Source organism: Novosphingobium chloroacetimidivorans (genome assembly GCF_014204535.1).
Lineage (GTDB): Bacteria > Pseudomonadota > Alphaproteobacteria > Sphingomonadales > Sphingomonadaceae > Novosphingobium > Novosphingobium chloroacetimidivorans.
In genome coordinates this window covers 1-57671 of the sequence record NZ_JACHLR010000001.1, presented here as the reverse complement: position 1 = coordinate 57671, position 57671 = coordinate 1, and the positions used below count along the sequence as shown (strand labels likewise).

General features: G+C 66.0%; 48 protein-coding genes and 1 tRNA gene (1 of these 49 running past the window's edge). 32 read left to right on the top strand and 17 right to left on the bottom strand.

The window, feature by feature from the left end; translation table 11 throughout:
* The 4 genes from HNO88_RS00245 to rsmI form a co-directional block, all read right to left on the bottom strand.
* A protein-coding gene (locus HNO88_RS00245; RefSeq protein WP_184241611.1) for a DedA family protein crosses the window boundary here: on the bottom strand, positions 1-347 show its 5' portion. The gene continues 259 nt to the left of window position 1, outside the view; 347 of the gene's 606 nt are visible here — the first part of the coding sequence; its start codon is at positions 345-347; its stop codon lies off the left edge, out of view.
* Positions 348-489: 142 nt separating this feature from the next.
* Positions 490-1470 carry a glutathione synthase gene (gene gshB / locus HNO88_RS00240; RefSeq protein WP_184241608.1) on the bottom strand — a complete coding sequence of 327 codons (981 nt, stop codon included), beginning with the start codon at positions 1468-1470 and terminating at the stop codon, positions 490-492.
* Between the two features lie 139 nt (positions 1471-1609).
* The gene (locus HNO88_RS00235; RefSeq protein WP_184241606.1) at positions 1610-1972 is read right to left on the bottom strand and encodes a YraN family protein; all 363 of its coding nucleotides are present in this window, start codon (positions 1970-1972) and stop codon (positions 1610-1612) included.
* Positions 1969-2808, bottom strand: a complete 840-nt coding sequence (gene rsmI / locus HNO88_RS00230) for a 16S rRNA (cytidine(1402)-2'-O)-methyltransferase (protein ID WP_184241604.1) — start codon at positions 2806-2808, stop codon at positions 1969-1971. Before rsmI ends, HNO88_RS00235 begins: the two co-directional genes overlap by 4 nt.
* Positions 2809-2848: 40 nt before the next feature.
* Here rsmI and HNO88_RS00225 point away from each other — a divergent pair, with 40 nt between their 5' ends.
* The 3 genes from HNO88_RS00225 (at position 2849) to HNO88_RS00215 (ending at position 6995) form a co-directional block, all read left to right on the top strand.
* A complete protein-coding gene (locus HNO88_RS00225; protein ID WP_184241602.1) occupies positions 2849-4024 on the top strand; it encodes a penicillin-binding protein activator in 1176 nt (391 codons plus the stop codon).
* Positions 4025-4096: 72 nt separating this feature from the next.
* Complete coding sequence (gene parE, locus HNO88_RS00220; RefSeq protein WP_184241600.1) at positions 4097-6091, top strand: DNA topoisomerase IV subunit B; 1995 nt, start codon at positions 4097-4099, stop codon at positions 6089-6091.
* Positions 6092-6164: 73 nt separating this feature from the next.
* The gene (locus HNO88_RS00215; protein WP_184241598.1) at positions 6165-6995 is read left to right on the top strand and encodes a DUF4349 domain-containing protein; all 831 of its coding nucleotides are present in this window, start codon (positions 6165-6167) and stop codon (positions 6993-6995) included.
* Between the two features lie 43 nt (positions 6996-7038).
* Here the strand turns inward: HNO88_RS00215 and HNO88_RS00210 are convergent, their stop codons facing one another.
* Positions 7039-7854 (bottom strand): NYN domain-containing protein, encoded by an 816-nt coding sequence (locus tag HNO88_RS00210; protein WP_184241596.1) that lies wholly within the window; start codon positions 7852-7854, stop codon positions 7039-7041.
* 318 nt (positions 7855-8172) lie between these two features.
* Between HNO88_RS00210 and HNO88_RS00205 the strand changes: the two genes are divergently transcribed.
* The 5 genes from HNO88_RS00205 to HNO88_RS00185 all read left to right on the top strand — a co-directional run bounded on the left by HNO88_RS00205 (position 8173) and on the right by HNO88_RS00185 (position 12619).
* Entirely contained in the window at positions 8173-9018 is an 846-nt protein-coding gene (locus HNO88_RS00205) for an AAA family ATPase (RefSeq protein WP_184241594.1), read from the top strand.
* Positions 9015-9443 (top strand): GFA family protein, encoded by a 429-nt coding sequence (locus HNO88_RS00200; protein ID WP_184241592.1) that lies wholly within the window; start codon positions 9015-9017, stop codon positions 9441-9443. Before HNO88_RS00205 ends, HNO88_RS00200 begins: the two co-directional genes overlap by 4 nt.
* Before the next feature lie 10 nt (positions 9444-9453).
* Positions 9454-10302, top strand: a complete 849-nt coding sequence (locus HNO88_RS00195; protein WP_184242340.1) for a DUF817 domain-containing protein — start codon at positions 9454-9456, stop codon at positions 10300-10302.
* A gap of 285 nt (positions 10303-10587) precedes the next feature.
* Positions 10588-11769, top strand: a complete 1182-nt coding sequence (locus tag HNO88_RS00190) for a vWA domain-containing protein (RefSeq protein WP_184241590.1) — start codon at positions 10588-10590, stop codon at positions 11767-11769.
* A gap of 46 nt (positions 11770-11815) precedes the next feature.
* Positions 11816-12619, top strand: coding sequence for a lipid II flippase Amj family protein (locus tag HNO88_RS00185; RefSeq protein ID WP_184241588.1), 804 nt, complete (start codon positions 11816-11818; stop codon positions 12617-12619).
* Here HNO88_RS00185 and HNO88_RS00180 read toward each other — a convergent pair.
* Positions 12610-13812: an exo-beta-N-acetylmuramidase NamZ family protein gene (locus tag HNO88_RS00180; protein WP_184241586.1), complete on the bottom strand. Its 1203-nt coding sequence runs from the start codon at positions 13810-13812 to the stop codon at positions 12610-12612. The two genes, HNO88_RS00185 and HNO88_RS00180, sit on opposite strands and share 10 nt — an antisense overlap.
* Positions 13809-14348 carry a DOMON-like domain-containing protein gene (locus tag HNO88_RS00175; protein ID WP_184241584.1) on the bottom strand — a complete coding sequence of 180 codons (540 nt, stop codon included), beginning with the start codon at positions 14346-14348 and terminating at the stop codon, positions 13809-13811. The genes HNO88_RS00180 and HNO88_RS00175 overlap by 4 nt, the downstream gene beginning before the upstream one ends.
* A 48-nt stretch (positions 14349-14396) precedes the next feature.
* Here HNO88_RS00175 and tyrS point away from each other — a divergent pair, with 48 nt between their 5' ends.
* The 5 genes from tyrS (at position 14397) to HNO88_RS00150 (ending at position 19062) form a co-directional block, all read left to right on the top strand.
* Positions 14397-15626, top strand: a complete 1230-nt coding sequence (gene tyrS, locus HNO88_RS00170; RefSeq protein WP_184241582.1) for a tyrosine--tRNA ligase — start codon at positions 14397-14399, stop codon at positions 15624-15626.
* A gap of 89 nt (positions 15627-15715) precedes the next feature.
* Positions 15716-16054, top strand: a complete 339-nt coding sequence (locus tag HNO88_RS00165; protein ID WP_184241580.1) for a PilZ domain-containing protein — start codon at positions 15716-15718, stop codon at positions 16052-16054.
* 88 nt (positions 16055-16142) lie between these two features.
* Positions 16143-17426 carry an MFS transporter gene (locus tag HNO88_RS00160; protein WP_184241578.1) on the top strand — a complete coding sequence of 428 codons (1284 nt, stop codon included), beginning with the start codon at positions 16143-16145 and terminating at the stop codon, positions 17424-17426.
* On the top strand, positions 17423-18340 hold the full coding sequence (gene cysK, locus HNO88_RS00155; RefSeq protein WP_184241576.1) for a cysteine synthase A: 918 nt from the start codon (positions 17423-17425) through the stop codon (positions 18338-18340). Before HNO88_RS00160 ends, cysK begins: the two co-directional genes overlap by 4 nt.
* A gap of 14 nt (positions 18341-18354) precedes the next feature.
* The gene (locus HNO88_RS00150) at positions 18355-19062 is read left to right on the top strand and encodes a dienelactone hydrolase family protein (protein WP_184241574.1); all 708 of its coding nucleotides are present in this window, start codon (positions 18355-18357) and stop codon (positions 19060-19062) included.
* On the opposite strand, the gene hisI is transcribed toward HNO88_RS00150, so the two are convergent.
* Both hisI and HNO88_RS00140 read right to left on the bottom strand, forming a co-directional pair.
* Complete coding sequence (gene hisI, locus HNO88_RS00145; RefSeq protein WP_184241572.1) at positions 19059-19424, bottom strand: phosphoribosyl-AMP cyclohydrolase; 366 nt, start codon at positions 19422-19424, stop codon at positions 19059-19061. The genes HNO88_RS00150 and hisI overlap by 4 nt on opposite strands.
* A 402-nt stretch (positions 19425-19826) precedes the next feature.
* Entirely contained in the window at positions 19827-20531 is a 705-nt protein-coding gene (locus HNO88_RS00140; protein ID WP_312856974.1) for a double zinc ribbon domain-containing protein, read from the bottom strand.
* Between the two features lie 118 nt (positions 20532-20649).
* Between HNO88_RS00140 and HNO88_RS00135 the strand changes: the two genes are divergently transcribed.
* Entirely contained in the window at positions 20650-21408 is a 759-nt protein-coding gene (locus tag HNO88_RS00135; protein WP_184241568.1) for a class I SAM-dependent methyltransferase, read from the top strand.
* Between the two features lie 3 nt (positions 21409-21411).
* Here HNO88_RS00135 and ppdK read toward each other — a convergent pair whose 3' ends face one another.
* The 3 genes from ppdK to HNO88_RS00120 all read right to left on the bottom strand — a co-directional run bounded on the left by ppdK (position 21412) and on the right by HNO88_RS00120 (position 27702).
* Positions 21412-24075: a pyruvate, phosphate dikinase gene (gene ppdK, locus HNO88_RS00130; RefSeq protein WP_184242338.1), complete on the bottom strand. Its 2664-nt coding sequence runs from the start codon at positions 24073-24075 to the stop codon at positions 21412-21414.
* A 128-nt stretch (positions 24076-24203) separates the two neighbouring features.
* The gene (gene glyS / locus HNO88_RS00125; RefSeq protein WP_184241566.1) at positions 24204-26672 is read right to left on the bottom strand and encodes a glycine--tRNA ligase subunit beta; all 2469 of its coding nucleotides are present in this window, start codon (positions 26670-26672) and stop codon (positions 24204-24206) included.
* 115 nt (positions 26673-26787) lie between these two features.
* On the bottom strand, positions 26788-27702 hold the full coding sequence (locus HNO88_RS00120) for a glycine--tRNA ligase subunit alpha (RefSeq protein ID WP_184241565.1): 915 nt from the start codon (positions 27700-27702) through the stop codon (positions 26788-26790).
* Between the two features lie 108 nt (positions 27703-27810).
* Between HNO88_RS00120 and HNO88_RS00115 the strand changes: the two genes are divergently transcribed.
* From HNO88_RS00115 to HNO88_RS00080, 8 genes are all read left to right on the top strand, one after another.
* Positions 27811-28722: a TraB/GumN family protein gene (locus tag HNO88_RS00115; protein WP_184241563.1), complete on the top strand. Its 912-nt coding sequence runs from the start codon at positions 27811-27813 to the stop codon at positions 28720-28722.
* A 131-nt stretch (positions 28723-28853) separates the two neighbouring features.
* Entirely contained in the window at positions 28854-29699 is an 846-nt protein-coding gene (locus HNO88_RS00110) for a TraB/GumN family protein (protein ID WP_312856962.1), read from the top strand.
* A gap of 132 nt (positions 29700-29831) precedes the next feature.
* Entirely contained in the window at positions 29832-30443 is a 612-nt protein-coding gene (locus HNO88_RS00105; RefSeq protein ID WP_184241559.1) for a 50S ribosomal protein L25/general stress protein Ctc, read from the top strand.
* A gap of 186 nt (positions 30444-30629) precedes the next feature.
* Entirely contained in the window at positions 30630-31199 is a 570-nt protein-coding gene (gene pth / locus HNO88_RS00100; protein ID WP_184241557.1) for an aminoacyl-tRNA hydrolase, read from the top strand.
* A 153-nt stretch (positions 31200-31352) separates the two neighbouring features.
* The gene (locus HNO88_RS00095) at positions 31353-31580 is read left to right on the top strand and encodes a PEP-CTERM sorting domain-containing protein (RefSeq protein WP_184241555.1); all 228 of its coding nucleotides are present in this window, start codon (positions 31353-31355) and stop codon (positions 31578-31580) included.
* A 123-nt stretch (positions 31581-31703) separates the two neighbouring features.
* Positions 31704-32804, top strand: coding sequence for a redox-regulated ATPase YchF (ychF, locus tag HNO88_RS00090; RefSeq protein ID WP_184241553.1), 1101 nt, complete (start codon positions 31704-31706; stop codon positions 32802-32804).
* 231 nt (positions 32805-33035) lie between these two features.
* Positions 33036-33845, top strand: a complete 810-nt coding sequence (locus tag HNO88_RS00085; RefSeq protein WP_184241551.1) for a DUF1206 domain-containing protein — start codon at positions 33036-33038, stop codon at positions 33843-33845.
* A 415-nt stretch (positions 33846-34260) separates the two neighbouring features.
* Positions 34261-35616 (top strand): hypothetical protein, encoded by a 1356-nt coding sequence (locus HNO88_RS00080; protein ID WP_184241549.1) that lies wholly within the window; start codon positions 34261-34263, stop codon positions 35614-35616.
* A 124-nt stretch (positions 35617-35740) separates the two neighbouring features.
* Here HNO88_RS00080 and HNO88_RS00075 read toward each other — a convergent pair whose 3' ends face one another.
* Complete coding sequence (locus HNO88_RS00075) at positions 35741-36253, bottom strand: hypothetical protein (RefSeq protein ID WP_184241547.1); 513 nt, start codon at positions 36251-36253, stop codon at positions 35741-35743.
* On the bottom strand, positions 36253-38046 hold the full coding sequence (mutL, locus tag HNO88_RS00070) for a DNA mismatch repair endonuclease MutL (RefSeq protein ID WP_184241545.1): 1794 nt from the start codon (positions 38044-38046) through the stop codon (positions 36253-36255). The genes HNO88_RS00075 and mutL overlap by 1 nt, the downstream gene beginning before the upstream one ends.
* A 185-nt stretch (positions 38047-38231) precedes the next feature.
* Between mutL and HNO88_RS00065 the strand changes: the two genes are divergently transcribed.
* The 7 genes from HNO88_RS00065 (at position 38232) to HNO88_RS00035 (ending at position 45745) form a co-directional block, all read left to right on the top strand.
* Positions 38232-39278: a rod shape-determining protein gene (locus tag HNO88_RS00065; protein ID WP_159866442.1), complete on the top strand. Its 1047-nt coding sequence runs from the start codon at positions 38232-38234 to the stop codon at positions 39276-39278.
* Positions 39279-39342: 64 nt separating this feature from the next.
* Complete coding sequence (locus HNO88_RS00060) at positions 39343-40224, top strand: rod shape-determining protein MreC (protein ID WP_184241543.1); 882 nt, start codon at positions 39343-39345, stop codon at positions 40222-40224.
* A 24-nt stretch (positions 40225-40248) separates the two neighbouring features.
* Positions 40249-40797 carry a rod shape-determining protein MreD gene (gene mreD, locus HNO88_RS00055; protein ID WP_312856961.1) on the top strand — a complete coding sequence of 183 codons (549 nt, stop codon included), beginning with the start codon at positions 40249-40251 and terminating at the stop codon, positions 40795-40797.
* Complete coding sequence (mrdA, locus tag HNO88_RS00050) at positions 40794-42869, top strand: penicillin-binding protein 2 (protein WP_246381064.1); 2076 nt, start codon at positions 40794-40796, stop codon at positions 42867-42869. The genes mreD and mrdA overlap by 4 nt, the downstream gene beginning before the upstream one ends.
* Positions 42869-43981 carry a rod shape-determining protein RodA gene (rodA, locus tag HNO88_RS00045; RefSeq protein WP_184241541.1) on the top strand — a complete coding sequence of 371 codons (1113 nt, stop codon included), beginning with the start codon at positions 42869-42871 and terminating at the stop codon, positions 43979-43981. The genes mrdA and rodA overlap by 1 nt, the downstream gene beginning before the upstream one ends.
* 112 nt (positions 43982-44093) lie before the next feature.
* Positions 44094-44169 (top strand) — tRNA-Lys (locus HNO88_RS00040).
* A 259-nt stretch (positions 44170-44428) separates the two neighbouring features.
* Positions 44429-45745 (top strand): metal-dependent hydrolase family protein, encoded by a 1317-nt coding sequence (locus HNO88_RS00035; RefSeq protein ID WP_184241539.1) that lies wholly within the window; start codon positions 44429-44431, stop codon positions 45743-45745.
* Between the two features lie 163 nt (positions 45746-45908).
* Here HNO88_RS00035 and HNO88_RS00030 read toward each other — a convergent pair whose 3' ends face one another.
* The 3 genes from HNO88_RS00030 to HNO88_RS00020 are packed head-to-tail and all read right to left on the bottom strand — an operon-like array spanning position 45909 to position 52620.
* Positions 45909-46124 (bottom strand): hypothetical protein, encoded by a 216-nt coding sequence (locus HNO88_RS00030; RefSeq protein ID WP_184241537.1) that lies wholly within the window; start codon positions 46122-46124, stop codon positions 45909-45911.
* Positions 46124-50380: a translocation/assembly module TamB domain-containing protein gene (locus HNO88_RS00025; protein ID WP_184241535.1), complete on the bottom strand. Its 4257-nt coding sequence runs from the start codon at positions 50378-50380 to the stop codon at positions 46124-46126. Before HNO88_RS00025 ends, HNO88_RS00030 begins: the two co-directional genes overlap by 1 nt.
* Complete coding sequence (locus tag HNO88_RS00020) at positions 50380-52620, bottom strand: autotransporter assembly complex protein TamA (protein ID WP_246381063.1); 2241 nt, start codon at positions 52618-52620, stop codon at positions 50380-50382. The genes HNO88_RS00025 and HNO88_RS00020 overlap by 1 nt, the downstream gene beginning before the upstream one ends.
* A gap of 188 nt (positions 52621-52808) precedes the next feature.
* Between HNO88_RS00020 and HNO88_RS00015 the strand changes: the two genes are divergently transcribed.
* The 3 genes from HNO88_RS00015 to HNO88_RS00005 all read left to right on the top strand — a co-directional run bounded on the left by HNO88_RS00015 (position 52809) and on the right by HNO88_RS00005 (position 57311).
* Positions 52809-53888 (top strand): YihY/virulence factor BrkB family protein, encoded by a 1080-nt coding sequence (locus HNO88_RS00015; protein ID WP_312856960.1) that lies wholly within the window; start codon positions 52809-52811, stop codon positions 53886-53888.
* Positions 53889-53996: 108 nt separating this feature from the next.
* On the top strand, positions 53997-56090 hold the full coding sequence (locus tag HNO88_RS00010) for a PQQ-dependent dehydrogenase, methanol/ethanol family (RefSeq protein ID WP_184241531.1): 2094 nt from the start codon (positions 53997-53999) through the stop codon (positions 56088-56090).
* 387 nt (positions 56091-56477) lie between these two features.
* A complete protein-coding gene (locus HNO88_RS00005) occupies positions 56478-57311 on the top strand; it encodes a coniferyl-alcohol dehydrogenase (protein WP_184241529.1) in 834 nt (277 codons plus the stop codon).
* The last annotated feature ends 360 nt before the right edge of the window (positions 57312-57671 follow it).

Sequence of the window (57671 nt, the reverse complement as noted above, 5' to 3'; positions counted from 1 at the left end):
AGCACGAACACCACTGCGCCGCCGTGCTTGCGGAAGAAGCGGGTGCCCGTTTCGACATCCTCCCACTCCATCGTCAGCCAACGGCCCCAGCGGTCGACGAAAGGCTGCAGGCGTTCGTAGCCCAGCCGATCGGCAACTAGAAACAGAACGTAGTTGCCCAGCGCCGAGCCGATCGTGCCGGCGATCAGCAGCGGCACGAACTGCATGCTCCCGCGCGCGACCGCTAGACCGCCCACGCCCATGATCAGCTCGGACGGGATCGGCGGGAAGATGTTCTCCAGCGCCATCAGCAAGGCGATGCCCCAGTACCCGCCGCCCTGGATGAGCTGGATTATCCAGGTGTTCATGAGGCTGGAACTCCAGGGATTGCGTCCACATCCACCCGTCGCTCCCGCGCAGGCGTGGGCCCCGCTTCCCTCTGCGCTTCCGCGATCGTCAAAGAACAAGCGGGGTCCCCGCCTTCGCGGAGACGACGGCTGGAGTTTACGATCAGGAGCGCGTCATCGCCGCGTGGCGGCGCTCGATGGCGTCCCAGATCAGCGCGCCGGTGTCGCTGCCGTTGAAGCGGTCGATCGCCACGATGCCTGTCGGCGAGGTCACATTGATTTCGGTAAGCCATTGTCCGCCGATCACATCGATCCCGACGAAAACCAGCCCGAGGCGCTTCAGTTCCGGCCCCATCGCCGCGCAGATCTCTTCCTCGCGCGCGGTGAGCTGAGTCGCTTCCGCCGAGCCGCCGACCGCGAGGTTGGAGCGGAACTCGCCTTCGCCCGGACGACGGTTGATGGCGCCGGCGATCTCGCCGTCTACCAGGACGATGCGCTTGTCGCCTTTGCTCACCGACGGGAGAAACGGCTGGACCATGAAAGGCTCGGGCCAGACCTGCCCGAACAGCTCGGCGAGCGCGCCCAGGTTAGAGCCGTCGGCGGGCACGCGGAACACCGCCTTGCCGCCATTGCCGTGGAGCGGCTTGACGACGAGGTCGCCCGGATGCGCGGCATGGAAGCGGCGCACGTCCTCCACTCGGCGCGCGATGAACGTCGGCGGCATGAACCGCGCATAGTCCAGCACCATGACCTTCTCGGGCGCATTGCGGACCGAGACGGGATCGTTGACCACCAGCGTCGTGCCCGCCAGTCGCTCCAGCAAGTGGGTGCCGGTGATGTAGCCCAGGTCGAACGGCGGATCCTGGCGCATCAGCACCACGTCGACGTCCGTTGCCAGATCGATCAGCCGCGGCTCGTCGCGGGTGTAGTGATCGCCCTGCACGCGCTGCACCGTGATCGGCGAAGCCCATGACGTCAGGCGCCCGCCTGCGCCTTCCGACGTGTCGTAGGCCAGCGATCGCACGTCGTAGTGTAACAGCGAGTGCCCGCGCGCCTGCGCCGCCAGCATCAGCGCGAAGGAGCTGTCGCCCGCGATGTTGATCGTCTCGAGCGGGTCCATCTGGACTGCGACGCGTAAAGCCATGCTGTTTCTCGTCTAAGGGCCGTTCCTGTGTGCCGCATTAGCCGAAAACGCAGGCCTCGCGAGTAGTTTCCATCATGCTGGCCGCACGACGGGTCCGCCCCATGTGACCGGTCGTGACGTGAGTGGGCTCCCCTGCCCCTCAAGCGCCGGGTTGCCAAGCGTTGGCGATCCGGCGCGGCCAGCACCCTGGCGCGAGCAGCAGCACATCGATCCGCACGTCCTCACCCCGTCCGGCATAGCGCGGTGCCACGGCCTCGGCCGCCGCCGCGACCCTGCGTAGCCGATGTGTGTCGATGGCGAGGCCGAGCTCACGCACGCTGCCCCGCCATTTCACCTCTACGAAGCAGACGGTCCGACCGCGCCTGGCCACGAGGTCGATCTCGCCGCGCGCCGTCTTCACCCGCTTGCCCAGAATGCGCCAGCCGGTCAGCCGCAAGTACCACGCGGCCAGCGCCTCACCGCGGCGTCCGCGCTGCTCCGCCTTCTCGCGCCGCCCGCTCACTTGAGTTCGAGCGCGCGAGCATAGAGCGTCTTGCGATCGAGCCCGGTCGCCTTCGCCACTTGCGCAGCGGCCTGCGACGGCTTCTCGGTCAGCAGTGCCTCACGCAACAGGGCATCGGCATCCGCCTCGTCGACCGCCTCGTCGGACGGTGGCGCGACCAGCAGGACGATTTCACCCTTGGGCGGATGCGCGGCGTAGTGAGCGGCGATCTCGTCGGGCGAACCATGGCGACACTCCTCGAAGCGCTTGGTCAGCTCGCGCGCCACCGCCACCTCGCGGCCCGGCAGCACCAAGCCGATTGCTGCCAGCGCATCGAGCAGCCTCGGCGCGGTTTCGTAGAACATCAGCGTGGCCGGCACCGCCGCCAGCTCGCGCAGCACGTCCTCGCGCGCCTTGACCTTGTTGGGCAGGAACCCGGCGAAGAGGAAGCGGTCGTTCGGCAGGCCCGACAGCGTCAGCGCTACCACCGCCGCGCTGGGCCCCGGCAGGCTGGTGACCGCGATCCCCTCCTCGCGCGCAGCCCGCACCAGGCGATAGCCGGGATCGGAGATCAGCGGCGTCCCCGCATCGCTCACCAGCGCCACCGGCTCCTCGCGCATGGCGGCCAGCAGGCGATCGCGCGCGCCGGCATCGGCGTGATCGTCGTAGCGCACCATGCGCTTCTTCAAACCCAAGCGATTCAGCAGCTTTCCCGTGACGCGCGTATCCTCGCACGCTACCAGCGAAACCGCGCCCAGCACCTCGACGGCTCGCAAGGTGATGTCGCCGAGGTTGCCAATCGGGGTGGCGACTATGTAGAGGCCTGCAGGAAGCTTGGGGGCAAGCGGCTGTTCCATGTCGCGACCCATGGCCCATTCCGGAGGGGAACGGCAAGTGATGTTCGAACGGCGCCTGATCCAGACCAGACTGCCCCGACGCAACCTGCTCGCCGCGGCAGCGATGGCGACCCTGGCGGCTTGCGCCGTCGTGCCCAAGGGCCCGGTCGCACCGCCTCCGCCCCGGCCCACGCCCGCGCCGAGCACCAGCGAACTTCCGACGGATACGCAGCACCACCGCATCGCGCTGCTGGTGCCGATGAGCGGCGCCAACGGCGCGGTCGGCCAGTCGATCGCCAATGCCGCGACGATGGCGCTGATGGACACCAACGCCAAGAACCTGCGGATCACCAACTACGACACGTCGACCGGTGCCGGCGTGGCCGCGTCGCGCGCGATTGCCGATGGGAACCAGCTGATCCTCGGGCCCTTGCTGGCTGACGACATTCCGGCCGTCGCCGCGGCCGCTCGCGGCGCCAAGGTGCCGCTGATCTCGTTCTCGAACGACCAAAGCGCCGCCGCCAAGGACGTTTACGTCATGGGCAGCCTGCCCGGATCCTCGGTACGCCGGACCGTGCGCTATGCGCGCGAGCATGGCGTCACCAGCTTCGCCGCACTGGTACCCAAGGGCGATTATGGCGAACGCGCCTCGCAATCGCTGATCGCCGAAGCACGCGCGGCCGGTGGCACGATCATGGCGATGGAGAGCTACGATCGCAGCGCCGCCTCGATCACCGCTGCAGCCAGCAAGCTGCGCGTGCGCGGTAACTTCGATGCGATCCTGATCGCCGACAGCGGCGCGCTCTCAGCGCGTGCGGCGGGCTTGCTCAAGGCGCGTGGCAACGCCACCCCGCGGCTGCTCGGCACCGAGCTGTGGAGCGGTGAGAAGGCAATCACGACCGCGCCGGCGCTGAATGGCGCATGGTTCGCGGCGGTGTCCGACGCGCGCTTTCCGAAGTTCGTGCAGAGTTATCGCACGCGCTTCGGTGCGGCGCCCTATCGCATTGCCACGCTGGGATATGACGCGGTCTTGCTGACGTTGCGCGTGGCACGCGAGTGGAAGCCCGGCCGGGCCTTCCCAACTTCGGCGCTGACGTCCAGCGATGGCTTCCTCGGGCTGGATGGGGCGTTCCGTTTCGACAGGAACGGCGTGATCGACCGCGCGCTGGAAGTGCGTGAGATCAGCGGCGGCGCGGTCAAGGTCGTGAGCCCGGCCGCGACCAAGTTCGGCGGTTGAGGCAGGGCCGGCGCCGACGATAAGCCGAGCGCCCAGCTTGCGCCTGGCCGGGGGTGAGGCCATAACGCGAACATGTCCGACGATCTCTTCGACAAGCTGCCCACATCCTCCGGCGAGGCGTACGACGCGTCCGCTATCGAAGTCCTTGAAGGCCTGGAGCCGGTTCGGCGTCGCCCGGGCATGTACATCGGCGGCACCGACGAGCGGGCGCTGCATCACCTCGCCGCAGAGGTCCTCGACAATGCCATGGACGAGGCCGTCGCCGGTCACGCCAATCGCATTGAGGTGATGCTGGAGGAAGGCAACCGCCTGACCATCACCGACAACGGCCGCGGCATCCCGGTGGGCGAGCATCCCAAGTTCCCCGGCAAGTCCGCGCTGGAGGTGATCCTCTCCACCCTGCATTCGGGCGGCAAGTTCTCGGGCAAGGCCTACGCCACTTCGGGCGGCCTGCACGGCGTCGGCATCTCGGTGGTCAACGCGTTGTCCAGCCACACCCGCGTGGAAGTGGCGCTCAACAAGGAGCTCTATGCGCAGGAGTTCGCGCGCGGGGCGACGCTGGGCAAGCTACAGAAGATCGGCGCCGCGCCCAACCGCCGAGGTACGTCCGTGGCGTTCACGCCCGATACCGAGATCTTTGGCGACCAGCAGTTCAAGCCGGCCCGCCTGTTCAAGCTGGTGCGCTCCAAGGCCTACCTCTTCGCCGGCGTCGAGATCCGCTGGAAGTGCGCGCCCTCGCTGGCGACCGAGGATGTGCCCGCCGAGGCAGTGTTCCAGTTCCCCGGCGGTCTCGCCGATCACCTCGCCGAACAGATCGCCGGGCGCGAGTGCGTCACCAGCCAGTTCTTCTCCGGCAGCCAGGACTTCCCGAAGGAACATGGGTCCGAGCAAGGCCGGGTCGAGTGGGCGATCGCCTGGCCGCTCTACTCCGACGGGGCATATTCGTACTACTGCAACACCATTCCCACACCCGACGGCGGCACGCACGAGCAGGGCCTGCGCGGGGCGCTGACCAAGGGCATCCGCGCCTTTGCCGAGCTGGTCGGCCAGGGCAAGAAGGTCAAGGACATCACGCCCGACGACGTGGTGACCGGCAGCGAGGTGATGCTATCGGTCTTCATCCGCGATCCCCAATTCCAGAGCCAGACCAAGGATCGCCTGACCTCCCCCGACGCCGTTCGCCTGGTCGAGAATGCAGTGCGCGATCACTTCGACCACTTCCTCACCGACAACATGGAGCGCGGCAAGGCGCTGCTCGGCACCATCCTGGAGCGCATGGACGACCGCCTGCGCCGCAAGGCTGAGCGCGAGATCAAGCGCAAGACCGCCACCAGCGCGCGCAAGCTGCGCCTGCCGGGCAAGCTCACCGACTGTTCGGGCGAAGGCAAGGGCGAGACCGAACTGTTCATCGTCGAGGGCGACAGCGCCGGCGGCTCGGCCAAGCAGGCGCGCGACCGCAAGACCCAGGCGATCCTGCCGATCCGCGGCAAGATCCTCAACGTCGCCAGCGCCAGCGCCGACAAGATCCGCGGCAACCAGGAAATCGCCGACCTTCAGCTCGCGCTTGGCTGCGGCATCCGCAAGGACTGCAACCCGGACAACCTGCGCTACGACCGCATCGTCATCATGACCGACGCCGATGTCGACGGCGCCCATATCGCGACGCTGCTGATGACGTTCTTCTTCCAGGAGATGCCCGAGATCGTGCGCAAGGGGCACCTCTACCTCGCGCAACCGCCGCTCTACCGCCTCGTCAGCGGCGCGACCAGCGCTTACGCCCGCGACGACGCCCACCGCGCCGAGCTGGAAAAGACCAAGTTCAAGGGCAAGAAAGTCGAAGTTGGGCGCTTCAAGGGCCTGGGCGAGATGAATCCCGGTCAGCTGCGCGAGACGACGATGAGCCCCGAAACCCGCTCATTGCTCCGCATCACCCTGCCCCCCGAGTACGAGGGCCGCGCCGCTGTGAAGGACCTTGTCGACCGCCTGATGGGCCGCAATCCCGAACACCGCTTCCAATTCATCCAGAACCGCGCCGGCGAGATCGATCCGGAGCTGATCGATGCGTAGAACTGATTGCCAAAGTCTACGAGTGGAGTAGATGATTGCACAGTAGTGGTGAGTATCGAGTGGAGAGTGTCTGATGCGCGGCATGTTCTTGCGGACGGCAACGGCACTCGCCCCGGTTCTCCTCATCGTAGCGTGCGGGAAGGCAGAACAGCCCGCCGAAGAGTCCGCGAGCACGACGGATATGGCCGCCCCGGACGTGACCGGCAGCAGCGCCACGCGCGGCGTCGCCTTCGTGTTCAACTACACTTTCGCACTGCCCGCGCGGGCGATCGCCAAGGTTCAGCGCCAGCACGTTACCGAGTGTGAACGACTGGGCGCTACGAGGTGCCGTGTGACCGGGATCACCTTCGATCAGCAACATGGCAAGTCCGCGTCGGGCAGCCTTAACCTCCTGCTCGCGCCGGGGGATGCCTATACTTATGCCGGTCGCGCAGCGGACATCGTCGAAGCGGCGAAAGGTGAGATCGATACTGCCATGGTCGATGGCCGCGATGCGGCGGGGGCGATAGACCAGGCGCGGAACAGCCAAGCCGACGCCCGAGCTGAGATCGCCCGTATCGATGCTCGGCTCCGAGCCAAGAACTTGAGCGAGAGCGAGCGGAGCACGCTTACGACCCGGCTGGAGGAACTGCATCGAGCAGCAGGTGAGCAGGTCTCCGTACAACGTGAAAGCGAGTCGGCGCTCGCAACCACGCCGGTGTCGTTTCACTATGTGGAGCACGGCGCCTTGGGTGGCGACAACCGCTTCATCCGGGCAGCAGGTCAGTCGTGGGGCGGGGTGCAGGACGCGCTGATCCTCGGCATGATCCTCTTGGGATATTTGCTGCCTTGGGCCGTCTTGATCGGAGCAGGTGTCTTTATCGTTCGCTGGTTGCAGCGTCGTCGCAGCCCGAAGGGCGAGTAAAGGCGCCAGGAATGATGTTCACCGAGAGATAAAGCTGCCCATCTCAACGCACCCGCTTCACGAACAATCCGCTCTCGCGCTTCTCGGTCACGAAGTTGGGTAGCGATTTCACCAGGTCCGCCAACCGCGAGAAGCCATAGCTCCGCGCGTCGAAGCTGGAGCGGTTGGCGACGCGTTGGCCCACGTCGGTCATGCTGGCGAAACCCTGCTCGTCGCGCTTGCTGGCGCGCCAGGCCTGGGCGAGGAGCTTGATGAGTTCGTCGTCGACCTCGGGCTTCGCGCGGGTCTTGGCCGGCGCCGGCTTGTCCTTCGCCGCGACCGCGGGTGTCGCGGTGGTGCCTTCCGCGCGTTTGGTCGTCGCAGGCTTCGCTTCGGCCTTGGGCCGGATCGCCGGCGGCAGGATCAGCTCGTCCTCCTCGTCCTCCACCACCGCGTCGAGGTCGATGAAGCGGGTGCAGGCCTCGCGAAACGCTTGCGGCGTGCGGGCGGTGCCGAATCCATAGACGGGCGTGCCGTTCTGGCGGATGCGCATGGCGAGGGGCATGAAGTCGCTGTCGCTGGTCATCAGCCCGAAGCCATCGACTCGCCCGCCGTAGAGCAGGTCCATGGCGTCGATGGTCATCTTCATGTCGGTGGCGTTCTTGCCCTTGGTGAGGTCGAACTGCTGTTGCGGCTCCAGCGCGAAGCGATGGACGATGTTCGACCAGCCCTTCAGCCCCGGCTTGCTCCAGTTGCCATAGATCCGCCGCACGTTGACCGTGCCGAGATCGCCCAGGATGGTGAGCGCAGCCTCGAGGTTGGCCGGCGAGGCATTGTCGGCGTCGATCAGCAGGGCGATGTTGGATGAGGTGTCAGGCATGGCCTGCTTGTGCAGCGGGGGCAGCGCGAAGTCCACAGTGCCGGGTTTCGCGCTAGCGAAGAACAAAGGTAACCGTAACCCTGAACTCGTTTCAGGGTCCATTTCTCGAGCTCACCCTGAGGCATGAGACGCCAGCTCCGAGCAAGGTTTACGACATTGAGAACCGGGCTTGCGGCAAGATGGACCCTGAAACGAGTTCAGGGCGACGAGGGCGGTATGCAAGGGCCGCTTGACCGACTGTTGCGGTACCCCACCCGCTTGCCTCGCTGCGCTGCACAACTTACGGTCAACACCAAGAAGACAGGACAGGACCGGCCGATGCAGCGTTTCGAAGGCACCAGCAACTACGTCGCCACCGACGACCTCAAGGTCGCGGTCAATGCCGCCGTGCTGCTGCGCCGCCCCTTGCTGGTAAAGGGCGAGCCCGGCACCGGCAAGACCGTGCTGGCCGAGCAGATCGCCGAGGCGCTCGGCGCACCGCTGATCACCTGGAACGTCAAGTCGACCACGAAGGCGCACCAGGGCCTCTACGAGTACGACGCAGTGGCCCGTCTGCGCGACGGGCAGCTCGGTGACGAGCGCGTGCACGACATCTCCAACTATATCCGCAAGGGCAAGCTGTGGGAGGCGTTCACGTCGCCCACCCTGCCCGTCCTGCTGATCGATGAGATCGACAAGGCCGACATCGAGTTTCCCAACGACCTGCTCGCCGAGCTCGATCGCATGGCCTTCGACGTCTACGAAACCGGCGAGCACATCGCCGCGGCCGAGCGCCCGATCATCATCATCACCTCGAACAACGAGAAGGACCTGCCCGACGCATTCCTGCGCCGCTGCTTCTTCCACTACATCAAGTTTCCCGATCGCGAGACGATGCAGTCGATCATCGACGTGCACTATCCCGGCATCCAGAAGGCGCTCGTCACCAAGGCGATGGAGATCTTCTACGAGCTGCGCGAAGTGCCCGGCCTCAAGAAGAAGCCCTCGACCAGCGAGCTGCTCGACTGGCTCAAGCTGCTGATGAACGAGGACATGCCGCTCGACGTGCTGCAGAACAAGGACGCGTCCAAGGCGATCCCGCCGCTGCATGGGGCGCTGCTGAAGAACGAACAGGACGTGATGATGTTCGAGCGCTTGGCGTTCATGGCGCGGCGGGGCGCATGACCTATACGGGGCAGTGCAGCTGCGGCGCGGTGATGATCGCGATCGAGGGCGAACCGGTCACCACGCGCCAGTGCTGGTGCCGGCAATGCCAGAAGATCGCGGCGGGCGGCGCAACCAACAACGCAATTTTCCCTCTGGAGGCGATCACTATCGAAGGTGAGCGCGCGCAGTCGAGGTACGTCGCGGCAAGCGGCGCTACGCTGACGCACGAGTTTTGCCTCGCATGCGGCACCCATGTTCTTGCCCACTCCAGCGCTCGCCCGCTCTTGCGCACAATCCGCCTGGGGCTGCTGGACGAGGGGCACGGTCTGGCACCGGCTGCGGCGATCTGGACCTCGGAAGCGCCTGCTTGGGCCGTCGTCGACCCGGCGCTCGAACAGTGGCCGCAGCAACCCCCGCCGCCTAGCCATCCGACTCCGCCCTGATGCCCGCTTGATCGCGCCTGTCGTTTCTCAGACCCGCTTCGCCGCGATCCGGGCGCGGCTCGAAGCCTTTGCACCAACACCTGGTTGGCGCTCCTGGCTCTATGAATTCCTGCTGTTCGGCTTCAAGCAAGGCTGGGCATGTCTGTTCGGGGGACTGCTGCTGGCATTGCTGCTCGGGACGCACGTGTTCTACCCCGAGGCGGCACCGCTTGCACGATACGACTTCCTGGTGCTTGCCGCGCTGGCGATCCAGGTCGCAATGCTGGCATTTCGGCTGGAGACCTGGGACGAGGCCAAGGTCATCCTGGCGTTTCATCTCGTCGGCACGATCATGGAACTGTTCAAGACTGCACATGGATCGTGGGAATATCCCGAGGCAAGCGTGCTGCGGATCGGTCAGGTGCCGTTGTTCTCAGGGTTCATGTACGCCGCCGTCGGCAGCTACATCGCCCGCGTATGGCGCATTTTCGACTTCCGCTTCAGCTCGTATCCGAACCGAGCCGCCACGTGGGCGCTTGGCGTTGCGATCTACGTCAACTTCTTCGCGCATCACTGGCTGCCGGATGCCAGGCCGATCCTCTTCATCGCCATGTTCGTCCTGTTTGCACGAACCCGCGTTTGGTTCACGGTCTGGCGTGAGGACCGATGGATGCCCTTGCTGCTCGGCTGGCTGCTGGTGGCGCTGTTCATCTGGTTGGCGGAGAACCTTTCCACATTCTCGCGCGCATGGATCTATCCGAACCAGCGCGGCGCCTGGGCACTGGTCCATCCGGGAAAGCTCGGCGCTTGGTACCTGCTTATGTACATCTCGTTCGTGCTCGTGGCCGCGGTGCACCGTCCGCGGGCGCGCAATGCTTGATCGCTTTCCTACAGTGCGGTCGGTGGGCTACGTTCGCCCTATGTTTGCCAGGACGAGCCATCCCCGATTCGACACTCACGTGACTATTGGCGTCGGCATATACCGTCGTATGGCTTTGCCGGGGCACATGACCAGGCGGCATGGCGCGGTGGACGCATGTACCGCTTACCAGTTTCGAAGTTTATACCCGGCTAGCGGTGAAATGGCGGAAAGCTGCTGGGGGCCGGCTCGGGCGCAATGCACATTTCGTGCGTTCAGCGGCAACCGTATCGGAGGCTGAGGCCCATGTTCTTCAACTTCGTCGACGAACTGCGCACCGTTGGGATCAAGGCTTCGTTCAAGGAGCACCTCACTCTGCTGGAGGCGCTCGACAAGGACGTGATCGAGCAGACGCCCGAGGCCTTCTACTACCTGAGCCGTGCTACGTTCGTGAAGGACGAAGGCCTGCTCGACCGCTTCGACCAGGTGTTCCAGAAGGTCTTCAAGGGCATTCTCGCCGACTATGGCCAGCAGCCCGTCGACATTCCCGAAGACTGGCTGAAGAAGCTGGCGGAGCGCTATTTCTCCCAAGAGGAGATGGACGCGGTCAAGAAGCTGGGCTCCTGGGACGAGATCATGGAGACGCTCAAGAAGCGGCTCGAGGAGCAGCAGAAGCGCCACTCCGGCGGCAACAAGTGGGTGGGCACCAACGGCACCTCGCCGTTTGGGCACTCGGGCTACAATCCGGAGGGCATTCGGGTCGGCGGCGAAGGCCAGCACGGGCGCGCGATCAAGGTGTGGGAGAAGCGCGAGTTCGCCAATCTCGACAACACCAAGGAGCTGGGCACCCGCAACATCAAGGTCGCGCTGCGCCGCCTGCGCCGCTTCGCCCGCGAAGGCGCGGCGGAGGAGCTGGACCTCGATGCCACGATCGAGGGCACGGCCAAGCAGGGCTGGCTCGACGTGGTCATGCGGCCCGAGCGGCACAATGCGGTGAAGGTGCTGCTGTTCCTGGATGTCGGCGGCTCGATGGATCCGTTCATCAAGCTGGTCGAGGAGCTTTTCAGCGCCGCGACCGCCGAGTTCAAGAACCTGGAGTTCTTCTACTTTCACAATTGCCTCTACGAAGGCTTGTGGAAGGACAACCGCCGCCGCTGGTCGCAGCGGGACAAGACGTGGGACGTGCTCCACAAATACGGGCACGACTACAAGGTGATCTTCGTGGGCGATGCGGCGATGAGCCCCTACGAGATCAGCCACCCGGGCGGCTCGGTCGAGCACATGAACGACGAGGCCGGCGCGGTGTGGCTGCAGCGCATCGTGCAGACCTACCCGGCGACCGTGTGGCTGAACCCTACGCCGCAGCGCCAGTGGGAATACTCGACCTCCACCCGCATGATCCGCGAGCTGCTGCACGATCAGATGTACCCGCTCACGCTCGACGGGCTGGAGGACGCGATGCGCGAACTGACTCGCAAGAAGGCGTGATGGCGGAGCTGGCAAGTCGGCGCCCGAGCGCCTAGGGGCGAGCGCCATGGACCGGCAATTGCTCATCATCTGCCTGCTGACGGCGGCGATCAACCTCATCGGGACGCTGGCTTACGCCGCGCGCATCGCCGGGGTGCGCACCCGGCGCATCGCCATGAGCTTTGCGCTGTTCAACATCCTGGTGCTGGTCTCACGCACCTCGAACAGCTTCCTCGGCCCCTTCCTCGCCAAGCGGATCGAAAGCCGACTGGCGACCGGAGGCGGCGACGCACTGCTCGGTGACTTCCGCCTGGTGCTCGCCTCGGCCTCGATCGCGGTGTTCCTGGGCATCCTGCTGGTGCCGACCGGACAGCGCCTGTTCGCCGCCGGGATCGGCTACTTCCAGGTCCACCGCTCGACCGGCAAGCTGATGATGCGCCTTGCCTCGCCCGCCGGCTTCCATGCGGTGCGCCGATCGCTGCGGGTCCCCTCACTGACTCACTTGCGCGGCTTCGCTCGGGATCGCGGCGTGGGCTGGGGCGTACTGGTCGCGAACTGTCTGGCGCAGGCGCTGATCGTGGTGGGCGTGCTCGCCTCGCTCTATGCCGGGTTCCTGAACCCGCAGTACCGCGTCACCGCCTCGCAACTGTCGGCGGTGGTGAATGGCTTTGCGACGATCCTGCTGTTCGCGCTGATCGACCCGCAGCTTTCGGTGATGACCGACGACGTGGTCGAAGGCCGCATCGAAGAGGCCCGGTTTCGGCGCACTATTGTGTGGATCTCGATCAGCCGACTGGTCGGAACCTTGCTGGCCCAGGCGCTGTTCGTGCCCGCAGCGCACTCGGTCGCCTGGATCGCCAACTACGTATAGAGCAGCAGGTCGGCGATCTCGTCCCGCCAGGCCGCCTCATCGGCGCCGGCCAGCGCCTCGAGGTCACCCGCCGCCGCCGCCGGATCATCGACCCACTCGCGCAAGGCGGGCCCGCCGTTAATCACATCGATGGCGAGCCGATCGAACTCGTACTCGTAGGGGAAGTCGCGCCAGATCGGATAGTCCGGGTAGAGCCGCCGGATCGCCTTGAACGCCAGCGCCTGCAGCCGCCACGGCCGGAACGCGGCATGGTCGTAGAAGGGCCCTTCCGCATGGATCATCAGCGCGTTGCACAAGGTCTTCTGGTGCTTGTGGAACGTCGGCTCGAACCAGCACTCGCGCAAGGCACAACCCGCGAGCCACTCGGGCGCGAACGCCTGCATCTCGGCGAGGACCTTGCCCGCGGCGATGCCCGGCGCACCGAACAGCACTTCGAGTGGGCGCGTCGTCCCGCGTCCTTCTGACAGCGTCGTGCCTTCCAGCATGACGGTACCGGCATAGGCGCGCGCCATGTTGAGGTTGGCGGCGTTCGGGCTCGGGTTGATCCAGATCCGCTCGCTCGGCCAACCAAAGCTAGGCGCCGTGTCGGGCTGCCAGCCCTCCATGGCGACCACCTTGTAGTCGACGTCGAGGTTGAAGTGCCGCACGAACCAATGCCCCATCTCGCCCAGCGTCAATCCATGACGCATCGGCATCGGCCCGGCACCGACGAAGCTCTCCTGCCCGGCCAGCAGCGTCGTGCCCTCGATCGGGCGACCGGCGGGGTTGGGCCGATCGAGCACCCACACGCTCTTGCCCGTGCCGGACGCCGCCTCCAGCAGATAGAGCAGCGTCGTCACAAAGGTGTAGATGCGGCAGCCCAGATCCTGCAGATCGAACATAAACACGTCCGCGGTCGACATCATCGGCTCGGTCGGACGGCGCACTTCGCCGTAGAGGCTGAAGATCGGGAAGCCGTAGTCCGGATCGACCTCGTCGCCGGTCTCGACCATGTTGTCCTGCTTGTCGCCCTTCAGCCCATGCTGCGGACCGAACGCGGAGGTCACGTTCAAACCGGCGGCTACCAGCGCATCGAGCGAGTGGGTCAGCGTCTCGGTGACCGAGGCGGGATGTGCGACCAGCGCCACCCGGCGGCCCTCGAGCGGGCGGCGCAGGGAAGGCTCGGCCAGCAGGCGATCGATACCGAACTTCATGCTGCGTCCGCTGCCGCAAGCGTGCCGGTGAAGCAAGCCGCATCGTGGAAGTCGGGCTTTCCTGCCGGGTGTGACAGAGCCCAGAACGACTTGATGCCGCCCTCCTCCTCGATCACCGCGGTCAGGTTGTAGTCCCAAGGCGCGGGCGGAAGCGCCGATGCGGGCACGGCGGCGTCGAAGATCGCCAGCGCCTCGCCCTTTCGCATGGTGCATGACGGCTCACGCGGGAATGCGCGCTCCGCCATGCCTTCACGATAGCTGCCGAAATCGTAGGCGTTCCAGCGCTCGGATGGCGACAGGTTCAGCTCCACGTAGCCTGGCTCGCCAGGAGGCTGCAGGAACAGCTCGAAGCACGTCGTCTGCCACAGCCCGTCTGCGCGGCCCTTGCCGGCGAACGGAGGCACCACGAGCTTGTAGGCCCCCTCGATGCGCCAGCGCAGGCGCAACCACTCGCCATCGGGCGTGATCCGCGCCGTCACGGCGTGCACCAGACCGGGCGGGAAGTCCGGATGGGGAACCAGCGAGTGCGTTTGCAACCAGGCATCTCCGTGCTAGGCGCGCGACCCTGGAGGAAGGCACCTTAGATGACGTACAATTCCACCCTGCTACGCCTGCTCGACGAGCGGGGCTACATCCATCAGCTTACCGACGCCGAGAGCCTCGACAAGCTGGCGGCGTCGCAGGTGGTGCCCGGATACGTCGGCTTCGACGCAACAGCGTCATCGCTTCATGTGGGCAACCTGGTGTCGATCATGTTGCTCAGGCGCCTTCAGCAAGCGGGACACAAGCCGATCGTGCTCATGGGCGGGGGCACGACGAGGATCGGTGATCCGACCGGCAAAGACGAAGTCCGCAAGATGCTGACCGACGAGACAATCGAGGCGAACATCGCCTCCATCCGTACAGCGTTCGAGCGTTTGCTGACCTTCGGCGATGGTCCCACGGACGCAGTGATGGTCAACAACCACGATTGGCTCGGTTCCATCGGCTACATCGAGATGCTGCAGAAGATCGGAACCCACTTCACCGTCAATCGCATGCTGAGCTTCGAGTCGGTCAAGTTGCGGCTCGAACGTGAGCAGCCGATGACCTTCCTCGAATTCAACTACATGATCCTTCAGGGCTACGATTTCCGCCACTTGCGCCAGACTATGGGTGTCCGGCTGCAAATGGGCGGGTCGGACCAGTGGGGCAACATCATCAACGGCGTGGAACTTGCGCGCCGCATGGACGGCGCGGAAGTGTTCGGCCTCACGACGCCGCTGATCACCAAGGCGGACGGCAGCAAAATGGGCAAGTCTGTTTCGGGCGCGATCTGGCTCAACGAAGACATGTTGCCGAACTACGACTACTGGCAGTTCTGGCGCAATTGTGACGACCGTGACGTCGGCAAGTTCCTGCGGCTGTTCACCGACTTGCCCCTGGAGGAGGTCGCTCGGCTCGAAGCCCTACAAGGCGGCGAGATCAACGAAGCCAAGATCGTCCTGGCAAACGAGGCAACCACGCTCTGCCGGGGTGAGGAAGCTGCGCGGGCGGCGGCGGCTACTGCCAAGGTGACTTTTGATGGTGGCGGTATTGGCGACGATCTGCCTTCGATCACGGTGTCGGGGGAAGGCATCCGCGTCATTGCTGCCTGCACCGGATTGGGCCTGACCGCCTCCAACGGCGAGGCGAAGCGCAAGATCGGCGAAGGTGCGGTCCGCCTCGATGACGACGTGGTGAGCGATCCCAACTTGCTGATCACCGTAGCGCCCGGTGCCTCCCGCAAGCTGAGCCTCGGGCGCAAGAAGCACGGCGTGCTGCGCGGCACCTGAACGGGATTTAACCCCGCCGCTTCACGCTTTGTTTGCCACTCTCGTGCATTGTGTCGCTCTGGTCGAAAACGCACGAAAAGGGGCGCATGATGAGTGCTGGCGCACAGCTGACGGTAACCGACAAGCGCCGCGCCGCGCGTCACCCTGCCGACTACAAGGTGATTGCCGAGCACAAGCAGCTGGGTGACGTGCACCTCAACATCATCAACGTCTCGGCTCAGGGCTTCATGGCCAAGGGCCTGGATGGCATGGAGCGTGGCGAGCGGCTCGTCATGCGCCTGCCGGTGGTCGGGCGTATCGAGGCGCACTTGATCTGGTCTCACGAAGGCCGCGCCGGCTTCCAGTTCGAGCGGATTATCCGCATCGACGATTTCGCAAAGCTGGTTGACGCGATGCAACCCAACCCGCGGCTCCGTCCCAAGCGCTGATCTCGCGCCCGGGGAGACGAAGGCTCACTGCAAAGTCCACGAAATTAGTAGGATTGGCGAATCGCACGAGCGGTGCCATGGCCCGCTGGTGAGCGACACCCCTTCCCCCCCGACCACCCCGCTTGCGATCCCGGACTATCGCAGGTTCTGGCTGGCCCGTTTCGCGGCCGTGATCGCGACCAACGGCATGGTCGTGATCATCGGCTATCAACTCTACGATGTCGCGCGCAGCGAATATGCGATGAGCATCAGCGAGGCCTCCTTCCAACTCGGCCTCCTCGGCCTAGCGCAATTCATTCCGATCCTGCTGCTCACGCCCATTGCCGGTGTCGTAGCCGACCGCTTCGATCGCCGCTATGTGGCCGGATCGTCGATGAGCATCGACTTGTGCATCGCCCTGGGCCTCGGCATCGTCACGGCGCTGGGCATCCGCAGCCTACCCGTGCTGTTCTGCTTCGCAGCCCTGCATGGCGCCGTCCGCGTATTCCAGGGACCGGCACTCAGCGCCATTGCGCCGAACATCGTGCCGGCGGCACTGATCCCGCGTGCCATAGCGCTGAACGCAATTGCATGGCAGGCAGGCGCGGTGATCGGACCCGCGAGCTTCGGGTTCCTCTTCGCCTCTTCGCATGCGCTGCCCTACTGGACATCGACCGTGCTGATGGTGGTCGCGGCATCGAGCCTTCTTTCGATCCGCTCGCTGCCACCGACACCGAGCGAAGCGCGCAACGCCCATCCCCTGCAACAGATCGTCGGCGGCTTTCGCTTCGTGTGGAACGATCGCTTTCTGCTCGGCTGCATCACGCTCGACTTGTTCGCCGTGATCTTCGGCGGCGCCACCGCCCTTTTCCCGGTCTTTGCCCGCGACATTCTCCACGTCGGCCCGGAAGGCCTTGGCCAGCTGCGTGCCGCCCCCGCGGTCGGAGCCGCCATTGTCGCGCTGACCCTCTCCTTCCGACCGCTCGAGCATAACGTCGGCGTGAAGATGCTCGCGGCCGTGGGTGTCTATGGCGTGGCCACCATCGGCTTTGCCTATTCGCGCGAACTGCTGCTTTCGCTCGCCTTCCTTTTCGTTCTGGGCGCGGCAGACATGGTTTCGGTCTTCATCCGAAGTTCGCTGATCCAGCTCAACACGCCGGACGACATGCGCGGCCGTGTCTCGGCGACCTCCGGCCTCGCCGTCTCCGCCTCGAACGAACTGGGCGAAATGCAGTCGGGCGTCGCGGCCGCGCTGCTCGGTGCGACCGGAGCGGTTGTGTTCGGCGGCGCTGCTGCCATATTCGTAACCGCGATGTGGTCGAAGCTCTTTCCGGAAATCCGCCGAGCCCGAACTTTCGCCCCCCAATTCCGCCAGAGGGAGACCGCCCCATGAAGGCCGACAGCATTCTCGCCACCATCGGCAACACACCGCACATCCGCCTCTCGCGCCTGTTCCCCGACCATGAAGTCTGGGTGAAGAGCGAGCGCGGCAATCCCGGCGGATCGATCAAGGACCGCATCGGTCTGGCCATGATCGAGGCGGCAGAGCGAGACGGCAGCCTGCAGCCCGGTGGCACGATCATCGAGCCCACCTCGGGCAACACCGGCATCGGACTCGCCATGGTCGCAGCGGTCAAAGGCTACACGCTCGTCCTCGTCATGCCGGAGTCGATGTCGCTGGAGCGGCGCAGGCTGATGCTGGCTTATGGTGCCACGTTCGACCTTACGCCAAAGGAGAAGGGCATGAAGGGCGCCATCGAACGGGCGCGCGAGCTTGCCGAGCAGACGCCCGGGGCCTGGATCGCCCAGCAGTTCGACAATCCCGCAAACATCGACGTGCACGTGCGCAGCACCGCGCTCGAAATCCTGAACGACTTTGCCGATTCGCCGATCGATGTGCTGATCACGGGCGTGGGTACAGGTGGCCACCTTACGGGCTGCGCCGAGCGGCTGAAGCAGGATTGGCCTTCCCTCAAGGCCTATGCCGTAGAGCCGACGCTATCGCCGGTGATCTCGGGCGGACAGCCCGGTCCCCACCCCATACAGGGCATCGGCGCCGGCTTCATCCCCTCCAACCTGCACACGCAGGCGATCGATGGGGCGATCCAGGTCGATCCGGCCGACGCCAAGGAGTTCGCGCGTCGCTGTGCGCGCGAGGAAGGCATTCTCGTCGGTATCAGCTCTGGCGCGACCCTGGCTGCAATCGCTGCCAAGCTCCCCGAGCTTCCGGCCGGATCGCGGGTGCTGGGCTTCAACTACGACACCGGCGAGCGCTACCTTTCGGTGCCGGACTTCCTGCCCGAATGAGCCTTGCTGCCGGAATGAGCCAGCTCGAAGCGGTCGCCTACCATCATGGCGACGCGGAACTGACCGGATGGCTGGCGCGACCGCAGGAAAGCCCGCGCGCCGCCATCCTGGTGTTTCCCACGATCGCCAACTTCACCCCGGCGATCGAGCGCCGCGCCGCGATGCTGGCGGATTTGGGCTACCTCGCGCTGATCGCCGACTTCTATGGCGAGCGCGTGGCGGACTTCGCGGCGGCCGGTCCTCTGGCGGACAAGCTGCGGGCTGATGTCGGGCACTACCGCGCGCGCCTCGGCGCGGCGCTCGATGCCTTGCGTGGCCTGCCCGAGGCGGCCGGGCTCCCGGTGTTCGCGATCGGCTTCTGCATGGGCGGCCAGGCGGCGCTGGAACTGGCGCGCGAGGGGCACAACCTTGCAGCGGCCGTCAGCTTCCATGGGATCCTGAGCACCGACCGCCCCGCCGAGCTTGGACGGGTCCGCGCGCGTCTGCTGGTGTGCCATGGCGACGCCGATCCGCTCGTACCGCGGCAGCAGGTCCTCGGGTTCTGGGAGGAGATGGATCGTGCCGGAGCGGACTGGCACTTCCATGTCTACGCGAACGTCAAACACGGCTTCACCGACCCGGGCAGCGATGCGCGCGGACTGCCCGCGATCGGCTATGACACCAGTGCCGATCGCCAGAGCTGGACAGCCATGCGCAACCTCTTCGACGAGATCCTCGGCTAGTCCGCGACCGGCTCCAGTCGATCGTCCACAAGCCTCCGGTAGAAGCAGCTGCGCGCGCCCGTGTGGCAGGCGGGGCCTTGCGGCTCGACCAGCATGACGAGAGCATCCTGGTCGCAGTCCACCAGGATGTCCTGGACCTTCAGGAAGTGTCCCGAGCTTTCGCCCTTAAGCCAAAGCCGCCCGCGCGAACGTGAGTGGAAGTGCGCCAATCCGGTCTCTCGGGTACGTGCCACTGCCTCGGCATCCATGAACGCCACCATCAAGACCTCGCGCGTGTGCGCATCCATGGCGATGCCGGTGACCAGCCCTTGCGCGTCGTAGCGCGGCATGAACGCGGTGCCGGTCTCACGATCTTGATCCATAGCCTGATCCTTGGTCTGCCCTGAAGTCGGCGCCTGGCTCATCGATCGACTTTCCCGTTCGTGCGCAATGTTGCGCTATGTTGCACGATAACCACACGCCTAGACCAAAATCGGAAGCTTCATGCAAACGCCCTTTTCAAGACGCCCGGTTTGAGAGAACACATGGATCGCAGCTGGGGGGCTGCAAACATACCGGACAGGTGCTGACGTCCAAGCGCCAACGGTTCAGGGAATAGGCCACTATCCGCAGCAATGCGATCTGGCCGTGAAGATGAGGGATCGGACCAGGCGACGATCAGGGGCGTCGCCGAACTGCACTGCAGGGTCCAAGCAGTTTCGTCACGAGAACGCCCGAGGCGCCCGCCTCGGGCGTTTTTCTTTGCCGAACCTCCAAACTAATGATCAGGTCACGTCCAATGCTTCGTCCAGCACACGGGCAAAGCAGGTGACCACTACGCGCGATGCTCCACCGCGCTTCAAGGCGGATACACAGGCATCGCTCGTCGCACCGCTGGTCAGCACATCGTCGACGAGCAGGATGCTTTGCCCGCGAACGCGATCCTTGCGGCGTTCGGCGAGCCGGATCGCGCCGCTGAGCTCCCGTCGGCGCGCCAGGCGGCCCAGTCCGCCCAGCGCCGCCGTCGGCTTGCGTCGCTCAAGCGCGTCGATGGCCAAGTTGCCGCCCGTCAGCCGCGCCAGTTCCTGCGCCAGCACCGCCGCCTGGTTGTAGCCTCTCCGCCACAGCCGCCAGCGGTGCAGCGGGACCGGGACGATCAACCACTCGCTGCGCGACTCACCGGCAAGCCGCGCAGCCATGAGCTGTGCCATCAGCTTGGCCAGGCCCAGGCGGCAGCCGTGCTTGAACGCCAGCACCAGGTTGCGCGAAGCATCGTTGTAGAGCGTGGCGGCGGCGATACCGTCATGGCGTGGTGGATCGGCCAGGCACGGCGCGCAGGTCGATCCTGCGACCACGCCCTCGCCGAACGGTCGGCTGCACCTACCGCAGCATGGATCGCCCGGGATCGCCAATTCGGTCCAGCAATCGGGACAGAGCCCAGACTGCGAACTTACCCCCGCCCCGCACAACGGGCAGCGCGGCGGAAACACGAAGTCTATCACGGGGTCGAACAAGGTGGAGGCCACGCAAGTGACGCTAGCCGGTCATGCGCGATCGGCAAGTGCCATGACGATTGCGGCGGCGAACACGCTGCGGCAGGAAGGCCCCATGGCTTCCCATACCCCTCCCCGCATCTTCGATCCGCACCGCCGCATGGCGGTTCGCCGGCGCATGTTGCGCACCCAGAAGATGCTCGATGCCCCGCGCTACCTGCTCGACGATATGATCGAGGATGTGCTCGAGCGCCTGGCGTTCCTGCGCCACCAGCCCGAGCGCGCCCTGGTCATCGGTGATGTCGGCGGTGTGCTCGGCGGTCGGCTTGAGAGCGGCGGCACGCAGGTGACCAGCGTCGAGCCGGGCCACGGCTTCGACGAAGAGGCGCCGTTGCCGGACAACGACTTGGGCCTCGTCGTCAGCCTGGGAACGCTCGACACGGTCAACGACTTGCCGGGCGCGTTGGTGCACATGCGATCGGCACTCAGCATCGGCGGCTTGATGATCGCGAGCTTCCCCGGTGCCGGCAGCTTGCCGGCACTGCGTTCGGCCATGCTCGTCGCCGACGGGGAACGGCCGGCGCCGCGTATTCATCCCCTCGTGGACGTACGTGCGGGAGCACAATTGGTGCAGCGCACCGGGTTCGCCGATCCGGTTGCCGACTCGCGCCATCTCGACGTCGGATTTCGCTCGTTCGCACGCGCCATCGAGGATCTGCGCGCGCAGGGGCACACGAATGTCCTGGCCGAGCGGGGAGCGCCGCTGGGCAGGGCAGCGCGGGCATTGGCGGAACAGGCTTACCGTGCGGCTGCGGTAGACGGCCGCACGGTGGAGCGCTTCGAGATCCTTACCCTCTCGGGTTGGCGGCGCTAGGCGTCAGGCCAGGGCCGCCTGGGCCGCCGCAAGCCGCGCGATCGGCACGCGATAGGGCGAGGCGCTGACGTAATCGAGGCCGACTTTTTCGCAGAACGCGATCGAGGCCGGATCACCGCCATGTTCGCCGCAGATACCGAGCTTGAGGTCGGCGCGCGTGGCGCGACCACGTTCGGCGCCGAGCTGGACCAGCTGGCCCACGCCCTCGATATCCAGGCTGACGAACGGATCGCGCGCATAGATGCCCTTGTCGACGTACGGCGAAAGGAACCGCGCCGCATCGTCGCGCGAAACGCCCAGCGTGGTCTGCGTAAGGTCGTTGGTGCCGAACGAGAAGAACTTGGCTTCCTCGGCGATCTCGCCCGCCATCAGCGCCGCACGCGGCAGTTCGATCATGGTGCCGACGATGTACTCGACCGACTTGCCCTTCTCGGCAAAGACCTGCGCGGCCGTCTCGTCGACCAGCTTCTTGAGGATGGCCAGCTCGCGCCTGGTGGCGACCAGCGGGATCATCACCTCGGGAACGGGTGCGTCGCCAACCTTGTCGATCACGTCGCAGGCAGCCTCGAAAATGGCGCGCGCCTGCATCTCGTAGATTTCCGGGAAGGTGATGCCCAGCCGGCAGCCGCGATGGCCCAGCATCGGATTGGCCTCGTGCAGCTCGTCCGCCCGGCGCTTGAGCGTGTCCACGGCGATGCCGATCGTTTCCGAAAGGTCCGCGAACTCGGCATCGCCCTGCGGCAGGAATTCGTGCAGCGGCGGGTCGAGCAGGCGGATGGTGACCGGAAGGCCGGCCATGACCATGAAGATCTGCGCGAAGTCGTCGCGCTGCTCGGGCAGCAGCTTCTTCAGCGCGGCGCGGCGGCCGGCCTCGTCCTCGGCGAGGATCATCTGGCGGACGGCCGAGATGCGGCTCGCGTCGAAGAACATGTGCTCGGTGCGGCACAGGCCGATGCCTTCGGCACCGAACTGGCGGGCCATCTTGCAGTCCGCTGGGGTTTCGGCGTTGGTGCGCACCTTCATGCGGCGGTGCTTGTCGGCCCAGGTCATCAGCTCGGCGAAGTCACCCGCCAGCTCGGGCTCCACGGTCGGAACCTCGCCCGCCATGATGTCGCCGGTCGAGCCGTCCAGCGTGATCACGTCGCCTTCCTTGAGGTTGCGATTGCCGATCTTGAGCGTGCGGCTCTTCATGTCGATCGAGACGCCCGATGCGCCCGAGACGCAGCAGCGCCCCATGCCGCGCGCCACGACTGCGGCGTGGCTGGTCATGCCGCCGCGCGCGGTAAGGATGCCCTTGGCGGCGTGCATGCCGTGGATGTCCTCCGGCGAGGTTTCGACGCGCACCAGGATGACGCTCTCGCCCAGTTCGGCGCGCTTCTCGGCGGTGTCGGCATCGAGCACGATCGTGCCCGAGGCGGCACCTGGCGACGCTGGCAGGCCCTTGCCCAGTACGTCGCGCGTGGCCTTGGGGTCGAGCGTGGGGTGCAGCAGCTGGTCGAGCGCCATCGGGTCGATGCGCTTGATAGCCGTGGTTTCGTCGATCAGGCCTTCGGCGACCATGTCGACCGCCATCTTCAGCGCCGCCTTGGCGGTGCGCTTGCCCGAGCGGGTCTGCAGCATCCACAGCTTGCCACGCTCGACGGTGAACTCGATGTCCTGCATGTCCTTGTAGTGCTTCTCGAGCAGCTCGAACACGTCGGCGAGCTCGCCGTAGGCGGCGGGCATCACCTCTTCCATCGACAGCGGCTTGGCGCCGGCCCGCTCGCGCGCGGCCTTGGTCAGGTACTGCGGAGTGCGGATGCCGGCGACGACGTCCTCGCCCTGCGCGTTGACCAGCCACTCGCCATAGTAGGCCTTCTCGCCGGTCGCCGGATCGCGGGTAAAGGCGACGCCGGTGGCCGATGTCTCGCCCATGTTGCCGAACACCATGGCCTGCACGTTGACCGCGGTGCCCCAGTCACCCGGGATGTCGTTGAGGCGGCGATAGACCTTGGCGCGATCGGAATCCCAGCTGTCGAACACCGCCTGGATCGCACCCCAGAGCTGCTCGTTCACGTCGAGCGGAAAGGCACGGCCCAGCTCGGCTTCGACGATGCCCTTGTACTCGGCGACGACCTTCTTCCAGTCGGCGGCGGTCAGCTCGGTGTCGTTCTCGTAGCCGTTGTCTTCCTTGGCGATCTCCAGCGCTTCCTCGAACAGGTGGTGCTCGACGCCGAGCACGACGTCAGAGTACATCTGGATGAAGCGGCGGTAGCTGTCCCAGGCGAAGCGTTCGTCACCCGAAACCTTGGCAAGGCCTTCGACGGTGGCGTCGTTGAGACCCAGGTTGAGCACGGTGTCCATCATGCCCGGCATCGACACGCGCGCGCCCGAGCGGACCGAAACCAGCAGCGGGTCGGCCGCATCGCCAAAGCGCTTGCCCACGGTCTTCTCAATATGCGTCAGCGCCTCGGCCACATCGGCGCGCAGCTGGTCGGAGAAGTTCGCACCCTCGGCGAGGTACTTGACGCACTCCTCGGTGGTGATGGTGAAGCCGGGAGGCACCGGCAGGCCGATGCCCGCCATCTCGGCCAGGTTCGCGCCCTTGCCGCCGCAGATGATCTTGTCGCGCGACCGCGGGTCTTCATGCTTCACGCCGCCGCCGAAGGTGTAGACCTGTTTGATCATGCTTTCAGTGCTCATCGGTACCCTCTTCCTTCTGCCAACCTGCGGGGGTGGAGGCCCGGGGACAAGCTGATTTTGCTCATGCGCGAGGAAATCCCCTCACCGTTTCCCGCGCATGACGATCCTGAAGCTCACCCCTCGATCCGAGAGAAATCCGCGACATTGTGCACTGCAGCACGAAATTGATCAAGCAGTGCCAAACGCGCATTGCGCTTTGCGGGATCGGCATCGTTGACGGTGACGGAATCGAAGAACGCGTCGATCGGCGCGCGTAAGGACGCGAGGGCGGCCATGGCGCCGGCAAAGTCCTCGGCGGCCACCGCCTGCTCGGCGCGGGGCGCAGCGACGGCGAGCGCGTCGACCAACGCCTGCTCGGCCGGTTCTGGCGTGTAGTTGCGTTCGGCACCGTGGCGCTCGGCCATCTTGGCGGCGATTACGGGGGCGAGGTCGGGATCGTCGACGCCGGCCAGCGGGTCTTCCTCGCCGGTGCGGGCGATCTCGCCCTCGATGCCAAGCCAGTCTTCCTTCTTGAGGATGTTCGCCGCACGCTTGTAGCCGGCGAGCAGATTGGCGCCGTCCTCGGTACCGACGAACGCCTGGAGCGCATGGACGCGGGCGAGCAGGCGGACGAGATCGTCCTCGCCGCCCAGTGCGAACACGGCGTCGATCAGGTCGTGGCGCACGCCGGCTTCGCGTTGCTGGACTTTGAGGCGATCGGCGAAGAAGTCGAGGAGGTCGCGCTCGACTATAGGAAGTGCTCCAAATCGAGCTGTTGAGAACGCCTCAAGCTGCGCGTCATTGTAAGGCACCTGGAATGCGTCATCGCTTGGTAGCTTATCAAAAAGCCAAAACGCCGCTCCGCGGTTTTCGAACATTACCTGAGCGGATGCCGGGTGAAAGCCCCGACCACTCTGCGAGGATCGAACATGGTACAAATACCAACGGCGTTCGCTGTTAAAGGCGAATGTCGAGTATGCCTGCTCGACCAACCGGACGAACGGCAGACGAACAATATTTGATTGCAGAGTCCGTACGATGCCCAATGCAGCTCTGCGCAACGCGTATGGATCTTTTGATCCTGTTGGCGCCTGATCGATCGCAAAGAAGCCGAACAACGTATCCAGCTTATCCGCCAGCGACACCGCCACGGTCACCGGCGCAGTCGGCACTTCGTCACCCTGCCCGACCGGCTTGTAGTGGTCGCGGATGGCGTCGGCGACAGCTTCGGGCAGACCTTCGGCACGGGCGTAGTAGCCCCCCATGAGGCCCTGGAGTTCGGGGAACTCGCCAACCATCTCGGTGACGAGGTCGGCCTTGCACAAGCGGGCGGCCTGTTCGGCCATGTCGGCCAGTTCTTCCCTCGTCGCCCCCGCGAAGGCGGGGCCCCCGCTTTCTTGTTGCGCGGCCAGAGGAAGAGAAGAAGCGGGGTCCCCGCCTTCGCGGGGACGACGGGGGTTGTCGATATCGCTGGTTACGATCCCCTCTTCCACCAGCCAGCGGGCCAGCTTGGCGACACGCTCGACCTTGTCGGCGACGGTGCCCAGCTTTTCGTGGAAGGTGATGCGCTCGAGCTTCTTTGCCTGCTCTGCCAGCGTCGTCTTGCGGTCGGTGTCCCAGAAGAACCGCGCATCCGAAAGCCGCGCGGCGAGGACCTTGCGGTTGCCGGCGACGATCGCGTCGCCGCCGTCGCTCGCCTCGATGTTGGCGGTGCAGACGAAGGCATTGGCAAGCTTGCCGCCCTGTTCGCACACGAAGTACTTCTGGTTCACCCGCGCGGTCAGCTGGATGACCTCGGGCGGGACTTCCAGGAACGCCTCGTCGAAGCGGCCGAGCAGCGGCACCGGCCATTCCGTCAGGCCGGCGTTCTCCACCACCAGCCCCTCGTCCTCGACGAGCGTCAGCCCGCCGAGCGTCGCCACCTCGGCCGCGCCCATGCGCACGATGTCCTGGCGCTCCTCGTGGCTGACGATGACGTGGCAAGCGCGCAGCTTGTCGGCATAGTCGTGGGCACCGCCGATAGTGATCGGGCCGGGATGGTGGAAGCGGTGGCCGAGCGTGGCATAGCCGCTCTCGACACCCCCTGCCTCGCATACCACCAGTTCTTCGCCGAAGATCGCGACGATGCCGGAGAGCGGGCGCACCCAGCGCGTGCTCTCGGTGGTGATCGAGGCGGCGCCCCAGCGCATCGACTTGGGCCAGGGGAACGCGCGCACGATCGCCGGAATGGCTTGAGCAAGCACTTGCGAGACGGCGCGGCCGGGCTTCTCGACCGCCGCGAAGTAGGTCGGCTTGCCCTTTAGGTCGCGGACTTCGAGCTGGTCTTGCGTCAGTCCGGCCTTGCGCAGGAAGCCCTCCAGCGCCTGCGCCGGCGCACCCACTGCAGGCCCCTTGGTCTCCTCGCGCACGGCCTGCGTCGCCGCGGGCAAGTCACGCGCGATCAGCGCCAGGCGGCGGGGCGTGGACCAAACCGTGACCTCGCCCGGTTCGACTCCGGCGGCGGCCAGTTCCTTGCGGAACAGCTTCTCCAGATCGGCGCGCGCGCCGGCCTGCATGCGGGCAGGAATTTCCTCGGAGCGAAGTTCGAGCAGGAAGTCGGTCATGATGCTTGGGCCGCTCGCTTGACGGTTTCACGCGGAGGTGCGGAGACGCGGAGGAGGGAAGAAGAGGTGATGAGCGCCCGCGAAGGCGCCAAGGCTGCGCCTCGGCGTGAAGCGATCATACCGTCCACCCGGCATAGTCGCTGGCCCAGCGCGCCTCGTTCTTCTTGATCCAGGCCTCGCACGAGCCCTTCGCCAGATCGCGGACGCGGCCGATGTAGCTGGCGCGCTCCTGGACGGAGATGACGCCGCGCGCCTGCAGCAGGTTGAACAAGTGGCTCGCCTCGATCGCCTGGTCGTAAGCCGCCAGGGGAATGCCGGCCTCGATGCAGCGCACGGCCTCTGCCTCGGCATGGCGGAAGCCGGTGAACAGCTGCTCGGTGTCGGCGATCTCGAAGTTGTACTTCGACAGTTCCTGCTCGTTGGCCAGGAACACGTCGCCATAGGACACGCCCTGGTCGTTGAAGCGCAAGTCGTAGACTCGGTCGACGCCTTGTATGTACATCGCCAGGCGCTCCAGACCGTAAGTCAACTCGCCCGCGACCGGCTTGCAGTCATAGCCGCCGATCTGCTGGAAATAGGTGAACTGCGTCACCTCCATGCCGTCGCACCACACTTCCCAGCCCAGGCCCCACGCGCCGAGCGTCGGGCTTTCCCAGTCGTCCTCGACGAAGCGGATGTCGTGCGCCAGCGGGTCGACGCCGATGGCGGCGAGGCTGGCCAGGTACAGCTCCTGCAGGTTCGCGGGATTGGGCTTGAGGATCACCTGGTACTGGTAATAGTGCTGCAGCCGGTTCGGGTTCTCGCCATAGCGGCCGTCGGTAGGACGGCGCGAGGGCTGGACGTAGGCCGCTTTCCACGGCTCTGGCCCGAGCGCGCGCAAGGTAGTGGCAGGATGGAACGTGCCCGCGCCCATGCGCATGTCGTAAGGCTGCAGGATGAGGCAGCCCTGCCGGCTCCAGAACGAGTGGAGCGTCAGGATCATGTCCTGGAAACTGAGCGGTTGCGCGCTGGGTCGATCTTGCTCTGGCATGGCTGCGCGCTTTGGCGCACGGCCGGGAACGGGTCAACATTGCAGTCGGCGAGAGACGACCCGCAATCACCCATCGACGCTATGCAATTGGCCCCTATAAGGCCGGGCATGATCTCGCTTCGCCGCTCGCCGCTTGCCCTGCTCGCCCCTGTGCTGCTGCTGCTCACGCCTGCCTGCGGATCGGCGAAAGAGGCTCCTGCGTCGAAGGCGGCTGCGAGCTCGCAAGTCGCGCGACCGGCCTTGTGGAAGGTGTCGGACGAGGACACCACGATCTGGCTCTTCGGCACGATCCACATCCTGCCGGCGGGGATCGAGTGGTACTCCGGCCCGATCGCCAAGGCGCTGGAGGGATCCGATGCGCTGGTCACCGAGATCGTCGAGCCGAACGATCCGGAGGTGCAGGCCAAGATCGCCCGGATCGCGCTCGCCGATCCGCCACGCAACCTGCGCGAGCGTCTGTCGCCCGAGATGCGCAGGCAATACGAGGCGGCGCTCGCCAGCCTGCAGCTGCCGCCGTCCGCGTTCGACGTGAACGATCCGTGGTATGCCGCGGTCGCTCTCTCGACCCTGCCGCTGATGAAGGACGGCTTCGGCACCATGAACGGCGCCGAGGCGCTGTTGATCGAGCGAGCCAAAGGCAAGCAGCACCTGGGGCTGGAGACCGCCGAGATGCAGCTCGGCTTGTTCGACGGCCTGCCGCAGGACATGCAGGTGAAGTATCTGGGCGAAGTGCTGGAAAGCTTCCCCAAGGTTCGCAATGAGGTCAAGGCGATGGTCGAGGCCTGGAAGACCGGCAAGGCCGATGAACTCGCCCGCCTGATGAACGAGGAGGAGAGCGACCCGCAGCTGATGAAGATCCTGCTGGTCGATCGCAACAAGGCCTGGGCGAAATGGATCGCGGAGCGCTTGAAGCAGCCCGGGACTGCGTTCGTGGCGGTCGGGGCGGGTCACCTCGCGGGCAAGGACAGCGTGCAGGCGCAGCTTGCGGCGGCTGCCATCAAGACCACGCGGGTGCGGTGAGACGCCAGTCAGCCCACAAACACCACGTCGCCCCCGCGCAGGCGGGGGCCCCGCTTGGCCTTCACGCCACCCGCATCGCCGCAAGAAGCGGGATCCCCGCCTGCGCGGGGATGACGAGGGGGTGGGGGTGGGTGGTAGGCTTGGTTCTCTCACTTGCCCTCGGCGCCTGCAACTCTAAACCCAAGCATGCCGATCCTGCGATCTGGCATGTGGCGGGCCCGGGTGGCGAGGAAGCGTGGTTGTTCGGCACCATCCACGCAGCCCCTGCCCCCCTCGCGTGGAACACGCCGCCCGTCGCGCAGGCGCTCGACAGAGCCGACGAGGTCATGGTCGAAGTCGCCAACATCGCCGACGATGCAGCCGTGGCGCAGGCATTCGCTTCGCTGTCGCGCACGCCCGGCCTGGCTCCGGTCGCCGAGCGCGTACCGGCAGCACGGCGCAAGACTCTGCGCGACATGCTCGCCGCTCGCGACATCCGCGAAGCCGACTTGCGCGATGTCGAGACCTGGGCCGTGGCGCTCACGCTGGCACGCCCCGAGAGCGGCTCCGACGCCGGCAACGGCGTCGACCGTGCGGTGCTCGCCTCTGCTTCGAACAAGCGCGTCGTCGAACTGGAGGGGGCCAGCGCGCAGCTTTCCATCTTCGACCGCCTGCCCGAAGCCGACCAGCGCGACCTCCTGGATGCGGTGCTGTCCGACGCCGGCGCTCTCGACGACGAGGCCGACCTGGTAGATGTCTGGCGCCGCGGCGACATGGCGCGGATCGAGGCGGAGACCCGCACCGGCCTCCTGGCCGATCCCGAGTTGCGCGCCGCCCTCTTCACCGATCGCAACCGGCGTTGGATGACCCGCATCGCCGCCGAGATGCACGAGGGCCATCGGCCATTCGTGGCGGTGGGCGCCGCACACATGGCCGGTCCGGACGGCCTGCCCGCCCTGCTCGCGCGCGCTGGCTACACCGTGACGCGCCTCGACTAGCCTTGCTTTCGCGCGCGTTTGTCGCTAGGGGCGCGCGCTTCCCGGCCGTGGTCATCCCTGGAGGCGTGGCGGGAGAGGTCGTGCCGATGAGCGGTGCGATCTGCATCAGATATATCCGAAAGGCACGTACCCATGAGCGATACGCTGAACCTGCCGGCCGAGACGCGTGAAGGGGTTGGCAAGGGAGCCTCCCGTGCGCTGCGTCGCGAAGGCCGCGTCCCCGCCGTCATCTACGGCAACAAGGAAGAACCGCTGTCGATCCACGTCGAGGCGAAGGAGCTGGTCCGCCTGCTGGGCACCGGCCACTTCATGAACTCGATCGTAGAGCTCGAAGTCGGCGGCAAGAAGCTGCGTACGCTCCCCAAGGACGTTGCCTTCCACCCGGTCAACGACCGTCCGCTCCACGTCGATTTCCTGCGTCTGGCCGCCAACGCGACCGTGCACGTGAAGGTGCCGGTGGTGTTCACCAACGAGGAAGCCTCGCCCGGCCTGAAGCGCGGCGGCGTGCTGAACGTGGTGGCGCATGAGCTGGACCTCATCGTCGACGCCAACAAGATCCCTGACGAGATCGTGGTCGACGTCACCGGCCTGGAAGTCGGCGACTCGATCCACATCAGCCAGCTGAAGCTGCCCCAGGGCGCGCAGGACGGATCGCACGACGCCGACCTGACGATCGCGACCATCGTCGCTCCTTCGGCGCTCAAGAGCTCCGAGGGTGGCGAAGAGGAAGAGACCGCGGAGTAATCCGGCGCTTCCTACACGCGCAAAGCATCTTAAACTTCGTCATTCCCGCGAACGCGGGAATCCATCTTCGGACGCTGCGTCACAGGCCAGACCTGGAGATGGATCCCCGCTTTCGCGGGGATGACGAGGTTTTTTGTTGTCTATCGAACGGCTTGTCCGCCGGCTCGCCTGAGTGAAGGAACAGACATGCAACTCTGGGTCGGCCTCGGCAATCCCGGCGCGCAGTATGCGATGCATCGGCACAATGTCGGCTTCATGGCCGTGGACACCCTGGCCGAAGTGCACGGCTTCGGTCCGGTGCAGAAGAAGTTTCAAGGCTGGCTACAGGAAGGCCGCATCGGCAACGACAAGGTGCTGCTGCTGAAGCCCGCCACCTTCATGAACGAGAGCGGCCGCTCCGTTGGCGAGGCGATGCGGTTCTACAAGCTGGACCTCGACGCGCTCACCGTGTTCCATGACGAACTCGATCTCGCGCCCTTCAAGGTCAAGGTGAAGCAGGGCGGCGGAACGGCCGGACACAACGGCTTGCGTTCGATCGATCAGCACTTGGGCGCCGAGTTCCGGCGCGTGCGTCTCGGCATCGGCCATCCCGGCCACAAGGATCGAGTCACCGGATACGTCCTGGGCAACTATGCCAAAAGCGAGATGGATGACCTCGCCGAAATGCTGGGGGCGGTCGCCGCCGAGGCGGATTGGCTGGCGAACCACGATGCGACCCGCTTCATGAACAATGTAGCAATGCGCCCGCAAGCATAAGTTACAATAAAACGTCGCTCTGCTTGACAGATATACTCTCCCACAAGCCGCATTAACCATCAACACCTTCGCAGAAGTTGAATTGGCACGCGGATTGCGTCTGCCTCGATGCACGAGCGTTAACCTGACGCTCCCATGCGAGGGGTATATACGATGATCCGCAAGACACTTCTGACCGCTTCCGTCACCTTCGGCCTGGCCCTGGCCATCAGCTCGCCGGCGCAGGCGACCTGGTACGGCGGCTGCAAGCGCAATTGCGGCGGAACGACGAGCAGCACCAGCGGCAGCACCAAGGTTCCCGAGCCAGGCATGCTCGGCCTGATGGGTGCAGGCCTTGCCGGGCTCGCGATCGCACGCCGCCGCAAGTCCAAGCAGAACTGATCTTCACGTATCGGCACCGGATGGCGGATTGTCCGCGTCCGGTGCGATTGTGCGGCGAGCGCAACTGGCCAAGCGCCCGACCTGCCGCTATGGGCCCGCGATTGCATATTCGCGGAGCATACCATGGGTTTTCGTTGCGGCATCGTCGGCCTCCCCAATGTCGGCAAGTCGACCCTGTTCAACGCCTTGACGGAAACACAGGCGGCGCAGGCGGCGAATTACCCGTTCTGCACCATCGAGCCCAACGTCGGCCAGGTCGGCGTGCCCGATCCGCGGCTCGAGAAACTGGCCGAAATCGCCAAATCGGCGAAGGTGGTCCCGACGCAGCTCTCGTTCGTCGACATTGCCGGTCTTGTTCGCGGGGCCTCCAAGGGTGAAGGCCTGGGCAACCAGTTCCTCGGGAACATCCGCGAAGTCGATGCGGTCGTTCACGTTCTGCGCTGCTTCGAGAACGACGACATCCAGCACGTCGAGAACAAGGTCGACCCGATCGCCGATGCCGAGACGGTCGAGACCGAGCTGCTGCTCTCCGACCTGGAAAGCCTGGAGAAGCGCGTGCCCGCTGCCCAGAAGAAGGCGGCGCAAGGCGACAAGGAGATGAAGATCACCGCCAGCGTGCTCGGCCAGACGCTCGAGCTGCTGCGCGAGGGCAAGCCCGCTCGCCTGACCAAGCCCGCGGATGAAGAGGAAGCGCGCGTGTTTCGCCAGGCGCAGCTGCTTACCGCCAAGCCGGTGCTCTACGTCTGCAACGTCGAGGAAGAGGCTGCGGCACAAGGCAATGCCTTCTCGGCGCGCGTCTTCGAGAAGGCCAAGGCGGAGGGGGCCAGCGTGGTCATCGTCTCTGCCGCCATCGAAGCCGAGCTGACCGGCATGGACATCGAGGAGCGCCTGGCGTTCCTGGAGGAAATGGGCCTGCACGAAACCGGTCTCGCCCGCATCATCCGCGCCGGCTACGATCTGCTCGACCTGCTGACCTTTTTCACCGTCGGCCCCAAGGAAGCGCGCGCCTGGACGGTGCACAAGGGCGCCAAGGCACCCGAAGCGGCAGGCGAGATCCACTCCGACATGCAGCGCGGCTTCATCCGCGCCGAGACGATCGCCTACGACGACTTCGTGGCGCTCGGCGGCGAGAGCGCCGCACGCGATGCGGGCAAGCTGCGACAGGAGGGCAAGGAATACGTCGTGCACGACGGCGACGTGATGCACTTCAAGTTCAACGTCTGACGGGTTCCGGGACGACATCTCGGCCAGCGTCTAGCGCCACCGACCACGTCGTCCCCGGCTTGACCCGGGACCGGTTGTGCCAGTGACGAATTTGTGGGGGGATGCGCGTCGATGAGAGCGTCAGCCCTGACGCAACTTGTCTTGGATGAAGCCCGGCACGACACTATGCTTCGTCGGGCACTTACACCCGCCTCATGCATTGTGCCCCGCAGTAACAGGGGAGCGTCAGGCATGGTCGACAAATCCGAGAAGATCGTCTGGCTTGCACGCCTCGGCTATGCGGTGCGCGGCCTGGTATACCTGCTGCTCGGCTACCTGGCGCTTTCCGCGACCGGTCAGGACGAAGCGCGCAACGGAACGACCGGCGCACTCGAGTACGTACGCTCGATCCCCGGCGGTACGGCAATCCTCTACATTTCCGCGCTTGGGCTGATCGGCTACGCGGTCTACAAGCTCATCGTCGGGTTGTTCGATACCGAGAACATCGGATCGGACGCCAAGGGCATCGCCAAGCGCGTGGCTTACGTCATCAGCGCAATCGTCTACGCAGCGCTCTCCTGGACCGCGATCCAGCTGGCGCGGGGAGCGACCCAGGCCGGCACCAACCAGAACCAGGAACTTGCCGCCACCGCCCTCACCTTCGACCTCGGTCCGGTCGCGGTTGGGCTGGCAGGCCTCGCGCTGCTGATCGGTGCCGGCGCTCAGGCCAAGAGCGCCTACGATCGCAGCTTCATGCGCCACATCGCGTCCGACGCGCCACCTGCGACGTGCTGGATCGGACGCATCGGCCTGGCCACAAGGGCTCTGGTGTTCCTGCTGATGGGCTGGTCGCTGTTGCGCTCGGCATGGTTCTCCAGCAGCGAGGAGGTCCGTTCGCTTGGTCAGGCGCTGCTCGGCTTGCGAGAGATGGGCCTGGGCTTTTCGATCATCGCGGCCGGCATTGCCCTGTTCGGCGTCTTCAGCCTGATCACATCGCGCTACCGCATCATCCCCGATCCCGACCCCAAGCTGAACGTGCGCTCTCCCCTGCGCCGCACCTGAACGAAGGCCGACGCAGGGACTGGCGCGCTGGTCGATCGGTGCGCTATAAGCCTGGAGATGTTCCGCCGTCTTCTCGTCATGTTCATGCTGCTCGCGCTCTCCGCGCCGGCACTGGCGATGAGTGGTCATTGCGCTCAGCTGCCCGCCTCTCCGCAAGCGCATGCATCGGGGCATCATACGGAACATCACCCTGCACCGGCCCACCCGGAACGCCGGGACTGTATCGGCTGCGTCCTCCCCGATCTCGGCGACATCGCGGCACCCGGGTCGGAACCGTTGCTGAGCGTGGTCGGCGCTACAGCTTTGCGGGCGGCGTCGGCTCCCTCGCGCGAGCGTCCCGAGGTCCCCCCTCCCCGCGCCTGAAGACGGAAGACCGCTACCCAGCGGACGCCCCCCTCCTCTTCAGGAATCTACGATGACCAGGATAACCCTTGCGGTCGCGCTTGCGAGCGCGTCCCTGTACCCTGTGCAAGCACACGCACAGATGCACGATCATGCCGGCATGGACCACGCCATGCCGATGCCTGCACCCGAGCCCGCCCCGGCGCCGAACACGCCCGCTATCGAGCAACAGCACGCCAACACGGATAGCGGCACAAATCATGCCGCAATGGATCACGGAGCCACCGACGCTGATGGGGCCTCCTACGTGACCGGCTCCGGCACGGCGCGCCTGCCCGGAGCCGCACCTGCCATGCCCGGCGTGCATGTCATGGCGGGTGACTGGATGCTGATGGCGCATGGATTCGTCTCGGCGCAGTACACCGACCACTCGGGTCCGCGCGGCGATGACAAGCTCTATGCGACGTCCATGGCGATGCTGATGGCCGAGCGCGAAACCGGCTTCGGGCGTCTCCAGCTACGCTCGATGTTCAGCCTGGAACCCGCGATGGACGCGCGCGGCTACCCCAATCTGTTCGCCACCGGCGAAACGGCCGACGGGCAGCCGCTGGTCGATCGCCAGCACCCGCACGACCTCTTCATGGAACTTGCAGCCCGCGTCGACTTCGACCTGGGAGAGGACACGACCGCGTTCCTGTACGGCGGGCCGGTCGGCGAACCCGCGCTGGGACCGAGCGCGTTCATGATGCGGCGTTCCTCGCGTCTCAACCCCGAGCCGCCCATCACCCACCACTGGTTCGATTCCACCCACATCACCTACGGCGTCGTAACCGGCGGCCTGTCGGCGGGACATTGGCAGCTGGAAGCGTCCGCCTTCCGCGGGGCCGAACCCGACGAGCACCGCTGGAACATCGAGACGCCCAAGCTCGATTCCTGGTCGATCCGCGCGACCTGGACGCCAAAACCGCAGTGGGCGGTGCAGGCCAGCTATGGCCGCATCAAGGAGCCCGAGAAGCTTCATCCCGGCGAAGACGAGAAGCGGATCACCGCCTCCGCGCACTACGACAGCGGCACCGGCCTCTCGGCGATGGCGGCTTTCAGCTCCAAGAACCGGGTGCCGGGCGACACCCTTACAGCATGGCTTGGTGAGGCGAACTGGGATCTCGACCGCGCGAACACGCTGTTCGGCCGTGTCGAGAACGTCGCCAACGACGAACTCTTTCCCGATCACGACGATCCGCTGCACGACCGCCGCTTTCGTGTGACCAAGCTGCAAGCGGGCTATGCGCGCCGGTTCCGCTTCGAGCCGTTCGAGCTCGCCGTGGGCGGATCCCTAGCGAGCTACCTCAAGCCCCATGCACTGGATGCGGTTTATGGCGACAAGCCCTGGGGCTACACGGTCTTCGCGCGGCTGACGTTGGGCAGCTAAGTTCGCCGGTACAGCCGCGCTCTGGCCACGAGCCGCACCATCCATCCCTCGTCGTCCCGGACTTGATCCGGGACGACGAGGGATGGAAAGTACAAACCTTGGGGTAAGATGTCTTGGCGCCTGCCTACTCCGCCCTCTTGGCGCAACTCACCTGGCCGAGCGAGTCGAAGGCGACGCGCTCGTTTGCATCGTGAATTACCAGGCGGCTTGGCCAAGCTTTCCCGCCATCCGAAGCGCGACCCTCGTCTCCGGCCTGCGCCACCAGCTCGATCCAGTGCGAGGTGCCGATGTAGGTGCTGTGCGCGCCTGAAGGCAGTTCGGCACTTCCACTCTTGACCGCGAGCGGGCGCAGCTTTCCTTCGATCTTCAGATAGCCGCGATCCTGCTGCGCCACGAACAGCGGCGGCTCGTCCGGCTTGTTACCTGGACGGAACATGCACCCAACACGGGCGAGGTCGTAGCGGGCAATGTCCTCGCGCGTGAAACTTTGCGGCAAAACCGGCTTGAACGGAGGCTCGTTCAGCCGCTCGACCAGCGCGACGTCGTGCGCATCGTCGGCGGCCTTGCGATGGGGGTTGTCGCCACCACCGCAGCCCGCCAAAGCCGCCGCACCCAGCACCGCCATCCATGCTTTCATCATTTGCGCCCGAACAGCTTCTCTATGTCCTCGTGGGCCAGTTTAACCCATGTGGGGCGGCCATGGTTGCACTGACCGGAGCGCGGGGTGCGTTCCATTTCGCGCAGCAGGGCATTCATCTCCGCCACCGAGAGCGCCCGCCCCGCGCGAACGGAGCCGTGGCAGGCCATCGTCGCAAGCACGAGATCGAGCTTTTCCCCGAGCAGCAGCGCGTCGCCGTGCCGGGCGAGATCGTCGGCAATGTCGCGCACGAGCGAGGCCGCATCGGCCTTGCCGAGCACCGAGGGAACGGCCCGCACCAGCATCGCCGCGGGTCCGAAGCGTTCCAGCACCAGCCCGAAGCGCGCGAGCTCGCCGGCCTTGTCCTCCAGGCGATCGCAGTCGGGCTCGTCGAGTTCCACCACTTCGGGCAGCAGCAGCGCCTGGCTGCGCGTCATTGCCTCCTCGGCACCCGCCGCCTTCAATCGTTCGAGGACAAGCCGCTCGTGCGCGGCATGCTGGTCGACGATGACCAGCCCGTCCTGTGCTTCGGCGACGATATAGGTGCCCGCAACCTGCCCTCGTGCGACGCCCAGCGGATACTCGGCCGTGGCGTTGTCGAGCACAGCTTCTTCGGCGCGCGCGGCAGGCGGCGCCATGACGTCCTGCCCGAACCCGTGCCACGCTGCCGTCGTCTCGCGCACCGCGTTGTTGGGTGGAGCGTGCTGGCGGGCGAAGAGCGATTGGAGCGTCGGCACACCGTCGGCGACCGGCTCGACCTGCCAGGCGGCCATCGCATCCGCGGCGGGCGCTTGCGCGCTGCGCTGGCCTTGAGCCTCCAAGGCATGGCGAAGAGCGCCGACAAGAAACCCGCGCACGAACGCGGGGTCGCGGAAGCGCACTTCGGTCTTGGCCGGATGCACGTTGACGTCCACGTCCTCGGGCGGGATCTCCAGGAACAATGCCAGCACCGCATGGCGATCGCGCGCCAGCATGTCGGCATAGGCACCGCGCACGGCTCCGATCAGCAGCCGGTCCTTCACCGGACGACCGTTGACGAACAGGTACTGGTGGTCGGCCACGCCCCGGTTGAAGGTCGGCAAGCCCGCCACGCCGGTCAGCCGCGCCGATCCCCGCTCCGCCTCGATCACGACACCGTCCTCCGCCAGCTCCCGCGCCACCAGGCGGGCGACGCGGGCCGCCAGGGCTTCGTCCGGCTGCGTCGCGAGGGCACGGCGACCCTCATGCTCAAGGGTGAAGCCGATGTCCGGCCGTGCCATCGCCAGGCGGCGCACGACATCGAGGCAGGCGGCGTACTCGGCACGCGCCGAGCGCAGGAACTTGCGGCGGGCGGGAACGCGGCCGAACAGGTCTTCGACGCGGATGCGGGTACCCGGCGGTAAGGCGGCCGGACCATCACCGGCCAGTCCGCCATGATCGACGACGCGCCGCCACCCCTCCTCGCTTCCTCGCGCGCGGCTCTCGATCGTCAGCCGCGCGACGCTGGCGATCGAAGGCAGCGCCTCGCCGCGAAAGCCCAGGGTCGCCACCATCTCGATCCGCTCGTCCGGCAACTTGGAGGTGGCGTGCCGTTCCAGCGCGAGGGCGATTTCGGCCGCACCCATACCGCAGCCGTCGTCCGTCACTTCGATCAGATCGAGCCCGCCAGACGCGAGCCTTACCGCGATCGTGCGCGATCCGGCATCGATCGCATTCTCGACCAGTTCCTTGAGCGCGGAGGCGGGCCGTTCCACCACTTCCCCGGCGGCGATGCGGTTGACGAGATCGTCGGGCAGGCGGCGGATTTCCGGCATCGGCTTACCCTAGCGACGAAGCGCCGCGAATTCGAGACGGAGCCGCCAAAACCTAGACGGCTGTCGACACAAATTTTTGGCCTTTCCCGATTGCATGGGTTAAGGGACCGCCTTCTCAGCCACCCCCTGGTTGCTTCCCGTACATTGGGCTGCGGGCAAGCGGCAGAATACCTACGGATATCCTGATGGCCACGTTGATGTCGCGATTCTTCAAGTTCGGTTCGCAGAACATGGCCATCGATCTGGGCACTGCCAACACCCTCGTCTACGTGCAGGACCGCGGCATCGTCCTGAACGAACCCTCGGTAGTCGCGATCGAAACGCTGCATGGCGTGAAAAAGGTCAAGGCCGTGGGTGACGACGCCAAGATGATGATGGGCAAGACGCCCGACAATATCGAGGCGATCCGCCCCTTGCGCGACGGCGTCATCGCGGACATCGAGATCGCGGAGGAGATGATCAAGCACTTCATCCGCAAGGTCCACGGCAAGAAGAGCCTGTTCCGTTACCCCGAAATCGTGATCTGCGTGCCTTCGGGCTCCACCTCGGTCGAGCGTCGCGCGATCCGCGATGCGGCCAGCAATGCGGGCGCCAGCCAGGTCTACCTGATCCTTGAGCCAATGGCGGCGGCGATCGGCGCAGACATGCCCGTCACCGAGCCGGTCGGTTCGATGGTGGTCGACATCGGCGGCGGCACAACCGAAGTCGCCGTGCTCTCGCTCCGCGGCCTCGCCTATACCACCTCGGTGCGCGTCGGCGGTGACAAGATGGACGAGGCGATCGTCTCCTACGTGCGCCGCCACCACAACCTGCTGATCGGCGAGTCGACCGCAGAGCGCATCAAGAAGGACTACGGCATCGCCGTCATGCCTGCCGACGGCATCGGCGAGACGATCCACATCAAGGGTCGCGACCTCGTCAACGGCGTGCCGAAGGAGATCACCATCAGCCAGGCGAACGTCGCCGAGGCGCTGTCCGAGCCGATCGGTGCGATCATCGAAGGCGTGCGCATCGCGCTGGAGAACACCGCCCCGGAACTCGCCGCCGACATCGTCGACCAGGGCATCGTCCTCACCGGCGGCGGCGCGTTGATCCAGGGGCTGGACGAGTACCTGCGAGAAGAGACCGGCCTGCCCGTCAGCGTCGCCGAGGACCCGCTGTCCTGCGTCGCCCTTGGCACGGGTCGGGCCATGGAAGACCCGATCTACCGCGGCGTTCTGATGACCGCCTGAGCCTCAGCTTGGGGGTAGTGCGCGCAAGGGGGCTGGCGCGCACGCGATAAGGAGGGACCGACGCATGGCGCCGCCTGCGAACCGGCGCTCGGGCTTTTCCCGCAGGGCGCAGTACACGATCTTCATCAGCTACTTCGCCGGCGTGGCAGGCGTGCTGCTGGGCGTGGTGCTGCTTGTGGTATCGTTCGTGCAGCCAAGCGCCTTTGTCGGCATGCGCGCACTGGCCTCGGACGTGACCGAGCCTGCCGGTCAGGTCACCGCGACCGGTCGCATGGCGAGCAAGAACGTCTTCGCCACCGTCGCCGGGTTCATCAAGGCCGGCAGCCAGCATGCCAAACTTGAACGCGAACTCGCGCTCGCCAAGACGCGCCTCGTCGAGGCGCGCGCCATGTCCGTCGAGAACCGGCGGCTCAAGGGCCTGCTTGGCCTCGCTCGGCAGAACCCGCCGCCGGTGGTCGTCACCCGGCTGACCAGTTCCACCGCGGCGAGCACACGCCGCTTCGCGACGCTCGCCGCAGGGATCGATCGCGGCGTGCAGAAGGGCATGCCCGTACGGTCCGAACTCGGGCTGCTGGGCCGTGTGCTGGAAGTCGGACAGAGCAGCGCGCGCGTGCTGCTCGTCACCGATACCGAGAGCCTCGTCCCCGTCCGCCGAGCCAGCGACGGCGTGCCCGCCTTCGCGCAAGGCACGGGCGACGGCACCATTCGCATCAAGCTGATCAGCCTCGGGCTCAATCCGCTCAAAAAGGGCGATGTCTTCGTCACCTCGGGCTCTGGTGGCCTCTACCGCCCCGGCACCCCGATCGCGATTGCCGCACGCATCAACAGCGATGGCGCGATCGCGCAAGTGCTCGCCAACCCCTCGGACGCCGACTACGTGCTTGTCGACCAGCCATTCGCCCCGGTGCCCCCGCCGCCCGTGGCGCCGATCCCCGACAGCCAGTGAGGCAACCGGCGTGAGGATACTGGCGTGAGGCTTTGGCCAAGCTTCGGGCGCGAGCGCGCGCCGCGGATCAACCGTGCGCCCTCCTCCTTGATCGCTCGCGGCACGCCGTGGCTGACCGTCATGCTCGCCTCGTTGCTGCCGGGATTGTCGCTGATCGCCTCTGCGCCGGTGCTGCCGCCGTTCGGCTTCCTGGTCTTCATCTCCTGGCGTCAGCTGCGCCCCGGTCTGTTGCCGGTCTGGGCTGGCTTGCCGCTCGGCATGTTCGACGATCTCTACTCCGGCCAGCCCTTCGGTTCGGCGGTGCTGCTGTTCTCGGCAGCGGCCATCGCGCTCGACCTGATCGAGGCGCGCCTGCCCTGGCGCAACTTCCTGACCGAATGGCTGGTGGCGATCGGGCTGATCATCGTCTATACCGGTTTCGCATTGGCGCTCGCGAACCTGGACGGCGCCCACACCCCTCTTCGTGTGACCTGGCCGCAGATCGTGATCTCCATCCTCGCCTATCCCCTTGTCGGCCGCTTCGTCGCGCTGGCCGACCGCTTGCGCCTGACGCCTTTCCTGGAAATTCGATGAAGTTCCTTCGTCCGCGCCATGTCAGCATGGCGACGCTGCGCAACAGCTTCGACCGGCGCAGCATGGTCGTCGGCGGAATCCAGGGCGGCATCGGCGTGCTGCTTGCAAGCCGCCTCGGCTATCTCGCCATCGCGCAGAACGAGAAGTACAAGCTCGATTCCGAAAGCAATCGCGTAAACCTCTCGCTGATCCCGCCGCGTCGTGGTTGGATCCTCGATCGCCACGGCTCGCCGCTTGCGTCCAACCGGGCCGACTTTCGCGTCGATGTGATCCCCGATCGCATGACCGACGAAGCGCAGACGATCGGCGAACTGTCCAAGCTGCTGCGACTGACTCCCGTCGACATTCAGGACTTGAAGGACAAGCTGGAGAAATCGCACGGCTTCGCGCCGGTCGAGGTCGCGTCCGGGCTCGACTGGGACCGCTTCGCCGCAGTCAGCGTGCGCCTGCCCGACTTGCCGGGCGTCGTCACACAGCGCGGCTTTTCCCGCTTCTACCCCACCGGTCCGAGCGTCGGACATCTCGTCGGCTACGTCGGCGCGGCGTCTGCCGAAGAGTACGAGAAGGAGAAGGACCCCCTCCTCGTCACCCCCGGCTACAAGGTCGGCAAGGACGGGCTGGAGAAGATCTACGAGAAGGAACTGCGCGGCTACCCAGGCGCGCGCCGCGTGGAGGTCACCGCGGGTGGACGCGTCGTGCGCGATCTCGAGACACGCGAGGACGTGCCCGGCAAGCCGATCAAGCTGACCATCGACGGTCCGCTGCAGGACTATGCCTCTCGCCGGATCGGCCTGGAGTCCGGCGCCGTGGTGGCGATGGACTGCCAGACCGGGGACGTGCTGGCGATGGCTTCCATGCCCAGTTACGACCCCAACAGCTTCTCCGACGGCATCGGCCGTATAGAATGGAAGATGCTCGCGGACGATGACCACGTGCCTTTGCGCAACAAGGTGCTCCGAGGCCTCTATCCGCCTGGTTCCACGGTCAAACCGATGGTCGCGCTCTCGTTCCTGGAGGCCGGGCTCGACCCGCACGAGAGTGTGTTCTGCGGCGGCGGCCTGCGCGTCGGCAATCGCGTGTTCCACTGCTGGCAGCGGCGCGGCCACGGCATGGTCGACATGGCGAAGGGTATCTACCAGAGCTGCGACGTCTATTTCTACCACTTCGCCCAGCGCATCGGCATGGACCCGATCGCCGCGATGGCGCGGCGCCTCGGTCTCGGCCAGGAATTTCAGCTTCCGGTCGTTGGCCAGTCGTATGGCACCGTGCCGGACCCGGCCTGGAAGAAGCGCAAATACGATCGCGACTGGGCGATCTACGACACCGTGAACGCGACCATCGGTCAGGGCTACTTTCTGGTAAACCCTCTGCAGCAAGCCGTAATGGCCTCACGCATTGCCTCGGGACGCAAACTGCTGCCCCGCCTGCTGCACTCAGACCACCCGCCCCAGGCCGCTTCCCTGGGCATTTCGCAGGAGCATCTGGACATCGTGCACAAGGCGATGTCCGATGTGGTCAATGGCCCGGGTACCGCGCATCGCGCGGCGCTGCCGATGAAGGACATCCTGCTCGCCGGCAAGACCGGTACCGCGCAGGTCGTCGGCCTGAACGTCGGCAACGGCAAGGGCGGCTTGTGGAAGCACCGCGATCACGGCCACTTCATCTGCTTCGCGCCTGCCGACAAGCCGCGCTATGCCGTGGCGGTGGTTGTCGAACACGGTGGCGGATCCGGCGCGGCCTACCCGATCGCGCGTGATGTCATGACCTACCTGTTCGACCCGACCAAGGCGGTCGAAGTGCTGCACGACTATGAGAAGCAGTGGGGCGGCACGGCGCAGCAGCGGCTCGATGCCAAGTACCGCGCCTACTCGGCCGCTTACGCCTCGGGCGCACCGGCGGCGCCGTCGGACGAGAGGGTACAGGCCGCCGACCAGGCACCCAGCCCCAACCAGCCTATCCTCAATGACGCGCAGACACCTCCGCCGGAACCTGTAGCGCTGCCGCCGTCACCACCGAACACCGCGACGCCCGCCCCCGCGATCAACATCGCGCCACCGCCTGGAGCCGACTGATGAGCCGCTCGATCGTGCCGGAGACGATCGCCCGCCAGCCCTGGCAGGTGTTGATCCCGCTCGCCATGCTCGTGGCCTTGGGCGCGGCAGTGCTCTACTCGGCCGCCGGCGGGCACTTGCAGCCCTACGCGCTCAACCATGTGCTGCGCTTCTGCTTTTTCCTGCTGGCGGCAGTGATCCTCAGCCGTGTCCCGCGCGACGTGTTCAAGCTGGCAGCCTATCCGATCTATGCCGGCATCCTGATGTTGCTGGTGCTGGTCGAACTTCTCGGCGCAGTCGGCGGCGGCAGCCAGCGTTGGCTCAACCTGGGCTTCATGACGCTCCAGCCTTCGGAACTGATGAAGCCGGGGATCGTCCTCGTGCTGGCGCGCTTCTACGATACGCTGCCGGCCTCTATCACCGCCAGCTGGCGTGGGCTCGTGCCCGCGGGGGCTCTGATCGGCCTGCCGGCGGTGCTGGTGATGATCCAGCCGGACCTCGGCACGGCGTTGGCCATCAGTTTCAGCGGCGTGGTGACGATGTTCCTGGCAGGACTGCCGCTCTGGTGGTTCCTGAGCGCAGTGGGCGCGGCCACCGTCGTCGCGCCGATCGCCTTCTTCACGCTGTTGCACGACTACCAGCGCAACCGGGTGCTCGTGTTCCTCGATCCCGAGAGCGATCCGCTCGGCACCGGCTACCACATCACGCAGTCCAAGATCGCGATCGGCTCGGGAGGCTTCTTTGGCAAGGGCTTCGGCAACGGATCGCAAAGCCACCTGGACTACTTGCCCGAATCCCACACCGACTTCGTCTTCGCGACGATGTCGGAGGAGTGGGGCATGTTGGGTGGCCTGTTCGTGCTCACCGTGTTCGCCATCCTGCTCAGCTGGGGCCTGCGCGTGGCGCGCAACAGCACCGATCGGTTCTCCAGCCTGCTTGCCGCGGGCATGGCCGCGACCATCTTCTTCTACGTCGCGATCAACCTGATGATGGTCATGGGCCTGGCGCCGGTCGTCGGAATCCCGCTGCCCTTCATGAGCCATGGCGGCTCCTCGATGATGACCAACATGATCTGCGTGGGCACGATCATGGCGGTCAGCCGCTGGCAACGTCGCCCGACCGGGCTGAGCTGAAAACTTTTGCGCGAGCCGCGCAAAAAAGCTCTTTCCAAGCGCCGCAAACTCGCTAAAGGGACCGCTCCCGCCGCAACGGGGTGGCCGCAAGGCCGCAGCGGAACGGCAGTGTGGACGCATAGCTCAGTTGGTAGAGCAGCTGACTCTTAATCAGCGGGTCCTTGGTTCGAGCCCAAGTGCGTCCACCACCTTCCTCCTACTAATCGGTCGGCAAGCAGCGGGATCCATCGGACTAGTTCCGGCGGTGTGCTGAAGAGCGGACCTCATCGGAACGTCTTTCGGCTATCGTGAACCTCATCCGATAGCGCCCAGCCTGATCCTTTCGAGGTCGGCGCAATCCGATGGGCTTGACCAGCAAGGTCACGTTCCCCATCCGACCACCCGATCGTGCTTGCGTGAGCTGCGAAGCCTCGGCAACATCCTCACACACAAGGGGGATTTTTCATCATGCGCCACGCCGTGTCCGCTGCCATCGCACTCGCTCTCGCCACGCCGGCCCTGGCGCAGGCCCCTGTGCCCACCGCCGAGAAGGTCGTCGTCATCCACGCCGGCACCCTGCTTGCCGAGCCTGGCAGGCCGCCGCGCGGGAATAGTACCGTGATCGTCCGCGGCACCAAGATCGCCGAGATCCGCGACGGCTTCGTCGATCCGCCGGCCGGGGCCCAGCTGGTCGATCTCAAGGACGGGTTCGTCATGCCCGGGCTGATCGACATGCACGTGCACCTGTGGGGCATCGGCGGCGATCCGCTCAGGGATCGTCTCACTGCGCTCAATCGCGACGATGCCGACGACATGATGTACGCGGTGTCCAACGCGCGCACGACCTTGGCCGCAGGGTTCACCACCGTCCGCGACCTCGGCGGCAATGCGCGCGGGATGCGGGCATTGCGCGAGGGCGTCGAGCGTGGGGACATCGAGGGTCCTTCGATCGTCAATGCCGGCACGGCGATCTCGGTCACAGGCGGCCATGCCGATCCGGCGAACGGCCTTGGCGAAGTCTTCGCCGACGCCGTGCACAAGCACACGGTCAAAACCTGCGACGGTCCCGACGATTGCCGCCGCGCGGTGCGAGAGCAAGTCGCGCTGGGGGCTCAGGTCATCAAGTACATGTCGACGGGCGGCGTGCTCTCCAACGTCTCGGGCGGGCTTGGCCGCGCCATGACAGACGAGGAGATGAAGGCGATCATCGACACCGCCCATGGCCTCGGTCGCAAGGTCGCGACCCACAGCCACGCGGCGGCAGGGACCAAGGCGGCGATCGTGGCCGGGGTGGACACCGTGGATCATGGCTCGTTTCTGGACGACGAGGCGATCAAGCTGTTCAAGTCGCGCGGCGCCTGGCTTGTGCCCACGATGATGGCACCGCGTGCCGCGCTGGCGCAGGCTCGCGCCGGCATGCTCCCGCCCGCCGTGATCCCCAAGGCGGAGGAGGCCGCCGCAGCAGCCTTCGCCAGCCATCAGAAGGCGATCGCGGCCGGCGTGAAGGTCGCGTTCGGGACCGACACTGGCGTGTCCAAGCACGGCGACAACGCGCAGGAGTTCGCATTGCTGGTGGAAGCGGGGATGACGCCGGCCGATGCGCTTAGGACGGCGACGGTCAATGCCGCGGAAGCACTCGGCCAGTCGAGCACGATAGGCACCCTCGCGGCGGGCAAGGAAGCCGACATCATCGCGGTTACCGGCTCTCCGCTGGAGGACGTCACCCGCATGCAGAAAGTCGACTTCGTGATGCGCCACGGCGTGGTGCACAAGGGCGGCATCTAGGCGATCTGCGTCGCTGCTGCACAGGGAGCTCACCCGAGCATTCATCAACGATGCGTGCGGTCATTGGCACGGCCGGGCGGGCCATCGCGCGGCAGCACGTGGCAACGAAGCGAAAGGCTGATCCTGACCACGCGGCTCGCGTTTGCCGCGTGACGAGGAAGGATCAGCTCTCGGTCACCACGTCCACTGCGGCGCCGCTTGCGTCGGGAGCTGACTCGCTCGCCTCCGCGGCGCGGGTCGACATGTCACGGTCGAGTTCGCCGGCCTTGTCGCGGATCGCCTTCTGTGCACCGGCATAGCGCTCGTCGAAGGTGGGCTCCCGCTTGCAAGCCGACAGCGCCGCGAGCGCGACCAGGGCCATGGCGGCGCCCATCCGCATCAGTAGTTCTTCTTGATGCGGACGTTGACGCTGTTGACGCCCGAACCGCCTGCCTGGCTCAGCACCGACAGCCACTTGTTCAAGCTTACCTCCAGCTGCGTGGCGGTAAAGCCGCGCGCGTCGGTGATCAGCTCGACGTAGATGTCGTCGGTCAGGTACTGCCCGGCCGCGAGCGAGGTGCCACGGCCCGTGGTCTCGTCGGGCCCGAGGATCCGCAGGCGATCGATACCCGCAGCCGAACGCAGCTTGCCGAGCGGGTTGAGCCCGCCGCCGGTACCACGCAGCGAGTTCAGGGACGAGGCCAGCTGCACCGCCTGGATGGCCGAGAGATTGGCGACCGAGCTGCCGAACAGGATGCGCGACATGACCTCGTCCTGCGGCAACGAGGGTGTCGAGGTGAAGGTGATCTGCGGGTTCATCGCACGGCCGCTAACGTTCACGTTGACGGTCACGTCCTCCACATCGTCGGTGGCGACGATCCGTACGGTCGGGTCGATGGTCTTGCCGCCGGTGAAGGAGACCAGGCCCTCGCTCAGATCGAAGGAGCGACCGGCAAAGCCCAGCGTGCCGCGGATCAGTTCCACTTCACCGGCCAGGCTGGGCGCCGAGCTGGTGCCGCCGACGGTGAAGTCGGCGCGCCATTCGGACTCCAGGCCCATGCCGGAGACGTAGAGTTTCTCCGGTGCGATCAGGTGCAGATCGAGGCGCACCGAGGAGAACGCATTGCCGGCCGGCTTCGCAGGCTCGTCTCCTGTGATGCGCTGCGGCCCGCGCGGTGGCTTGAAGCGTACGCCGGTGAGCCGCGGTACTTGGGCCGAGCCCTCGCGCACGATCTGGTAGCGCGTTTCGGGGAGACGGATCGTGCCCGAGAGCAGCGGCGGCTGTGCGCCGGTCTTGGTCAGGCGGATCTGTCCGGTCGCGGTCGCCGACAAGGCGTCGCTGCGAGCGAGGCGCGCCTGTGTCAGTTCCACGCTGAGATCCATCGGATAGCCCTGCTCTGCCGCGAGGCTGACCTGGCCCTTCGCCGAGATGGTGCCGTCCCCAGCGCGTGCGGTAAGGCTCTCGATCTGCAGGCTGCTGCCGGTGAAGGCGCCTGACAGGTTCATCTGCGTCAGCTTGGTGCCATAGGTCAGGTTCTCATAAGTGAGGTTCTGACCACGGATCACACCGTTGAGGCACGGCTCCTGCACCCGGCACGAGAAGTCCGCCGCCACGCCGATCGGGCCGGTGAGGCGCTGGTCAGTCAGTCCCGCGAAGGAGAAGAGCGTATCGGCCGGTCCGTTGTAGCGAATGCCCCCGCCCAGCGGCGCGCTCATGAGCCGTTCGCTCCATGACCCCGCACCGGCTCCCAGCGGGCGCAATGTCGCCACCAGGCGGCCGATCACGGTGCCGCGGCGGCGCATTACCGCCCGCGCCTCGCCACCGTCCGGCAGCAGTCTACCCACGAAGTTCACGTCGAGGGGCTGGCTCTGCGAGGCGGCCGTCGTGCGCGTGAAATCGTCGAGGTGCAGGCGCGCGTCGGCGCGCGGGAAGGCGTCGGTGGAGGCTTGCGCGAAATCGAGGCTGCCGCTTGCGCGGCCGCCGATGCCGAGCCCCGGCATGAAGGCATTGACCAGCGCCATGTCGATGTTCTCGAGCCGGCTCTGGATCTTCATGCCATTGCCGTAAGTGCCCGCCAGCTTCACGTTGCCACCGCCGAAGCTGACGTTCGTCGGCAGCAGTTCGTACGAACCGTTCCTGGGAATGATCCGGGCGGGGGTGGTGGTCTTGAGATCAAGGCCACGCACGCGCCCGGCCAGGGCCACGCGCCAGAGTTCGGGCTGCAAGTCGGCGTTGGCGCTCACGCGGAAGGGCACGCCGCTGGTGCCTTCGACGAGGGCCTTGGCCTTGCCGCGGCCGTTCTGATAATCGACCAGAACGCGCGCTGCCGCGATGTTCAGGCTGCCGTACTGGGTGCCGGCAAGCTGCGCATCGGCGATGATCAGCGGTTGATCGTAGAGCACCGCCCTGCCGTCGATGATCGCCGAACCGATCGCCAGGTTCGCAGGCCCCTGGAACACGGTGTCCTTGGCACGCAGGTTGAAGTCGACGGCCTGGAACTTGCCTTGTGCGCCCAGCCTCACCAAGCCGCCCAGGCCATTGCCGTTCGCGGTCAGCTGGCCGCTGAGGGGACCTGCCGGCATCTGTACGATACGACCGGCGAAGTCGACCCCGGACAAGTTGGCGCTGTTGATCTGGATCGCCAGAGCCCGGCCCATCTCAAGGGTGACGTCGGCGCGTAGCGGACCATAGTCGCTGTCGCTGGTCAGATTGAGGTTGTAGCCGCCACGCACGCCATCGATGCGCGCATCGACGTTGGCAAGGCCGATGCCCAGGTTCGGACGTTCGGCGGTGATATGCGCGTTGGGATCGGCGACGGTGCCGGCAACGCGCACGCCGATCTTGCCGTAGCGGCGCGACGTGCCGTCGGCGTTCAGCACGATCTGACCATTCTTGGTCGAGTACGAGCCGCTGCCCCCGGTCACGCGCAAGTCGGGAGCCTCCAGCCGGACACTGGAAAACCGCGCCAGGCCGTCCGATCCGTAGCTCACGCGCGACGAGGCTACGAAGTTGCCGCCAAGGTACGTCTGGAGGTTGTCGTTCAGCAGCCGTGTCGAACGCGCCCGCACCGTGCCTTCCAGGGCATAGCCGTCTTGCTTGGCCTTCAGGTCCATGTCGGTCGTGATGTTGAACACGCCGACGCTCTCGATCCGATAGTCGTCGATCCGCCCGTCGACCGCACCGGTGTAAATCCCGGTGCTCATGTCGGCGAGCAGGATCAGCTTGGCATCGATCCGGTCCGACCGGATGCGCATGTTGTCCGACAGGATCCGAGGACCGTCGATGGCCACGTCGCCGTTCAGCCGCACGTTGGCGAGAGTGCCGCCAGCGACCGTGTCGAGCCCGGTGATGCGCCGCGCGGTGGCGCTGACCGGGATCATGATGCGATCCGGATCAACCGTCGCCGCGCCGGTGGCCACGAAGTTCTCCAGCCCCATATCGTTCATGACGATCCGGCTCGCGTTGATCGCGTATTGGACCTTGGGCGTCGCGAATGCGCCGTCGAGCGTCAGTGCCGCGCGCACGCCCGAGCCGCTCAAGTTCTCGGCCAGTACGGAGGGCTTGAGCAAGACGAAGTCGAGCTTCAGGTTTTCGAAGGAGTTGTCCGACAGGTCGACCACGCCGTTGGGCGTCGCCGTGAATGCGTCGCTCCACACACGACCGCTGATCGTGGCGCGGCGATTGGCGAGCGCGGCGGTCAGATCCAGGTTGGTGATGGGACCAAGCAGGTTGGCCGTGGGGCCGGTCACCAGGCGGGCGATGCGGGTCGGCCCTCGCAGCGTGAAGGTGCCATCTCGCGCCGCCACACCGAGACGCACGAGCTCTCCGCCGCCGAGGTTGGCCGACAATTGGCCGTTCCAATTGGCCCAGCTCCCCTTGCCGCCGAGCTTGATCGCCAGCGGCTCGGTAAAGCCGGCGAGATTGGCGATGACGCCATCGCGCGGGGCATTGAGGTCGAGATCGATGTCCAGCTTGTTGTTCGCCGGCACGGCGTCGAGCTTGACCTTGAAACGATCGCCGCCCAGCACGCCTTGGCTCGCGACGGTTCCGCCAACGGCATCGATCTGCGCACGACCGTCGGCGATGTGGGTGCGCCCGTCGATCGTCGCGATCCGGCGTGCGCCGGTGACCGGCTTCTCGATGACGAATCGATCGACCTTCAGGCGGCCGATGTCGATGTCGAGATCAGGCAGCAGCGGCTCGTTGGGATCGGCAGGCGGTGTCGCCTTGAACTTGGGCGTACGGCGCAGGATCATCCGTTGCGCGGTGGCGGAGCGGACGTCGACATGGTTGCTGAGATACGCGAAGGGGCGCCAGTCGACGTCGATCTCGGGCGAGAACAGGAACTCGCCCTGGGGATCGCGCACCGAAAGATTGCGCAGCGTCATCTTGCCATAAAGTGAGCCCTCGATCCGACCGACGTGGATCTTCATGCCGTTCTGGAACTCGAGCGCGGCGATCTGGTCGGCGACGAAACGGTGGCCCGGGCTCGTGTTGAGGCCCAGCACGATCGCGAGCGCGAGCATGATCACGCCGATTACCAGCGCGGCGAGCGTCTTGAAAATGCGCATGCCCCAGCGGCGACGCGGACGCTCGACGATCACCGTCTCTTCGGTGGAGGTCGAAGCCAAAGGAGTGTCCTGCGGGTCGGCCATCAGAACGCCTGCCCGATCGAGACATAGATGTTGAGGCGCGATTCACCACGGCGACGCCCGAGAGGCGTTGCGACGTCCACACGCAACGGTCCGAAATTTGTGTAGAAGCGCCCGCCGATGCCGACGCCGTATCGCATGTCCGAGAACTTGGGCGTGGTGGACTCGTACGATTGGCCGGCATCAAGGAAGGCGACCACCCCATAGTTGCCGAAACGGTAACGCCCTTCGATCGCACCTTCGTTCAGGCTGCGACCACCGATCGGATCACCGTTGGGATCGAGCGGGCCCAGCTTCTGGTAGCCGAACCCGCGCACGGAGCCGCCGCCGCCCGAATAGAGCCGCCGCGAAGGCGCGATGTCGTCTCGCGCCGCTCCCTGGATCGTGCCGAAGCGCACGCGGCCTGCCAGCACGAAATCTCCGAACGGAACGTAGGCGGAGCCATCGATGCGCGCGCGGATGTAAGGGTTGAAGCCATTGCCCAGCGAGCCTTCGGGCTGCACGAGCGCAGTAACGCGAAAGCCCTTGGTGGGATTGAGCAGGTCATCGGAGGTATCCAGGCCCACTTGTCCGTTGAGCGAGGCAACGTAGTACGTGCGCCGGCGGCGTTCCCCGGCATTGAAATCGTAGGCGCGCTCCGCGGTGCCGAGCAGTTCGACGCCGTATGCGTAGGTCAGTCGCTTCTGCCAGATCTGCGTGGAATCATAGCTGACCCGCGCGGCGAGGCGTCCGGTAATTGCGTTGTAGGCGTCGTAGTCGCTCCGCAGCCCCTCGGCGACCGCCTCGAACGTGCGGTCGCGTTGCCCGGCATTGGCGCGGCGGAACGTCACGCCCGCGCCCTGTTCCTGCGTGCCTGCGATCCCGTGGACGATCAGCGCGCCCTCGGGCGGGAACATGTTGCGATGGGTCCAGGTGCCTTCGATGGTGAAGCCCTGCCCGGCCGCGTACCCTGCGCTGCCCGCAATCGTGCGGGGCGGGCCGGCATCCTGCTTGACCAGCATCGTCACGTATTCGGTGCCATCGCCGACCTGCTCGTTGGTGCGCTGCGGCTCGGCCGAGACGGTCGAGAACAGCCCGGTCGCGACCAGCGCCTTGCGCAAGTCGTCCACCTTGCGGCTGTCGTAGAGTTCGCCGCGCTTGAAGCGGGCGAGCGTCTGCACATGGTCGACGTCGAACGCCAGATCGCCCTCGGTCCGGAAACCACCGAAGCGGCCGCGCGGACCGACCGTGACCGGCAAGGTATAGGCGCCGCTGCCGGTGTTCTGGTCGAGCAGGATGTCGCGGTCACCCACGGCGGCGAAGGGGTAACCGTTCTCCGGCAGCGCCAGCGCGACTTGCGCCTCGGCGCCCTGCACGCGCTCGGCGACGATCGGTTCTCCGATCTTCAGCGCAAGATTGTCGGAGATGAGCGTCGGCGGCACCGTTGGGTCTGCGTCGACCTTGATCTCGGAGAAGGTGAAGCGTTTGCCGGGCTGCACGTCGATGACGGCGTTGAGCGGCAGGCCGCTCGGGCCATCGGTGCGGTCAAGGTGCGTGCGAACCTGCGGGTCGTACCAGCCTTCGGATGCGAGGATGGTCTTGATCAGCTCGCTGTCCTCGGTCAGGCGCGCGGAGGCCATGGCGACGTTATCCGCCTTGCCGTCGCCTTTCTCCAGCGCCGAGAGGCTCTTGAACTGGCTCTTCAGGCTGACGGCAGTTTCCCCATCCGCGGCATCCAGACCGTTGAGGCGCACCGCGTAGGTCACCCGCAAGTCGCGGTTGGCGGCTTCCTCGTCTTCCGCGAACTGGACGGGGGCGACTTCGAACTGGTTCAGGGGTGGCAACGGCGCGGTGAGTTCCGCGTCCGCGACGGGCGCATCGCCGACTTCCTCTACCGCGTCGCCGTCCGCAAGCGCGGGATCCTTGGCGGGCGGTGCCTGACCCTCGGTCGGCTTGGCGTTGCTCTGTTGGGTAGCGAGGCGACGCTCGAAGCTCTCGATCGATTCCAGAGGCTGGTCGAGCACCGGATCCCCGCCGGCATCGAGTGCCGGGATGGCGCTGTTGAACTCGGTGTCGGGGATGATCGGATCGACTTGCGGGAGCGCCGCTCCGGGCGGCGGCGCCGGCACGGGGATGGTGCCCGCCCGGATCGCATCCTCAGCGGGAGAAGCGGGCGGAGTGGCTGCCTGCTGCGTCGCAGTGCTGCTGGAAGCGCTCTCCTGAGCCAGCGCCGGACTGCTCAGCAACGCGAGCGCCAGAGCCATCGTCGCGGCACCTGTCAGTCGGGCATTCCTCGCCGTCAGCGGGGAACCATGCCCACGCTCGAAGCTTTGCTGTGACATGCGCCGTGGAATACCTCACCCCCCGCCAGAAGACGAGGCCTCCACCAGCCAAGTCCGGCCCTTAATCGCATGACAAGCAACAAAGTTCCACAGATCTAGGAGGAATTTGCGTGACCGAAGCCGTGGCCGACCTGGTGACCGCGACTCAAGATCCGCCCGGCTCCCACGCCTCCTCCCCCTGGTCGATGCCCCGTGCGGCCTGGATCAAGGTGCTCAAGCGCGTGTACGTCATGATCGGCTTCCACGAACTCGGGCTGCTGGCGGCCGGGCTTGCGTTCTTCGTGTTTCTCGCAATCACGCCGCTGATCGCAGCGACGGTGATGATCTATGGCCTCATCGGTGACACCGCGAGTGTGCAAAAGCAGATGGAGGCGATCGTGCATGTGGTGCCGGCAGAGGCGGCGAGGCTGATTCAGGAGCAGCTGCTGCAGATCGTCACGACCAGCACCGGCGTCACCGGGTTCGCCTTGCTGATAGCGCTGTTCTTCGCCGTCTATGGCGGCATGCGCGCAGCCAGCGGCATGATCAGCGCGCTCAACATCATCAACGAGGAGCATGAGACCCGCTCGTTCCTCAGGCTGACCTTGCGGGCGGCGGGGCTCACTATTGCGGCCGTGCTGATCGCGCTGACCGGCCTGCTCTCGGGCGGCGTCTTCGCCTGGCTGCAGACGCAGACCGGCGTGTTCCTGGGCGACGCCACCACGCTGCTGTTCAAGCTGCTGACCTGGGCGGCGGCGATCGCGCTGGGCACCAGCGGCTTCGCCCTCATCATGCGGTATGGGCCGGATCGCAGGCCCGCGAAGTGGCGCTGGCTCACGCCCGGATCGCTGCTCGCGACACTGCTGTGGATACTGGTCTCGTTCGGCTTCTCGCTCTACGTCGCCTACATCAGCGACTACAACGCCACCTATGGGTCGCTATCGGCGATCGTCGTGTTCCTGATGTGGCTGTTCCTATCGGCGTACGGCGTCCTCTTGGGCGCACTGCTCAATGCCGAGATCGAGCGGCAGACGACCTGCGACACCACGGTCGGCCCTGCCCGTCCTCCGGGCGAGCGCGGTGCCGTCCTCGCCGACCAGATCGAGGAGCGGGTTCCTTCTCGGGAGGCGCTGGACAAACGCAAGCGCCGCCATGCCGAGCATGTCCGACGCAAGGCCGATCGCGCGGCCGGCAGGCCGGAGCACGCCTGACACCCGGTTCCTGCTCAAGCCGATCGGCTGCGGCTGTGATTTACATTGGATCGAATCCCGGTATCTAAGCATCCGATTAGCGATAAGATCGGGAGACGATTGCCAGCCATGCCCCGCTTGCGAAAGCCGACGGCGATCCGCCTGCTCGCCCTCGCGCTGGCATCCCTTGCCGCGTGCAGCCATGACGCGGCCAAGCAGCCGGACGCAAACATCGGTGCGACCGATGATTGGCCCGGCGTGGGCGGCGGCGCGGACGAGGCGCAATACTCCAAGCTGACCGAGATCGACACCGCATCGGTCGACAGGCTCGGCCTCGCCTGGGCGCTCGATCTGCCCGGGGAAGTCACGCTCGAGGCGACGCCGCTGGAGGTCGCTGGGACGATCTTCTTCACCGGCAGCTATGCCAAGGCCTATGCGGTCGACGCGTTGACCGGCAAGGTGAAGTGGACTTTCGACCCCAAGACCTGGCAGCACGATCCGGCCGCCATGCACTTCTCGTTCGGCGCCAACCGCGGCATGGCGTACGAGAACGGCCGCGTCTTTTTCGCCTCGCTCGACGGGCGGCTGTTCGGTCTGGACGCCAAGACCGGCAAGCAGTTGTGGGTGACCGAGACGGTGCCCGAAGGCGCCTACAACATTAGCACCGGTGCGCCGCGCGTGATGAACGGCAAGGTCATCATCGGCAACGGCGGAGCGGACTTCGGCGCGCGGGGCTACGTCACCGCGGTGGACGCTGCGACCGGCAAGGAAGCCTGGAAGTTCTTCACCACGCCGGGCAAGCCGGGCGACAACAACAACCAGCCGGAGCTGGAAAGGGCCGCGGCGACATGGGGCCCGGCGCATCTGAAGGCGGGCGGCGGCGGTGGCACCGTCTGGAACGGCATGACCTTCGACCCGGCGCGCAACCGCGTCTACATCGGCGTCGGCAATGCCGGCCCGTACGACCCCGAGGCCCGCGACCCCGGCGGCGGCGACAACCTCTACACGTCCAGCATCGTCGCGCTCGATGCCGGCACCGGCAAATACCTGTGGCACTACCAGGAAAACCCGCGTGACAGCTGGGATTACAAGGCGACGCCGAACATCGTCACGGCCACGCTGAACCTTGACGGCCGCGCTCGCGACGTGATCCTGCATGCGCCCACCAACGGCTTCCTCTATGTGATCGATCGCGATACTGGCAAGGTCATCTCGGCCGGCGCTTCGGCGCAGATGAATTGGGCCAGGGGCATCGACCTCAAGACCGGCCGCCCGATCGAGAACCGCGATATCCGCTACGAGACCGGGCTTACCAAGATCTGGCCCGGCACCGTGGGCGGACACAACTGGCAGCCCATGAGCTACAGCCCGCGCACCGGCCTGGTCTACATTCCGCAGCAGCAGATCGGCGCCCGCTTCTCCCGCAAGGGCGGCTCGGAGAACGCCTTCAACGTCATGGGCCTGACGCTCGAGCCGATAGTCGAAAAGCCCGGCGATGGACACGGCTTCCTGGTGGCATGGGATCCGGTGGCGCAGAAGCAGGCGTGGCGGGTGGAGCACAAGGGATTGTGGAACGGCGGCACACTGGCAACAGCCGGTAACCTCGTGTTCCAAGGCACCGCCGACGGTTACTTCAAGGCCTTCGACGCTGCCAACGGCAAGGAGGTCTGGTCGTTCAATGCGGGGCTGGGCATCATCGGCGCGCCGATCAGCTATCGGCTGAACGGCAAGCAGTACGTCTCCATCCTCGTCGGCTATGGCGGCACGACGGCGGCCTATGGCAAGTTCATGGACATGGGCTGGAAGTACGGCGCACAGCCGCGACGCCTGCTGACCTTCGCGCTCGACGGCAAGGCGGCCCTGCCCGCCAGCCCCGCCGCGACGTTCAAGGTGGCCGCGCTCGACGATCCCGCACTCACGTTGAACGAGGCGGATGTCGCGGCCGGCCGCGGGCTCTCGATTCAATGCGCGGCCTGCCACGGCGTCGGCCTGCAATCGACAGGCACGCCCGGGCCGGACTTACGCGAATCCGGCATCGCGCTGAAGCTCGACACCTTCAAGGAGCTGCTCAAGTCCGGCGCGCTAATGGAGCAAGGCATGCCTCGGTTCGAGAACCTGACGGACGAGCAGATCCGCCAACTCCATGCCTACGTTCGAGCCAAGGCGCGCGAGGCCCTGGGCAAGCGCCAGGCTGACAGAAGCGCGCCCATGCCGAAGTTGTGAGGGCCGCTTCCTTCAGGGATCAGGGTGCCCTCAAGACACCTCGGTCGCTTGAAGTACCTCGGTCGCTCAAAACACCTCGCCTGCTCAAAACACCTCGCCTGCTCGAAGCACCTCGTCATCCCCGCGTAGGCGGGGATCCCGCTTGTTCTTGTTGCCCGCGCGCGCGCGCAACAACTTCAAAGCCGATAACCACGGCCGCAAGAAGATCCGCTCTGCAAGGCGAGAGGCCCCTGCCACCTCCCCTTGCAGCAGAGGATCGCCAGGTCAGCCTCATGTCACATCGCCGCCGCGATCACACTGCCGCCCGGTTGCTGCCTCGTGCGACCCCAGCGTAGCTAGCAGCAACACCGCGCGAGACGCGACAGAACAGAGAGGAAGGACTTCATCATGAGCGACATCCTGGGCTACAAGGGCAAGCGCGTCATCGTCAGCGGCTGCTTTTCAGGCATGGGCGAGGCGACTGCCAAGCTGCTCCTCTCGCTCGGCGCCGAAGTGCATGGCTTCGACTTCAAGGATGTCGACCTTCCCCTCGCCTCGTTCAACAAGGTCGACCTGCGCGATCCCGCGACAATCGAAGCGGGCGTGGCCGCCGTTGGAGGCAAGATCGATGCGCTGTTCAACTGCGCCGGTCTGCCCGGCGGTGGCGGCTTCCATCCGCTCGACACGATGAAGGTCAACTTCCTGGGCACGCGGCACCTGACGGAACAGGTCGTGCCGCTGATGGCCGACAAGGGGGCGATCATCTCCATCGCATCGACCGGCGGCCTTGGCTGGAGCCGTCGCATCCCGGTTCACATGCAACTGCTGCAGACGCAAGGCTTTCAGGACGGCCTCGCCTGGTGCGAAGCCAATCTGGACCAAGTGGCCGAGGGCTATGCCTTCTCCAAGGAAGCCGTCATTGTGTGGACCCAGTTCATGGGCGCGCAGCTGATCAAGAAGGGCATCCGCATCAACTGCTCGCTGCCTTCGCCGACACAAACTCCGATGATGGCGACCTTCCATGCGACGTCTGGCAAAGACGTGGTGGACGCCGCGGCCGAGCCGCTTGGCCGCTACACCACGCCCGAGGAGCAGGCGGGCCCATTGGTCCTGATCAACTCGGACCTTGCAGGCGTGGTCAATGGCATCGTTCTGCCTGTGGATGGCGGCTTCATGGGCGGGCTCGCAACCGGCCAAGTCGATATCAGCAAGATGATGGGCGGAGCGAAGCGGCAATCCTGAGTCCAAAATTTGAATGAGCATCTCCTCACAGTGGGTGCTCATTTAACGTTGTCCGGGACTTGATCCGGGACCGGCTTCGCCGTTCACGATCCTCCCCCGCATCGCTGCGACTTGGCGGAACGGATCGCGGGTCAAGCTCGTGACGACGCCGCTCAGAAAGTGCTGTCCTACATGCGAGCGATCGTGCTTGCATGGCACCATGCTCGACCTCACAGCCCTGTCGATCTCTTCAGATCCGTCGCTCCTGCCGCCCGGCGGGGTGGGAGTAAGCGTCCGGTGAGCGGTTCTGCTCAGGCGGCGCGGTAGTTCCAAGGCAAGAGATCGTCGATTTGACGGTTGGGGTGGTCGGCGATGCGGTTG

Coding starts and splice junctions, on each gene's coding strand:
- tyrS (WP_184241582.1), top strand. CDS start 14,397: ATGACGTACAATTCCACCCTGCTACGCCTGCTCGACGAGCGGGGCTAC.
- parE (WP_184241600.1), top strand. CDS start 4,097: ATGTCCGACGATCTCTTCGACAAGCTGCCCACATCCTCCGGCGAGGCG.
- HNO88_RS00180 (WP_184241586.1), bottom strand. CDS start 13,812: ATGAAGTTCGGTATCGATCGCCTGCTGGCCGAGCCTTCCCTGCGCCGC.
- HNO88_RS00010 (WP_184241531.1), top strand. CDS start 53,997: ATGCCCCGCTTGCGAAAGCCGACGGCGATCCGCCTGCTCGCCCTCGCG.
- HNO88_RS00085 (WP_184241551.1), top strand. CDS start 33,036: ATGGTCGACAAATCCGAGAAGATCGTCTGGCTTGCACGCCTCGGCTAT.
- pth (WP_184241557.1), top strand. CDS start 30,630: ATGCAACTCTGGGTCGGCCTCGGCAATCCCGGCGCGCAGTATGCGATG.
- HNO88_RS00135 (WP_184241568.1), top strand. CDS start 20,650: ATGGCTTCCCATACCCCTCCCCGCATCTTCGATCCGCACCGCCGCATG.
- HNO88_RS00215 (WP_184241598.1), top strand. CDS start 6,165: ATGCGCGGCATGTTCTTGCGGACGGCAACGGCACTCGCCCCGGTTCTC.
- HNO88_RS00150 (WP_184241574.1), top strand. CDS start 18,355: ATGAGCCAGCTCGAAGCGGTCGCCTACCATCATGGCGACGCGGAACTG.
- HNO88_RS00120 (WP_184241565.1), bottom strand. CDS start 27,702: ATGCCAGAGCAAGATCGACCCAGCGCGCAACCGCTCAGTTTCCAGGAC.
- HNO88_RS00225 (WP_184241602.1), top strand. CDS start 2,849: ATGTTCGAACGGCGCCTGATCCAGACCAGACTGCCCCGACGCAACCTG.
- HNO88_RS00080 (WP_184241549.1), top strand. CDS start 34,261: ATGACCAGGATAACCCTTGCGGTCGCGCTTGCGAGCGCGTCCCTGTAC.
- HNO88_RS00075 (WP_184241547.1), bottom strand. CDS start 36,253: ATGAAAGCATGGATGGCGGTGCTGGGTGCGGCGGCTTTGGCGGGCTGC.
- cysK (WP_184241576.1), top strand. CDS start 17,423: ATGAAGGCCGACAGCATTCTCGCCACCATCGGCAACACACCGCACATC.
- HNO88_RS00025 (WP_184241535.1), bottom strand. CDS start 50,380: ATGGCCGACCCGCAGGACACTCCTTTGGCTTCGACCTCCACCGAAGAG.
- HNO88_RS00105 (WP_184241559.1), top strand. CDS start 29,832: ATGAGCGATACGCTGAACCTGCCGGCCGAGACGCGTGAAGGGGTTGGC.
- glyS (WP_184241566.1), bottom strand. CDS start 26,672: ATGACCGACTTCCTGCTCGAACTTCGCTCCGAGGAAATTCCTGCCCGC.
- HNO88_RS00190 (WP_184241590.1), top strand. CDS start 10,588: ATGTTCTTCAACTTCGTCGACGAACTGCGCACCGTTGGGATCAAGGCT.
- HNO88_RS00065 (WP_159866442.1), top strand. CDS start 38,232: ATGGCCACGTTGATGTCGCGATTCTTCAAGTTCGGTTCGCAGAACATG.
- HNO88_RS00005 (WP_184241529.1), top strand. CDS start 56,478: ATGAGCGACATCCTGGGCTACAAGGGCAAGCGCGTCATCGTCAGCGGC.
- ppdK (WP_184242338.1), bottom strand. CDS start 24,075: ATGATCAAACAGGTCTACACCTTCGGCGGCGGCGTGAAGCATGAAGAC.
- HNO88_RS00095 (WP_184241555.1), top strand. CDS start 31,353: ATGATCCGCAAGACACTTCTGACCGCTTCCGTCACCTTCGGCCTGGCC.
- HNO88_RS00185 (WP_184241588.1), top strand. CDS start 11,816: ATGGACCGGCAATTGCTCATCATCTGCCTGCTGACGGCGGCGATCAAC.
- HNO88_RS00035 (WP_184241539.1), top strand. CDS start 44,429: ATGCGCCACGCCGTGTCCGCTGCCATCGCACTCGCTCTCGCCACGCCG.
- HNO88_RS00210 (WP_184241596.1), bottom strand. CDS start 7,854: ATGCCTGACACCTCATCCAACATCGCCCTGCTGATCGACGCCGACAAT.
- mrdA (WP_246381064.1), top strand. CDS start 40,794: ATGAAGTTCCTTCGTCCGCGCCATGTCAGCATGGCGACGCTGCGCAAC.
- gshB (WP_184241608.1), bottom strand. CDS start 1,470: ATGGCTTTACGCGTCGCAGTCCAGATGGACCCGCTCGAGACGATCAAC.
- HNO88_RS00020 (WP_246381063.1), bottom strand. CDS start 52,620: ATGGCTCTGGCGCTCGCGTTGCTGAGCAGTCCGGCGCTGGCTCAGGAG.
- HNO88_RS00165 (WP_184241580.1), top strand. CDS start 15,716: ATGAGTGCTGGCGCACAGCTGACGGTAACCGACAAGCGCCGCGCCGCG.
- hisI (WP_184241572.1), bottom strand. CDS start 19,424: ATGGATCAAGATCGTGAGACCGGCACCGCGTTCATGCCGCGCTACGAC.
- ychF (WP_184241553.1), top strand. CDS start 31,704: ATGGGTTTTCGTTGCGGCATCGTCGGCCTCCCCAATGTCGGCAAGTCG.
- HNO88_RS00205 (WP_184241594.1), top strand. CDS start 8,173: ATGCAGCGTTTCGAAGGCACCAGCAACTACGTCGCCACCGACGACCTC.
- HNO88_RS00200 (WP_184241592.1), top strand. CDS start 9,015: ATGACCTATACGGGGCAGTGCAGCTGCGGCGCGGTGATGATCGCGATC.
- HNO88_RS00030 (WP_184241537.1), bottom strand. CDS start 46,124: ATGCGGATGGGCGCCGCCATGGCCCTGGTCGCGCTCGCGGCGCTGTCG.
- HNO88_RS00115 (WP_184241563.1), top strand. CDS start 27,811: ATGATCTCGCTTCGCCGCTCGCCGCTTGCCCTGCTCGCCCCTGTGCTG.
- mutL (WP_184241545.1), bottom strand. CDS start 38,046: ATGCCGGAAATCCGCCGCCTGCCCGACGATCTCGTCAACCGCATCGCC.
- rodA (WP_184241541.1), top strand. CDS start 42,869: ATGAGCCGCTCGATCGTGCCGGAGACGATCGCCCGCCAGCCCTGGCAG.
- rsmI (WP_184241604.1), bottom strand. CDS start 2,808: ATGGAACAGCCGCTTGCCCCCAAGCTTCCTGCAGGCCTCTACATAGTC.
- HNO88_RS00060 (WP_184241543.1), top strand. CDS start 39,343: ATGGCGCCGCCTGCGAACCGGCGCTCGGGCTTTTCCCGCAGGGCGCAG.